The organism is Marivibrio halodurans, assembly GCF_017963645.1.
Lineage (GTDB): Bacteria > Pseudomonadota > Alphaproteobacteria > UBA8366 > Aestuariispiraceae > Marivibrio > Marivibrio halodurans.
Map to the genome: position 1 here is coordinate 56877 of NZ_JAGMWN010000008.1, position 54477 is coordinate 111353.

Consider the following 54477-nt stretch of genomic DNA (forward strand, 5'->3'; position numbering starts at 1 on the left):
GCCTCGGTCGCGATCACCTGCCAGATGATCTTCGTGCGCGGCGTGTTGAACCATTCGACCATCTGGCAGACCGAGATGGTGGTTTATCTGATGATCTCCGCGACGCTGGTGGGCTTACCCTATGTGCAGCGTTTGGGCGGTCATGTGAATGTCGATCTGGTGCCGTTGCTGTTGCCCCAGCCTGCGCGGCGCGTCCTGGCGATCGCGGTGCAACTCGCCGCGATGGTCGTGATCGGCATCATGCTCGTCCACGGCTACGAGATGTGGGTTGCCGCGTTCGATCGCGGCTGGCGGTCCGATAGCGTCTGGGGGGTCCGGTTGTGGATACCCTATCTGGCGCTGCCGGTCGGCCTTGGCCTTTACCTGCTGCAACTGCTGGCGGATCTGATCGCGGTCCTCGCCGGCTATCGGCGTCCCTTCGGGCTCGAGGAGCGCGGCTGATGGATCCCCTGATGCTCGGTCTGATCGTCGCGGTGGTGACGATCCTGGTTCTGTTCTCCGGAATATCGGTCGCGACCGGCCTGCTGGTCGTCGCCGCCGGGTTCCTCGTCATCTTCGACGGCGTCCGCTCGCTGGAGCTTATGCCGGAGATTTTCTTCGGGAAGCTCGACAATTTCGCGCTGCTGTCGATTCCGATGTTCATCATCATGGGGGCGTCGATCTCCTCCACCCGCGCGGGCGCCGACCTTTACGAGGCGCTGGATCGCTGGCTGACGCGCGTGCCGGGCGGGCTCGTCATCTCCAATCTCGGGGCCTGCGCGCTGTTCGCCGCGATGTCGGGCTCCTCCCCCGCCACCTGCGCGGCGATCGGCAAGATGGGCATTCCCGAGATGCGCAAGCGCGGCTACCCGGACGGCGTCGCCGCCGGGTCGATCGCGGCTGGCGGGACGCTCGGCATCCTGATTCCGCCCTCGGTTACCATGATCGTCTACGGCATCGCGACGGAGACCTCGATCGGCCGCTTGTTCCTGGCGGGCGTTTTCCCGGGCTTGTTGCTGGTCGCGCTCTTCATGGCCTGGTCGCTTTATGGCACCTGGCGCAGCGGGTCGGCCGCGATCCTGAAGCCGCGCGATTTCACATTGCGCGAGAAGATCGAGATCCTGCCCTGGGTGCTGCCCTTCCTGCTGATCATCCTGGGCGTGCTGGTGGCGATGTATGGCGGCTATGCCACGCCCTCGGAGACGGCGGCCGTCGGCGCGCTTCTATGTCTCGCCGTGGCGGTGGTGATCTACCGGCTGTTCAATCCGAAGGCCTGGTGGGCGGTCTTGCGGGATTCGACACGGGAAAGCGTGATGATCCTGTTCATCATCGCGGCCGCCGGTGTCTTCTCCTACATGCTCTCCAGCCTGTTCATCACCCAGTCGATCGCGGAATGGATCGGCACGCTGGAGGTCAATCGCTGGGTTCTGATGATCTTCATCAACCTGTTCCTGCTGATCGCCGGCTTCTTCCTGCCGCCCGTCGCGGTCATCCTGATGTCGGCGCCGATCCTGCTGCCGATCGTCACCGCGGCCGGGTTCGATCCGTACTGGTTCGCGGTGGTTCTGACGATCAATATGGAGATCGGTTTGATCTCCCCGCCGGTCGGGCTCAACCTCTACGTCATAAACGGTATCGCGCCGGATATCTCGCTGCGCACGATCCTGGTGGGATCGCTTCCCTATGTCTTCTGCATGGTGGCGTCCATCGTGATCCTGTGCCTCTTTCCGGAAATCGCCACATGGCTGCCGGAACTGGTGCTGGGGCCGGCGATATGACGCGCGCGACGAGCTTCTTCAACGAGCTGATCGGGGCCATTCTCGATCGCCGGCCGGGGCGGCCCGCCTCGCTCGACGGACGGCCGGTGGAGACGCTCTGCGCCGATCTGCTGTCCAGCCGGGGCGAGATTTCCAGCAACCGCATCGGGGCCGCGATCCTCGACGGCTATCGCGCGATGGACGAGGCGGGGCGGCGTGCCTTCTTCGGCTATCTGACGGAGGCGCTGGACCTGGACCCGGAGGGTGCGGCCGAAGCCGCCCGCCGCTATGCCGAGGCGCCGACGGTGGAGAATCTGGCGGCCTTGGAGCGTCATGCCGAGCCCCGGCGGCAGGAACTGTTCCGCCGCCTCAACCATGTTCCCGGCGCCACGGCGGAGATGGTGGCGATGCGCCGCGATCTGATCGGCCTGTTGAAGGAGAACGCGGCGCTGCGTCGCACCGATCACGACCTACAGCATCTGCTGCGCTCCTGGTTCAATCGCGGCTTCCTGGTGCTGCGCCCGATCAGTTGGCGCACGCCCGCGCATATTCTGGAAAAAGTCATCGCCTATGAGGCGGTGCATGCCATTACAAGTTGGGAGGAATTGCGTCGGCGGTTGGAACCTTCGGACCGGCGCTGCTTCGCCTTTTTTCACCCTTCGATGCCGGACGAACCGCTGGTTTTCGTCGAGGTGGCGTTGACGCGCGGCATCCCGGGTTCGATCCAGGCGGTGCTCTCCGACGACCGGCAGGTGCTGCCGGAACGCGATGCGGATACGGCCGTTTTCTATTCCATTTCCAACTGTCAGGCCGGATTGCGCGGCATTTCCTTCGGCAATTCGTTGATCAAGCAGGTGGTGGCCGATCTCTCCGCCGAGATGCCGTGGCTCAAGACCTTCGTCACGCTGTCGCCGGTGCCGGGTTTCAACCGGTGGCTCGACGCGCTGGCCGAGGATGCGCCCTGGGCCGGGGAGGCGGCATCGGTGCGCGATGCGCGCCGCACCGCGATGGAGACCGGCGATTTTTCGGCGTTGGAGGCGGCGGGGGAGACGCTGCGCCGGATGGCCGCGCATTACCTGTTCCACGAGAAACGCGGCGACGGCCTGCCGCTCGACCCGGTCGCGCGCTTCCATCTCGGCAATGGCGCGATGCTGCACGCGGTCCATGCGCTCGCCGACCGGTCCGGTAACGGCTTGGCGCTGGCCAGCGGGGTCATGGTGAATTACCTCTACGATCTGGGGGCGGTGGAACGGAACCATGAGGACTTCGCCGGTTCCGGCACCGTCGCCACCTCCCGCGCGGTGCGCGAGCTTGCCGGCCGCGCGCCCGCGCGTTCCCAGACCGGTGCGAATCAAATCGGCCCAACCCAGAGCCGCATGACCCAGAGTTGAAGACCCGAAATGACCAATCCACTCCATGATGCCCTGTTCGCCCCGCATGTCGGCAGCGACCGGACCCTGATGATCCTGCCGGACGGTCGGCGGATTTCCTATGGCGCCTTCCTGGAGATGGCGGCGCGCTTCGCTCATGTCTTCGCCGACGCCGGGTTGGTGCCCGGGGACCGTCTGGCGGTGCAGGTCGAGAAATCGCCGGAGGCGCTGGCCGTCTATGCCGCCTGCACCCAGGCCGGCATCGTCTTCCTGCCGCTCAACACCGCCTATACCGCCGCCGAGGTGGATTATTTCGTCGGCGACGCGACGCCCGGCATCCTGTTGGTCGATCCCCGGAACGAACCGGCGCTGGCCCCGATCGCGGAAAGCCTCGGGACGAAGCTGCTGACCCTCGACGCGGATGGTGGCGGCAGCCTGCCTGAGGCCGCGGCCGACAAGCCGGGGCGGTTCGAGCCGCGCGCGCGAACGGAGGAGGATCTGGCGGCGCTGCTCTACACTTCCGGTACGACGGGCCGCTCGAAGGGGGCGATGCTGACGCAGGCGAACCTGCTCTCCAACGCGCGAAGCTTGGTCGAGGAATGGCGCTTTACGGCCGACGACGTGCTGCTCCACGCCCTGCCGATCTTCCATACGCACGGGCTTTTCGTCGCCTCCAACGTCACCTTCCTGGCCGGCGGGTCGATGCTGTTCCATCCGGGCTTCAAGCTGGATCGGATGATCGAGGCCCTGCCGAAGGCAACCGCGATGATGGGGGTGCCGACCTTCTATACCCGGCTGTTGGACGACCCGCGCTTCACGCGCGATCTGGTCGGGCATATGCGTCTTTTCGTATCCGGCAGCGCGCCGCTTCTGGCGGAAACGCACACGGCGTTCGAGGAACGCACTGGCCATCGTATCCTCGAACGCTATGGCATGACCGAGACCAACATGAACACCTCCAACCCCTATGACGGGGAACGCCGGGCGGGGACGGTCGGCTTCCCGCTTCCGGGGGTGGAGCTTCGCATCATGGACCCGGATACCGACGCACCCGTGGCCGACGGCGCGGTCGGGATCATCGAGGTGCGCGGTCCGAACGTCTTCAAGGGCTATTGGCAGATGCCGGAGAAGACCAAGGAGGAATTGCGCGAGGACGGTTTCTTCATCACCGGCGACATGGGGCAGTTGGATGCCGACGGCTATGTCCAGATCGTCGGCCGGGCGAAGGATCTGATTATTTCCGGCGGATACAATATCTATCCGAAGGAGATCGAACTGCTGCTGGACGAGCAGGAGGGCGTGCTGGAATCCGCCGTCGTCGGCGTGCCGCACCCGGATTTCGGGGAGGCCGTGGTCGCCGTGCTGGTGCCGCGCAAGGGAGAGGCCCTCGATACCGATGCGCTGGCGGAGGCGATCAAGCCGCGCATCGCGCGCTTCAAGCAGCCGAAGGCCTTGTTCGTCGCGGACTCCCTGCCGCGCAACACGATGGGCAAGGTGCAGAAGAATATCCTCCGCGACCGTTACGCCGATCTGTTCGCCTAAACCGGGGGGAGGTGCCCCTATCGGCGTACCGAGTCCGCGTTCTGCCGGAACAGCAGCGCGCGCTCGGCATCGTCGGGCGGGGCGCTGCGCCGGTATTCCCGGCCGAGATCGACCGCCCGCCGGACGGCCGGGCGCTCCTTGATCGCTTTCCGCCAGCGCGCGACATGGGGGAAGTCGTCGAGCGGCTGGCCCAGCGGCTTGGCGATGAAGGCCCAGGGCCAGCAGCACATATCCGCGATGGAATAATCCGCGCCGAGGATGAAGGCGCGATCCGCCAGCCGCTTGTCCAGCACCGCCAGGCATCGGGCATATTCCCCGGCATAGCGATCCAGCGCGTAGGCATCCTCATGCGGGGCGTAGTTCCGGAAATGGCTCAGTTGCCCCGCCATCGGCCCCAGATTGCCGGTCTGCCAGAACAGCCATTCCTCGCACTCCTTCCGCCCGCGCGGGTCGTTCGGCATGAAGCGTCCCGTCCGCCGGGCGAGGTGGAGGAGGATCGCGCCGGATTCGAAGACCGGTATCGGCCCGCCGTCGTCCGTCTCCCCCTCGTGGTCCAGGATCGCGGGCATGCGGTTGTTCGGGCTGATCGCCAGGAAATCCGGGTGGAACTGGTCCCCCTTGCCGATATCGAGCGGGATCATGCGATAGGGAAGGGCGCATTCCTCCAGCATAATCGCGATCTTCCAGCCGTTCGGCGTGGGCCAGTAGTGGAAATCGATCATCGCGAGGCACTCCTTGCCGCGTCGTGGAATCAATCGTCCGCCGCGCCGATCACGCCCTCGGCCGTCAGCCGGTCCAGGGTCGCGGCGTCGTAGCCCGCTTCCGACAGCACCGCGCGGCTATGCTCGCCCAGTCGCGGCGCGCCGAAGCGGATACCGGCGGGGGTGGCGGAAAAGGCGGCCGCCGGCGCCGCCTGACGCAGTCGTCCGGCATGCGGATGGTCGCTTTCCAGGATAAGGCCGTTCTCGATCATCTGCGGATGCTCGATCATCTGGGCGCGGGTTAGCACCGGCGCGCAGGGCACGCCCTCCGCCTCCAGGCGGTTCAGCCAATGCTCGGCCGTGTCGCTCGCCAGCACCTCCTGGGTCAGCGCGAGGCGCTCGTCGATATTCTCGTGCCGCAGCGCGGGCGTGGCGAAACGCGCATCCTCCAGCCATTCCGGCTTATCCAGCGCGCGGGTCAGCCCGGTCCATTCCCGGTCGCTCTGCACCGCGACGGAGATATAGCCGCTTCGCGTCTCATAGATCAGGTCGATGAAGCTCGCGGCCTTGGCCTGGGGGATTTCCGCGCCGACGAAGGTCTGGCTGCCCATGTCGGAGCCCCAGAGGAACGCGACGACCGCCCCCAGCATGGAGAGCGAGACATGCTGGCCCTTGCCCGTGCGTTCCCGGTGGAGGAGGGCGGCGGTCACGGCCTGGGCCATCATCACGCCGGTCAGCTTGTCCGGCAGGATGGTGCGCACCAGACGCGGACGTTCCGTGTCGGCACCCGCCTGCACCGTCGTCAGGCCGGAAAGCGCCTGGACCAACGGGTCGTAGACCGGCTTGGCGACATAGGGGCCACGATCGCCGAAACCGCTGATCGAGACATAGATGATGTCCGGGCGCACGGCGCGGATCGCGGCCTCGCCGATGCCCATGCGCTCGGCCACGCCGGGGCGGAAGTTCTGGACGAAGACGTCCGAATCCGCCGCCAGCCGCTTGAGCGCCGCGATCCCTTCCGGGTGCTTCAGGTCGAGCGCGACCGAACGCTTGTTGCGGTTGTTGTTGAGGAACCCGGCCGACAGATCGCCGCGCCGGTTGGCGATGGCGCGGGTATGGTCGCCGCCCGCGCGTTTCTCGACCTTGATGACGTCGGCCCCCTGATCCGCCAGCATCATGGTGCCGAGCGGTCCGGAGATCATCGATGTCGTATCCAGCACGCGGATATCGGCGAGGGGGCCGGCCATGGGTGCTCTCCTTTAATGCGGCACGGGTCAGCGTCCCTATATAACCCGCACCGGCCCCGCCTTCGATAGGCCACGGGCGGCCAAGCACTTTTGCCGTCCGGTCACGGCCGTTTCGCCCCGGGATGGCTTGTCCGGTCCGGATAAAGGCGGCATCACTGTAATCGCCATCGCGCGCCCGGTTCCGGGCGCTCCATCCGAATAGGTCGCTGCATTCATGTTCTTCGAGCCCGGTCACCATCGCGCGGCGGGTTTGCCGCATAATCCGTTCAAGGCGCTGATCCTGCCCCGGCCGATCGGATGGATCAGTTCCGTGGATGCCGGGGGGACGGTCAATCTGGCCCCCTTCAGCTTCTTCAACGCGGTCTCGGAGGATCCGCCGATCCTGCTCTTCTCCGCCAACCGGAAGGAGGGGGGCGCGCGGAAGGATACGCTCGCCAATATCGAGGCGACGGGCGAATTCGTGGCGAACATCGCGACCCACGCGCTGCGTGACGCGGTGAAGAGGAGCGGCGAGGCCGTCGATCCCGAGATCGACGAGTTCGCGTTGAGCGGCCTGACCCCCATGCCCTCCGAACGGGTGGCGCCGCCCCGCGTGCGCGAAGCGCCGGCGCACATGGAATGCGTGCTGGAGCGTCTCGTCGACATGCCGCCGGGCGCGGATGGGCGGCATTGCACGCTGGTCCTCGGCCGGGTCGTCGGTATCCATGTCGACCCGGCCGTGCTGGCCGACGGGCTGGTCGATGTGCGCCGCTTGCAGCCGCTCTCCCGTCTCGGCTATCGCGAATATGCCTCCACTCTCGATGCGTTCGAGGTCTGAGGACGCATGCCGGAGCTTGCGACCCTCTTCGCGGGGATGACGCCCGGGGCCTGGGCGATGCTCGTGTTCGCCATGCTGTGCGGCGGGCTCGTCAAGGGCGTGCACGGGATCGGCCTGCCCCTCGTATCGGTGCCGATCCTGTCGGCGGCGTTGCCGGTCCAGACCGCGATCGCGGTGACGCTGCTGCCGGTTCTCGTCACCAACGCCTATCAAATCCGGCTGGGGCGCGATGTGCTGCCGATCGCGCGCCGGTTCGCGCTTCTGCTGGCCGGGTTGGTGGTCGGAATACTGGCCGGCGTCTATATGCTCGCCAACCTGTCGACGGATTTCGTGACGGTGATCCTGGGGGTGATCGTGCTTTGTTTCGTCGTGCTCCGGCTATGCGCTCCGCGATGGCGGTTGGGCGCGCGGGGGGAACGCGTGTGCGCGCTTCCCGTCGGTCTGACCGCGGGCGTGATCGGCGGGGTTTCCTCGCTCTATGGAATACCGGTCACGATCTTCCTGAGCACGCTAGGCCTCGACCGGCAGACGTTCGTGCGGACCATCGGCCTCGTCTTCGTGACGGGCATGGTGCCGCTCTATGCCGCCTTCACGGCCTTCGAAATCCAGGGCCCGCGTGAGATCGCGTTGTCCCTCGTGGCGCTCGTTCCGGTCTTTATCGGCTATCTGATCGGGGAGCGCCTGCGCGGGATCATTTCCGAGGTGGCGTTCCAACGGGGCTTCACGGTCCTGCTCGCCGCGCTCGGCGTCACCCTGCTCTATCGCGGGATAAGCGCGCTTCTATAGGGAAACGGTCCGGGCCCGGGAATCGAACGGCCGGCGACCCGATGCGGGCGGCCGGCCGTCCTCACGCTCGTATTCCCGTTGTTTCCCGCTCTACCGCGGTGGCGCCTCCATTTACTGGGTGGGTTTTGCTGGGGCCGCGACGATCAGCCGTAGAGCCGGCGGAAACCTTCGCTTACCCGATCGAGGATGGCGGGGTCCTTGTCCCGCCAATAGCGCGGGTCCCGCATCATCCGGCGCAATGCCTCCTCGTCCGGGGCACGCCCGGCATGGGGGGCGGCCAACGGATCGCGGTCGACCCGGGGTGTGGCGCCGGGCAGGGAGGTGTCGGGCATCGCGGCGCGCGGTTTCCCGTCGGGTCCGTCATCGCGGGTCAGCGGGCGCATCAACTCGTAGAATTCCGGCCCGAAGGCCTTGGCCATCAGGGCGGCGACGCGCGGGGTCACCGCCGCGTCGAGTTCGAGACGCTCGGCCCGCGTCAGGACGAGCAGTCCCTCCGCCAGCACCGCGACACCGTCGGCGCGCGGCGCGGCATTCGTCTGGGACATCGGGTGTTCCATGGTCCTTTATTTCTCCTTCGTTCGCGTGATTGTTTCGATCCGGTGGGGCTATGCGCCGTCCCTGGGGGCAGGCGCGCGCATTCCGTCCGCGATCGCCAGGGGCGGACGGGCGCCGGGGACCCCGCCGGCGGTCAGCCGGACGGGTAAAGTCGTTTGAAGCCGTCGCTCACCTCGCGCTGGATCGCGGGGTCGCGGTCCCGCCAGTAGCGGGGGTCGCGCATCTTCCGGCGCAACTGGTCCTCGGTCAGTTCGGGCACCGGCTCGCCCTGGCCAAGCGGGGCCGGCTCCTCCTTCCGTTCCATCATCCGGTGGAGCGCGAGAACCCCTTCATAGGTCGAGGCGAGGGCCTTGTAGGCATCCTCCGGCAGCTTGCCGCGCGCCCAGCGCAGCAACTGACGGCGCACCTCCGTCCAGCGTTCCGGCCCACCGAAATGCGCTTCCAGTCGCGCCTTGTGCTCCGCGCCGGCGGCCCGCATGGCGAGGCCGCGCGCGACCGGAGTCAGCACCTCGGACGCCAGATCGTAGACGAGTTGCACCTGATCCTCGGTGAAACCGGCGGCATGAAGCATCTCGTTGACCGCCGGATCGGATCGCACGAAGGGATCGTCGATATCGATGCGGTAGGCCGCGGCGCTGTCCGGGACGCCCGGCCGGGGCAGCTGCGCGGCGGCCGGCATGTGGGCCGGGGCGTCGGTGCCTTCCGACAGCCGTCTTTCCAATGCGCGGTAGGAACGGATCAGCGCGTCGAGGCGCACCGTGCCGCCGGCGGCGTCCCAGAATTTGTCGGGCAGTCCCTTCGGCTTGGTGCCGGGCGCGGCGGCCTCATCCGGATGCGGCGTCGTGTCGGCGACACCGTGGACGGCGCCGGCCGGGCTGCCCTTCGGCGGCGTGGAGGGCCGGAACGTGGGTGAAGAGGGCACGGGGGCCTCTTCGGTCCGGGGTGGGGTGGGGATAGGCATGAATATCGTCTCCTTGGTCGTCCGGTGTCGTGGTGGCCGTCAGGCGCGCGCGCCGGGGGCGGTGCGCCCACGTTCGATCAGGCCGAGGATGTGGTGATGGAGTCGCCGCTGCCCTTCGAGGTCGCGCAGGCCGGCGTCGCTCGCCTCTGGGCCGAGAACGCGCTCGACCGTGATGCGGGCCAGATGGGCGAGCGCGCGCTCGCCATCCGCGCCGGCGAAGCAGCGCGCGAAGGCAACTTCCGTCAATCGACGCTCCTCGGCGGCGGCGTCGGGCGTGGGGGCGTCGTGCGGGCGATAGGGGCGGCTCATGCGGCGCTCTCCTTGGTCGGGGCCGGCGTGGGCGCGCCCGGTGCGGCGGCGGGATCGCGCGCCGCGTGGGACGCGGGGCTGCCGGCCGCGCCGAGCAAGTCCACCGCCGCGGCGAGTTGCGATGCACCATCGGGGGGCGGGATATCCCCCGAGACGCCTGCCGGTGTGCCGGACGGCATGCCGGCGGGCGCCTCGGAAGCCGCGTCGTCGCGCAGCAGATGCTCCGGCACATCCATGCTCCGGGCGAGCCAGCGCGCGGCCTCGCCGGCATCGATCACGGCACCTGCCTCCGGGCCGAGCATCATCACCATCTCGACCCATTTCATCGCGTTCTGGGTTTCCGCCCGCTTGCGATGGCGGGTGATCGGGGCGACCACATGCAGGTCGATCTCGCGGCCGTCGATCCGCATCGCCGGAATCTCGCCCCGGCGTTGCAGGATGGCGAGCGCGCGCCGCGCGAGCGGCATCATCAATTCGCTCTGCAATCGGCCATAGGTCGCGCCAAGCATGCGCGCGGTCTCGGCCGAGCGCTCCAGCACCTCCGTCGCCGTCATGCGGGGATCGTTGATCTGGCCGAGCCGGTCGGCGAGCAGCCCCCGGCGGATGCGCGCGCGGACATCCTCCAGCACCAATTGGGAGATATCGAACTCCCCCGGTGCCTTCAGCGGCGTCAGGCCGGAGGACCCCACCGCCTTCGGGATGATCGTGCCGGGGGCGAGTTTCACCGTCGCCGGGTTGAGCACGCCGTCGTCATCGGCCTGCCAGATGCCGGTCACCGCGATGGTCGCGTTCTTGAGCACCAGTTCGACCACCTTGTTGGCGGTCTTGATGTCCGGCAGGGTCTTCATGACGGGCGAGCGGCCGTAGATCTCGCCCGGTGCCTTCATCCATCGGAAATTGATGAAAGGGGAGGCGTCGAAGCGGCCCTCGGCCAGGATTTGGGAGTCCCCGCCGCTTCCCGCGCCACCCTCCAGGATGGCCATGTAGCGGAAGCCGCGCGGCCGGTCGGGCAGCACCGCCTCGATCACCGCATGGCGCGGCTCGCCGTCGTCGCCGTCCCGGTCGGTGGCATCCTCCGGCGGCCGGGCGTCCGGAAAGCGTTCCCGGAATTGCAGACCGGTCAGCCGGACGCGGCGATAGGTGACGTCTAGGCGGCCGCTCGCTCCTTCCTCAAGCACCGCCTCGCCGACCGGCACGGCGGTAAAGCGGAAGGCGCTGCGCTCGCCCAGATCGGCTTCCTCGAACATCAGGCTGGCGGTACCCGCCGTCACGAGGTCGAGGAAGCACTGATGGATCTCGACCGCGATGTTCGAATTGTCGAAATGGCTTTGCAGGACGGCGGAAATTTCGTCCAGCGGCTTCGCCACCCGCTTGGCCTGCGCCGGGGTCAGGTCGCAGCCGGGGACGAGGTCGAACCACCGCGCATAGGGCGGGGTCAGTTCCGCCATCAGACTGGCTGCCAACTGCTCCACGGCATCGGGCGCGGTCGAATCGAACAGGCGGTCCGTCTTCTTCGCGCCGGGCGCCTGCCGGTCCAGGGCGCCGTCGCGCTGCGGCAAGGCATGGGCGTAGCATTCGCGCCAATGGCTTTCCCAGGCGCTACGGCGGCTTTTCGCCCGCTCGTAGCGGCGGGTCAGGCTGTCCGGAGCGATGGCCGGAGCGATGGCCGTGGTGATGGGGGACATCGCGACGCTCACTCGCCGAGCTTGGTCTTGCCGGCCTGCGCGCCGGGAATGGGCGCGAGCGCGCCGGTGGCGGAGGTCTTGATCGTGCCCGTCCGCCCCCGGCGGCGGCGGGCGATGGATTCCAGGCGCGCCTCTCGCGCGCTTTCCTCGGGATCGTCGTTCGTCTCCGCGTCGAGGTCGAGCGGTGCGGGTTCGCTGGACGGCGCCGACGCGGGGGCGGGTGCCGGCGGCTCGGGGCTGCTGAAAATACCACCCATGGGATGTTCCTTTCCTGTCTTGAGGAAGCTGTGCGCGGAGGTCGAGGGGCCGTTCCGCATGAAATTTATCCCGATATGTTCTCAATTATCGGAATTTAAGGATTGTGGTCGAGAATAATTTTTTGTCAACACTTTCATCGTGTGATTTTGATAAAATACCGAATAACCCGCGTGGAGTAAGAACATATACAGACTCCATGGCGAGGAGGCGGATGCACAATTCCACGCAAGTGAAGGGGCGCATCCGCCGGATACATGGGGGGGCGCGGCGTGCCGAACGGATCGGCAGGACCCGATCTCCCCTGCGGGTCAACCGGCCCAGCAGGCGGGTTAGCGCGGCCGTGTCGAAGCGTTGCAACGCCACGCGGCCAGGCAGGGAATCGATCATCAGCCAGTCGTCATCGCCTTGCGGCAGAATCAAGAAGCAATGTCGGAAGCCGCGCGGCAACAGCCGCATCCAGCCTATGCCCGTCCGGTCGGAGAAGACGATCAGCGCCGTTTTCGAAGGGGTGGGGGAATTCAGGCATAAATTCATATTTTGTTCTCTTTCATGATTGTATGAAGCCCTTGGCGCGCAAGATATCGTCGACCTCTCGAAGGCCGGCGTCCCATAGATCGGCGGCCTCCGTCTCTTCCTCGACCCTTGGGTCCGGCGGACGGTGCAGGCGGGCGAAGCGAAACATGACGTCGAGGTGCTCACGCCCGATGCGGCGTGAGCGGTATAGACGCGCGGCGGCGTTCAAGATGTCACGCGCCTCGCACGGGCGGATTATCGCGGCGCGGCCGGCGCGATTTCGGGCGCCGGCCATGCGATTGTCGTGGGAGTCGATGGCCCAGAACCAGGCTTCCTCCGCGCAGGCGAAGGGGGTTTCCGATCCGGCGCAGTCGATCGACCGGGGCGAATAGCGCGGGTGCGGCATTCGACCATCCTTCCAATCGGCGCTGGCGGAAGTCGGGAAGACACTGAATACGAGCGTTGAATATGAGTTACATTCTATCCGTTAAGGAGTCAATATGACCGGACTCAAATGACGGTTATTTTAGAACAAAACAAGGTTCTATTGGAGGTTTGAACTGCCGATGGGTGTGGCGAGAGAGGTCCGTTTCCTTGGAATCGCTTGAGCAGCCGGGATTCAGCGGTAAAGTGAACGCCGTTCCGAACGCGTTCCACACCTTCTGTTCACTGGAACTAGGGGAGCGCGCCTTTCCATGAGGCCCGCAAGGGTAATTAAATGAAGCATGAGGATATCTGGCGCGGTATCGACCGGTTGGCGGAGGCCCGGGGCCTCTCCGTCTCCGGCATGGCTCGGCGTGCCGGCCTTGACCCCACCACCTTCAACCGCAGCAAACGAATCGGCGGCGACGGCAAGAGGCGGTGGCCGACGACGGAGAGCCTGGCCAAGATCCTGCGGGCGACCGACGCGACGCTCGGCGATTTCGTGGCGATGATGCATGACGGTTCGAACGCCGTCACCTACACGATCCCCGCCGCCGAGACGAGCGAGGCCGCGCTGCCCGAGATGTTCGACGAGGATGGCTTTCCGATGGGGCCGAGCTGGGGCAAGATCGAGTTTCCGGCGGTCAACGACCCGGATGTCTTCGGCCTGTTCGTCGAGGGGGACGGGTTCGAGCCTGTCTACCGCGATGGCGATGTTCTGATCGTCTCGCCCCATGCCAGCGTCCGGCGTGGGGACCGCGTGCTCGCGCGGCAACGCGGCGCCGGCCTGATCATCCGCCGGCTGGTGCGTCAAACCGCCCATCGGGTCGAGTTGTCGCCCGTCGCGATGGGGGAGGTGGAGACGCACATGGCGCAGGATGTCCTGTGGATGTCCCGAATCGTTTGGGCGCAGCAATAGCCGGGCACGGTCGTCCGGGATCTTTAGTTTGGACCGAGGAGAAGGAAGACGATGGCTATCGGATATACCTATGTGGACGGCGATTGGCGCGACATGAACGATCCGCTTTTCGCGTCGAGCTGCCATGGGGTTTGGCTGTCCTCCTTCATTTTCGACGGTGCCCGCGCCTTCGAGGGCGTGGCGCCCGATCTCGACCGGCATTGCGAGCGGACGGTCAATTCGGCCGAAACGATGGGGCTCGGCGTGCCGATGGCGGCCGGCGCGATGGAGGAGATCGCGCGCGAGGGGATCGCCAAGTTCGGCGCCGACGCGGAACTTTATGTCCGCCCCATGGTCTGGACCGACGGCGGTTTCGTGGCCCCGGATCCGGAGACGGTGCGCTTCGCGCTTACCGTCTATGAAATGCCGATGCCGAGCGAGACCGGTTTCACGGCGTGCTTGTCGACCCGCCGTCGACCGTCGCCCGACATGGCGCCGACCGATGCGAAGGCGGCGTGCCTCTATCCCAATGCCGGCCGCGCGATCGCGGAGGCGCGGGCGCGCGGCTTCGACAATGCCGTCATGCTGGACCCGATGGGCAATGTGGCGGAGTTCGCGACCGCCAACCTGTTCATCGTCAAGGACGGGGTCGCGGTGACGCCGGCGCCGAACGGCTGTTTCCTCAATGGCATCACCCGCCAGCGCGTCATCAAGCTGTTGCGCGACAAAGGCCAGGAGGTTGTCGAGGGCCGGGTCACGCCGCGCGACCTGATGGAGGCCGACGAAATCTTCAACACCGGCAATTACGGCAAGGTCCTGCCGGTGGTGAAGTACGAGGATCGCGCGCTTCAGCCGGGCCCGGTCTTCCGGATGGCGCGGGACTTGTACTGGTCGTTCGCGCACGCGGGGCGGTAACGCCCCGTTGGCGCGGCGCTCAGTCGCGGCGTCGTCTTCCCGACATGGCATTGACCAGGGTGACGATCAGCCAAAGCGGCACCACGATCACGGCCCCGATCACGATATAACCGGCGCCCCATTCGACGAATTCCGTCGCCTTGGTGAAGATCGCCAGGACCGTATCGCCGAAATTGGCGAAGATGTCCTCCGGCGTGATGTCGAGCCATCGCAGGACGAGCCCCACGACGAGGCTGGCGAGCGCCAGCTTGAGCACGGTCTTGAGCACATCGCTGGGTGTCGGGGCTTGGATCGCCATCGGCCGGATCTCCCGGATCGCGTTTCACGAATATCCTATCCGCCTAGCCCAAGCATCGGACGAGGGCAAGTCCGGGCGCGTCGCCATGGCATGACGCCCGTGTCCCGCCTATATTCCAGGACATGGGACGATCCGTCGCGATAGGGGCCATCGGCGCCGTGCTATTCCTGCTGCCCCCGGCGGCCGGTACGGTCCGGGCGGACGATAGGGCCGGTTACGGCGCCGGCGGCCCGTCGGTGGGGGAACATGGCGTCACCGGGGGCGTCGCCGGCCCGGGCTCGGAATCCGGGGCGCGGGCCTTGCCCTATGGCCGTTCGCCGACCCCGACCGACGAGCAATGGCGCGAGATCGAACGACGCATCGAGGCGGAACTGGAAGCCAGCCGCCGCCTGCGCCGGGGTGCCGGCACGCTGGAGAAGAATCTGACGCCGCCGCCGTCCGAGGCGCCCGCCCCCGACTGATTGGGTGAGCGATTGACTGGGTGAGCGACTGATTTGGGGCACCGATTGTTGGCCGCATGCGGCCGGGATTGGCGGTCGCCCTACATCGGCAGGCGAATCCGTGCGCGCAGCCCGCCATGGGGGCTGTCCTCCAGCGTCAGATCGCCACCATGGACGCGCGCCACGTCGAGCGAGATCGAGAGGCCGAGGCCCGTGCCGCCCGTTTCCGGATTGCGCGAGCGGTCGAGGCGATAGAAGGGCCGAAACGCATCCTCCCGGCTGTCGGCGGGGATGCCGGGGCCGTCGTCATCCACCGTCACCTCGATCGCGTCGCCCCGCTTGCCGGCGCGGAGCCAGACCGTCTTGCCGTAGCGGCTGGCGTTGGCGACGAGATTGTCGACGCAGCGCCGGAAGGCGTTCGGCTTGATCCAGGTGATGATCCGTCCTTCCACATGACAGTCGATGGAAATGCCACCGGCCTTCCATTTCTCCGCCACGTCGATCACCAGGTCGGAGAGGTCGGTTTCCATGGAGGCCTCGCCACCCTCGCCCCGGGCGAAGGTGAGATAGCCTTCGATCATCTTCTCCATTTCCAGGACGTTTTCCTTCAACTCCCGGCTTTCCGGGTCGTCGCGCAGCATGGCGAGTTGCAGGCGCATGCGGGTCAGCGGCGTGCGCAGGTCGTGGCTGACGCCGGACAGCATGTCGGTGCGCTGACGGATCTGGCGGCGGATACGTTCCGCCATCAAATTGAAGGCGGCGGCGGCCTGGCGGACCTCCAGCGCGCCTTCCAGCTTGTATTCCTCCTCCGGTTCCCGCCCCTTGCCGAAACTATCCACCGCACGGGCCAGTCGGCGCAGCGGGCGCACCTGATTGCGCATGAAGACGGACGCGACCGCGAACAGGATCAGCGAGGTGCCGATCATCCACAGAATGAAGATATAGGTCGTGGAGGAGAACAGCCGGCTGCCCGGCACCACCACGCTCAGGACCGCGTCGGCCAGTTGCACGTCGATCACGACCCGGTCCTCGAATTGGGTGCTGTCGATGCGATAGGGGCGCTTCACCCGCTCGTCGAGCGCCTTGGCCAGCAGCGCGTCGATGAAGCCATAGCGCTTCTGCTCCTCCTGGTTCGGCAGGATCTCGCCCGGCTCCAGGCTGAGCTTGAGTTCCATCGAGCGGGCCGCATCCTCGAAGATACGCTCGGCCGCGTCCGGCTCGCGCCGGACCTGTTGCATCACATTGGCGATGTCCCCGGCGAGCGAGGATGTCAGCCGCCAGGTGATCGTGTCCCAATGCCGGTCATAGAAGATATAGGCGGAGACCACTTGCAGCAGGATCAGCGGACTGACGATGATCAACAGCGACCGGCCCAGCAGGGTGCGGGGCAGGAAGCCCTTGATCCACGCGCGAATGTTCATGAGGCCCCCGACTAGTCCGGTCGCAGGACGTAGCCACGCCCGCGGATCGTCTGCAGATAGCGTGGCACGCGCGGGTCGGGCTCGACCTTCCGGCGCAGCCGGTTGACCTGGACATCGACCGTCCGGTCCCCGCCGTCGATGTCGCACAGGCGGGTCAGTTCCTCCCGGCTCATCACGCGGCCCGGTTCCCCGGCCAGCGCGCGCAGCAGCGCGGTTTCCGTCGTGGTCAGCCGTACCGGCGCCTCGCCCTCCAGCAGCAATTCGCGATTGAGGTCGAAGCGGAAGCCGCCGAGCCGCACCTGATTGGGCCGGATCGGCATATCGGCCTGGGGCGCGCGTCGCAGGATGGCGTTGATGCGCAGGACCAATTCCCGTGGCTCGAACGGCTTCGGCAGATAGTCGTCGGCGCCGGCCTCCAACCCTTCGATCCGGCTGTCGGAATCGCCCATCGCGGTCAGCATCACGATCGGCACGCCGCTGTCCTCTCGCAGGGATTTGGCGAGGTCCAGCCCGCTTTCCCCCGGCATCATGATGTCGAGGACGAGGAGATCGAAGGCGAGCGCCGCCATTTTCTGCCGGGCCTCGGCGGCATGGGCGGCGGTGGTTACCCGGAATCCTTCCTGGCTGAGATAACTTTTCAACAGATCGCGCAGCCGCGTGTCGTCATCGACCACCAGCACATGCGCTTCCGATCCGGGATAATCCATTGTCGCGGAAACCATCGCACCATTGACCCAAGCGGCTGATCCAAGCGGCGCTCCGGCCGCGTGGCCGGGCCGCCGGCGCAGTATAACGACGGGGCGCGGCGCGCGCGAGGCTCGCTATCGTCGTGGAGGGGTGCCGTCGAACTTCGCGCGGTCCTTGGAGTCCGACATGATGCCGCGCATCACCTTGCGGAAGCCTTCAACGGCTTCCGCGCCGGCCTCGCGATAGGCGCGCGCGATGCGGTGGCGTTGGTTCTCGGTCAGGGCCTGTTCCAGTTCCCGCCCGCGCTCGGTCAACTCCAGCAAGCGCTGACGCCGATCCTGGGGGCCCGGCGTCTGGCGGATATAGCCGTCCTCGACCAATTGGCCGAGAACGCGGCTCAGGCTCTGTTTGGTGATTTGCAGGATTTCCAGCAAGGCCGAGACATGCAGGCCCGGATAGCGGCCGACGAAATAGATCACGCGGTGATGCGCCCGGCCGAGTCCGCGCTCGGCCAGCATGGCGTCCGGCTCCGCGATGAAATCGCGGTAGGCGTAGAACAGCATCTCGATGCCCTGGCGCAACTCCTCCTCCCGCAGGAAGAGCGGGTTGGCCCCCGCCTTGCCGAGTGGCTTCGGACTCGCCGCGCCCATCGGGCGACGCCGGATCGAGGCGCCCTGCTCGATGCCGCCTTCGACCTTGGCGTCGGTCCCCCGTTCGACTCCCCGGGTGGGATCGGAAATGTCGCTCTTCGGGTTTTTGTCGAAATTTTGGTCAGCCATGTTGACGTATATGCCTCACGATGTTACGTAACGCAAGCTCAGGGCGTAATAGATCGTGGCAAAAGCGCGGTCAAATTGGAAACTAAATTACGCAAAATCTGAGATCGATAGGGATAACAGTGACTTGACCCCATCACGCAATTCGGCGCGGCGATGGGGCCGGGCGGAAACGGTACGGAGTGGAACAATGTCGCTAATGCCATTCGACGATCGGGACGGGTTCATCTGGATGAACGGCGCGATGGTGCCGTGGCGCGAGGCCAATCTTCATGTTCTGAGCCACGCGCTGCACTATGCCTCCGCCGTTTTCGAGGGGGAGCGCGTCTATGGCGGCGAGGTCTTCAAGCTGACCGAGCATACCGAGCGTTTGGTCGAGTCCGGGCGTCTGTTGGATTTCGAGGTGCCCTACACGGTCGAGGAGATCGACCAGGCCTGCCGCGACATCGTCGAGAAGAACGGCATCGTCGACGGCTATCTGCGCCCGATTGCCTGGCGCGGGTCGGAGATGATGGGTGTTTCCGCGCAGAAGACCCGGGTGAATGTCGCGATCGCGGCGTGGGAATGGCCGGCCTATTTCTCGCCGGAGGCGCGGATGCGCGGCCTCAGGATGCGCATCGCCGATTGGCGCCGTCCGGCACCGGACACCGCGCCGACGCGGTCCAAGGCGGCGGGTCTCTACATGATCTGCACCTTGTCCAAGCACAAGGCGGAGGCCGAGGGCTATCACGACGCGCTGATGCTCGATTGGCGTGGCTATGTCGCCGAGGCGACGGGCGCGAACATCTTCTTCCTGATGCCGGATGGGAAGCTGCATACGCCGAAGCCGGATTGTTTCCTGGACGGGATCACCCGGCGCACGGTGATCGATCTGGCCAAGCGACGGGGGTTCGAGGTGGTGGAGCGCCATATCGAACCGCACGAATTGGCCGAGGCGACGGAAGCCTTCCTGACGGGCACGGCGGTCGAGGTCACGCCGATCGCCTCGATCGGGGAGTATGAGTTCCAGCCGGGGCGGACCTGCGAGACGCTGATGGATGATTATGATCGGGAGGTCCGGCGCGTCTCCAAGGAGGCCGCGCTGATTTCCGGTTCGGCGGCCTAGACGGCCGGACGATAAACCGGGTTCGTATCGATTGGGCGCGATGGGGCGATGAATGAATCGCCACCGTCGCGCCCTTTTTCTTCGCTTGCCGTCCTTTCTCCTCGATTAACAAGGATCGCCGTCCGGTTAATCCGCCATGGACCGCGGCCCATGAACCGGCCCCATGAAAAAGAGAGGCCCCGGCGGCGACCCGACGATATGTCGGCGCGGCCGGGGCCTCCCGGGTCGAGGCCCATTTCGGGCCGGACCGTTCGCGCCACCTTGAACGGGGCGCGGGTGACGTCGCGGACGCCTCGGGTCGAGGGCGCCGATACCCGCGCGAACCCGGCCTGACGGCCGGCGCGCGAGGTGACCGGGCCTCGCGATCCGCCGGATGATCCGGTTTTCGATCCGATCGGCTGCGAGTCCTGTCCCGTCCGGTATCCCGGTCACCCTGGCAAAGCACCAAGCTGCCGGACGGATCGACCGCCACGACCGGACCGGCATGCCGGTCCGACGGATATTCCCGAACCAAGCCCCGTGGATCCAGGTCGGCAGCCCACGGTTTTACCCGTGCCCTGACGCGACTCAGGAGATCCCCGGCCGTTTCGGCGCCGTTCCGCGATGCCCGTTCCCGTGCCCCCTCGTGGGAGAAACGGGGTCAAGCGCCGTGGCCCGGCCTCGACCGGCCGCCGCCTTCCGGCTGCGAGGGAGATGTTCTCCCAAGCCCGTCCGGCGGGGTGCCGCCCCCGGGTCGCCGCCCGTTCCCGGCCGCGTCGCTGCGCGGCCGATCGACTTCGACCCGGCGGCTTACGGTTCTCCGCCGACCGTCCGTTGCCGAACGTCCGACGGAACCGGGCGTCATCGAAATCGACTCCAGCGCCAGACCTTGAGGTCTGGGCGGACCGATCGGGCATGGGCCGGGGAGGTGAGCCCCCGGCGCCGTCGCGCCACTCACGTCCCGTCCGGCCCCGTTGGAGCCGTCCGGACGCGAGCCGATGCGCCCGCCGACGTCTCCCCATCGGTTCCGCGCCGGCCCAGGACCGTCACGCCATCTGGCGCCGTCCTTCATGACCGGGCGGAAGCGATGGATACCGTCGGCGCATCCGCGTATTCCACAGTCTGCGAACCAAGCACGGGGCTGTCCATGGAAAAGTAATTTTCGGGCGGAATTTTCTGTTGATAAGAAAATATCTTAGTCACTATTTACAAACGACTTATCAACAAGCTTATCCACAGATCCTTTGATCGCCCCTGCATGGCAACGACTTACCGCGCCGCGTCAATCGCCCTACGCGGTTCTTCCTCCAATACCGCTCGCACGTCCATGCCCGCTCTGCTGCACCGCAAAAGCTTTGACAGGACGGTCGAGAGCCTTAGTTTACGGACCCGGAAAGGCGCGCGCGCCAGGAAGCCGCGCCGACCGTTCGATAGGCGAGGGGGCCGAAACGCCATGAAAACCCAAGACCGTCCGCTGTCGCCCCATCTGCAGATCTACCGCTGGCAGTGGACGATGCTCTATTCGATCCTGCACCGGGCGACTGGCATCGCGCTGTCGGCCGGAACGCTGCTGCTTGTCTGGTGGCTGCTGGCGCTGGCCAGCGGTCCGGAGGCCTTCGCGGTGGTGCAGGGCTTCATCGGATCCATCATCGGCCAGATCATGCTGTTCGGTTGGACTTGGTCGCTGATGTATCATCTCGGCAATGGAATCCGGCATCTTGTCTGGGACGCCGGTTACGGCTTCGACCTCGACGTCGCCCAGAAGTCCGGGCACGGCGTGGCGGCCCTGACCGGCGCGCTGACGATCCTGATCTGGATCGCCGGTTATCTGGTCATTTGAGTGGATTGAGCGGAGGATAACGGGATGAGCCTCAAGACCCCGCTTGGCGCCGCGCGCGGCCTGGGCAGCGCGAAGAACGGCACCCATCATTGGATCATGCAGCGGATCACGGCGGTCGCGCTGGTGCCGCTCACGCTATGGTTCGTCTTCAGCGCGCTGGCGCTGTCCGGCGCCGGATACGCGGAAGCCGCCGGCTGGCTCGCCGATCCGGTCAACGCGGTGCTGATGCTGTTGCTGATCGTGGCGACCTTCCACCACCTTCAACTCGGCCTTCAGGTGGTGATCGAGGACTATATCCATGGCGAGGCCGCGAAGATCGTGACCCTGCTGGTGGTCAAGTTCGCCGCCTTCGCGCTGGGCATGGCCGGGGCCTTCGCGGTGCTGAAGGTGGCCTTCACCGCCTGATACGGCGGAAGCGCCCCGCGCGATCGTCCGGGCGGCCGTCCAGGACGATCGGTCGCACCCGTCTTATCCGACGGGCGCGGCGCGCTAGAATGATTATTGGTCGGCGACGGGGGCCGGCCTGCGAGGGAACGAGACGAGGGACGTCATGACCGAGTCATATGAGATCATCGACCATAGCTACGACGTCGTGGTCGTGGGCGCCGGCGGGGCGGGCCTGCGGGCCACCTTCGGCTTGGCGGAGGCGGGGCTCAAGACCGCCTGCATCACCAAGGTCTTTCCGACCCGCAGCCATACGGTGGCGGCGCAGGGCGGGGTCTCGGCCGCGCTCGGCAATATGGGGCCGGACGACTGGCGCTGGCACATGTACGACACGGTCAAGGGATCGGACTGGCTGGGCGATCAGGATTCGATCGAATACATGGTCCGCGAGGCCGTGCCCGCGATCGTCGAGCTGGAGCATTACGGCGTTCCCTTCAGCCGAACCGAGGACGGCAAGATCTATCAGCGCCCCTTCGGCGGCATGACGACCAAGTTCGGCGAGGGCCCGGCGGCCCAACGCACCTGCGCGGCCGCCGACCGGACCGGCCACGCCATGCTGCACACGCTCTATCAGCAGGCGATCAAGCATAATGCCGAGTTCTATATCGAGTATTTCGCGATCGACCTGATCATGGATGACGAGGGCACCTGCCGCGGCGTCCTGGCCTGGAACCTGGACGACGGCACGCTGCACCGCTTCGCGGCCAAGCAGGTGGTGCTGGCGACCGGCGGGTACGGCCGCGTCTTCTTCTCCGCCACCTCCGCCCATACCTGCACGGGCGACGGTGGCGGCATGGTGCTGCGCGCCGGCCTGCCCTTGCAGGATTCGGAATTCGTGCAGTTCCATCCGACCGGCATCTACGGCGCGGGCTGTTTGATCACCGAGGGCGTGCGCGGCGAGGGGGGCTACCTCACCAATTCCGAGGGCGAGCGTTTCATGGAACGCTACGCCCCCTCGGCCAAGGATCTGGCGAGCCGCGACGTGGTCAGCCGGTCCATGACGATCGAGATTCGCGAGGGACGCGGCGTCGGCGCCAACAAGGATCATATCCACCTGCATCTGGAGCACTTGCCGCCGGAGGTCATCCACGAGCGCCTGCCGGGCATCGCGGAGACGGCGAAGATCTTCGCCGGCGTCGATGTGACGAAGGAGCCGATCCCGGTCCTGCCGACCTGCCATTACAATATGGGCGGCATCCAGACGAATTATCACGGCGAGGTGGTGACGCTGAAGGACGGCGATCCGAACAGCATCGTTCCCGGCCTGATGGCGGCGGGCGAGGCGGCCTGCGTTTCCGTGCACGGGGCGAACCGGCTCGGCTCCAACTCGCTGCTCGACCTCGTGGTTTTCGGGCGGTCGGTGGCGCTGCGCTGCGCGGAGACGGTCGATCCCAACGCGAAGACCCGGCCGCTCGACAAGGACGCGGGCGAGCAGTCTATCGCGCGGCTGGATCGGCTGCGCCATGCCAAGGGCTCGACCCCCACGGCGGAGCTGCGCGCCCGGATGCAGAACACGATGCAGAACAACTGCGCCGTCTTCCGCACGGGCGAGGTGCTCGACGAGGGCGTGAAGAAGATGCAGGAGGTCTGGCAGGGCCTCGATGATATCCGCGTCTCAGACCGCAGCATGGTATGGAACTCCGATCTGGTCGAGACGCTGGAGTTCGAGAACCTGATCGGCAACGCGATGGTGACCATCGTCGGCGCGGCCAACCGGACGGAGAGCCGCGGCGCCCACGCCCGCGAGGATTATCCGGACCGGAACGACGATGAGTGGATGAAGCACACGCTCGCCTGGTGCGACGACAAGGGCGCGGTCAAGCTCGACTATCGCCCGGTCACCATGAAACCGATGTCGAACGACGTGCAGGCCTTCCCGCCGAAGGCGCGGGTCTATTGATCGTCCAACCGCGCCGGTCGGCGACCCGATGGAAGAGAGTGTGAGGGACCATGGCTGAATTCACGCTGCCCGCCAATTCGAAGATCGGCAAGGGCAAGACCTGGCCGACCAAGGACGGCGGCAAGAAGGTCAAGAAGTTCAACGTCTATCGCTGGACCCCGGACTCGGGGGAAAATCCCACGGTCGATACCTATGAGATCGACCTGGAGGCCTGCGGGCCGATGGTCCTGGACGCGCTGATCAAGATCAAGAACGAGGTCGATCAGACGCTGACCTTCCGCCGCTCCTGCCGCGAGGGAATCTGCGGGTCCTGCGCGATGAATATCGACGGGACCAACACGCTCGCCTGTACCAAGTTCATCGACGAGGTCGATGGCGATGTGAATATCTATCCGCTGCCCCACATGGCGGTGATCAAGGATCTGGTGCCGGATCTGAACCGGGCCTACGCGCAGCTCTCGGCGATCGAGCCCTGGCTCAAGACCGCCTCGCCCACGCCGCCCGACAAGGAGCGGGTGCAGACGCCGGAGGATCGGCGCCAACTCGACGGACTTTATGAGTGCATCCTGTGCTTCTGTTGCCAGACCTCCTGCCCGAGCTATTGGTGGAACGGGGAGCGTTATCTGGGCCCGGCGATCCTGTTGCAGGCCTATCGCTGGTTGGCGGACAGCCGTGACGAGATGACGGGCGAGCGCCTGGACGCGTTGGAGGATCCCTTCCGCCTCTATCGCTGCCACACCATCATGAATTGCTCCAAGACCTGCCCCAAGGGCCTGAACCCGGCCAAGGCGATCGCGGAGATCAAGAAGATGATGCTGGCCCGTCAAGCCTGATGCGCGTCTTGCCACGCCATGGCGCCATGGCGCCATGGAGGGCGGACGGATGATGGCGGTGGCTCAGACCGGCTGACGCTGGGCGAGTAGATCGCCCGCGTCCCGTTTCGGGCGGACGGCCGGGGACAGCAGCACGGCCGAGATGACCAGTGCCGCCGCGATCCATTCGCGGGGGCCGATGCTTTCCCCGAAGGCGAGCCAGCCGATCGCGAACATGGTGGGCAATTCGACGCTGCCGGCGGCGGCGGAACGCGCGGCCCCGACCATCGGCGCGGCGATGGTGTAGAGCAATTGCGGGATCAGCGCCGTGACGAGGCCGAGACCCGCGATCAGCGCCAGGGCCTCTCCGCCGAGGGGGATGTCGGCGAGGCTGGTCCGCGACAGGGTAAGCGGGGCCAGTCCGATCAAGGCCCCCAGCATGCTGCAGGCCATTCGCTCCAACACGGCGAGGCGCCGGACCAGCGCGCTCAACACCACGATGATCAGGCCGAAGCCTACCGGCGCCGGCAGCGACCAAAGCAACGCGGCCACGGCACCGTCGGTCAGCGTGGACGGGTCGAGGACGAGCCCGGCGGCCAGCAGCACCAAGGACCCGGCGCCCAGCGCGCGGACGCCCAGCTTCTGCCCGGCCAGCAGCCAGGCGAACAGCACCGCGAACAGCGGATAGGACATATAGACGACGCCGGCGGCCGCGACCGGCGCGTGCCGCACGGCCTCCAGATAGCCGACCCAGCCGAGCCCCATGAAAAGGCCCGCCCCGGCGAGCATCAGCGCCTCGCCCCGCTTCTCCCGCGCGCGGGGCAGGAAGGGCAGCATGACGGCCGCGCTGAAGAGATACCGCACCAGCGCGATCGCCGGGGAGTTGAGGCCGAGCGCTTGAAGCTCTCGCGCGAACAGCGGCACCAACCCGAAACAGAAGGCGGTCACGACGATGATCGCCGTGGCCGTCGCGGGCGTCAGGGAAAGATTGGCGAAGGGGTCGCTGCGTTTCATGCGCAAGAGATAGTCCGGCCCATGGAATTAGGGAAATTCCGAGTTTTCATTGTCTCCATGAAATGATTTCATTTACCCATGGTGCCGCGTCTGACCCTCAATCATCTGGTCGTCCTCTCCGCGTTGGCGGAGACGGGCAGTGTGACGGTTTCGGCCGGGCGGTTGGGGCTGACGCAATCGGCGGTCTCCCACCGGCTGCGGGAAGCGGAGCGGCGCGCCGGCGTTCCCCTTGTCCGCCGTGGCGAGCGGGAGTTGAGCCTGACCCCGGCGGGGGAGCGGTTGCGCGTGCTCGCCGACCGCTTCATCGACGAATTGGTGGGGATAGAGCAGGAATTCGAGGCCGAGCGCGCGGACGGCCGTACCCTCGTCCGTTTGGGGCAGTCGACTTACAGCCGTTATCACTGGCTGCCCGACTTCGTGGATTATCTCGCGGTGGCGGAGCCGGGGCTTAATCTCGACCTCTCGGCGCGGGCGGCCGCGCGACCCTTCGCGGCGCTGATGGACGGGTCGGTCGATGTCTCGACCGTCTATGGCCGACCTGGCGTCAGTCCGAAATTCCGATGGGACAAGCTGGCAACCGACCCGCTGGTCGCGGTGATGGCGCCGACCCATCGGTTGGCGGATCAGCCCTATCTCGACAGCACGATCCTGGAGGATGAGCGCTATTACACCTATCCGCTGACGGCGGAGCCGGGTTTCGAATGGGAGGCGCTGATCGGCACGCCGAGCGTGCCGTTCCGGCGCCTGACCCCGATGCCGACGCCCGAGGCGGTGATCGATCTGGTTCGGGCGGGCTATGGTATCGGCATTTTCAGCCGTTGGGCGATCAAGCCCGAGCTTGCCAACGGCACGATGATCGAGAAGCCATTGGGGCTGGAGGGCATGGCGCTCGACTGGTGGGCGGTGACGCGCGCCGACGATCCGGACGGCGGGCCCGCGCGCCGCCTGGCCGAGGCGATGATACGATGGAATGCGCGCTCTTCGGTAGGGTTGTCGACCCTCGGGTTCGCGGGGGACTGAAGGCCCCAGCCGTCGAAACCTTAGCTCGGATCAATAGGGGCGAGGCTTGGCGCCGGGTTCCAGATACGATTCGGCGTATCCATTTCGGAATCGACGCCCGTCGGCGCGATGTTCCGTGATGGACGCGTCGTCGGGTCCGGGCCGGCGGCGGGCGCGATGTCGGATAATAGGTCGGCATCCCGGTCCGCGACCGGCGCGATGCCGCGTGCCAGGGGTGTCCAAAGCGCCGCGACGACAAGGATTATAAGCAGGCATGTCGCGACCGAGCCGATCGCGATCGACAGCCGTGCCGTTGTGGCATGCACCCGTGCTTGCCGCGCGTCGCGCGTCGCTTCCGCCATCTCCGGAACAGGCGTGTGCGCGTCGGTCGAATCCGTGGGGTCGAATCCGATATCCGAGCCGGACAGCCCACGATCTCGCAACGCCTCGTCCAGGCGGCGTCTCGGTTTTTCCAGATATGGACTGACCACGCGCACGGTCTCCCTGCCTCCGGCCTCCCCTCATCGACCGGACGCAAACCCCGATATCAGACTTTTCAGGTACTGTCCCCCATGGAGAGGGCCCCCCGTATGTCCCCGGAGGTCCGCCCCGCGATACAATCTCCCGATATGAGTGCACACCCAAAGCCCGGTCACGTTAATGCCGGACCGGCAAGCCAAACCCATCTATACCACACACTGAAAACCACGATTAAACGCCATGGTCATTTTAACCATAAGCATGACGAGTAGATTAGCACAATTCGATGCGCGATTGAAGCGATCCATGATCGCGGACGCGATCGCCGGGCGATAATGGTCCTTTTCGGGATTCCAACGGCCCGGCATCCTGGCGTTCGCACGTTCGATCGAGGGAATCCAGATATGTTCACGCCCGGCCCCTTTGTCATGCCCGTGGATCGGGTTCGTCCACACGCGGCCCGTCACGACTTCGCCTATCTGACGATCGCGGATACGGACCCCCTGAACCCGCCGCATGCCGTGCAAATCCCTATCTTGCTGCGGGAGGCCGATGGGGCCTCCCCGGCGGAGGTATCGCCGCGCCTGATCGGTCATGTGGCCCGCGCCAATCCTGTCTGGCATCTTTTCGATGGACGGCGGCGCGCGCGGGTCCTGTTTCCCGGGCCCCATGCCTATATAGCACCACGTTGGTATGCCGTGCCGGACCACAAGGCGGTGCCGACATGGAACTATACCGCCGTGGAGGCGGTCGGCGCGCCGCGCGTGATCGAGGACGCTGAGGCGGCGGTGGCGATTCTACGCGCCCTGAGCGAGGCGCAGGAGCCGGAGCCGGGCGGTTGGCGACCGGATGGCGAGGCGGCCGGGACCGTGGCCCGCATGCTGGCCGGGATCGTCGCCTTCGAGATGCCGGTCGAGAGGCTTTCCGGCAAAGCGAAGCTCAGCCAGAACAGAAGCCCGGCCGACCGCGCGGGGGTGATCGAGGGATTGCACGCGCGCGGCGATTCGGAGGCGCGGGCGGTGGCGGCGCTGATGGCCGCGCTCGACAGCGACGGCGGGAGCGGGTAAGTCCCCGCCTCATGACAGACCTATCCCCTGTCCCGGGCGAACGCGACCGGGCCGCCGGCTATGCCCTGGCGCTCGGCGCCTATGGAAGCTGGGCGCTCTTCCCGCTGTTCTGGAACTTGATGGCCACGTTGTCGCCACTGGAAATCCTGGCGCATCGGGTGCTTTGGACGATTCCGGTCTGCGCGCTCGCCCTGTTGCTCTCCCGGCGCTTCGACGCGGTGCGCGCGGCCTTGGCCTCGCCCCGCACGGTCCTTTTCCTGGCGCTTTCGACGCTCCTGATATCCTGCAATTGGGGGGTCTATATCTGGGCCGTGACGGTCGGGCATGTGCTGGATGCCAGCATGGGATATTTTCTCAACCCACTGGTCAGCGTGCTGGCCGGGCTGGTGCTGTTCGGGGAGCGGCTGCGGCGTGCGCAATGGGCGGCGATCCTGTGCGCGGCCTTTGGCGTCGTGGGCGCGGGCATCGCGGTCGGGGAGGTATCCTGGATCGGGCTTTCCGTCGCCTTCAGCTTCGCGGGCTATGGCGCGGTGCGCAAATTGCTCGATGTGCCGGCGATCCCGGGATTGCTGATCGAGACGCTGTTGCTGCTGCCCGTTTCCGCCGGGACGGTGATCTGGTTCACGGCGACCGGCGAGGGCGCCTTCCTGCGGGGGGATGTCCGCACCGACCTGTTGCTGCTGGCCTCGGGCCTCGTGACGGCGCTGCCGATGCTGTTCTATGTCGGCGGCGCCCGGCGTCTGCCGATGTCGACCATGGGGATGCTGTTCTATCTGACGCCGACGGGTCTGTTCCTGTTGGCGACGCTTGTCTATGGCGAGACGGTCACGCGGGGCGACATCGTCAGTTTCGGTTTCATTTGGCTCGGCCTGGCGATCTTCAGCTACGATATCCATCGCAATGCCCGGCGGAAGAACCGCGCGGTCGCGATCTGACGCTCCAGGTAGGTGCTCAGAGCTGCGCGAAGGCGAGGGCGGTGCCGAACAGATCGTCCGACGGCACCACCAGACCCGCGCGCGCCCAGCGCGTGGGAATGCCGTTTCCGTCGAGCAGCTTCTGCGTCGCCGCCAGATCGCGGACACCGACGCGCACCGCCGCGAAATGCGGGCCGGTGGGCGCGTCGCCGCGCGGGCTCTCGCCATAGAGTTCGGCATAGCGCGCGGGCGTGAGCACCAGCACCGCGCCCCGCGCGGTCTCCACCGTCAGCCCCCCGGCCTCGTCGATAAGTACCTTGTCCTCGCCTTGCAGCGCCTCCCAATAATGGCGCAGCGCGGTTGGGTCGTCGGCGACCATGACGACCTCGACGATCGCTTCCGCCCCATTGGCGTGGCGCTGATAGTCGGGCTTCCAGAAATGTTCCGGCGCATGCTGCTGACAGGTGAAGACGGCGGCTTCCGGCGCGCCCCCCGGCGGCACGAAGGCCAGGCTGAAGGCGACCGTCACGCTTTCGCCGGACGGCAGGCGCGCCTGCCGCTCGAAATAGAAGGGGTCGAGGTCCGCGAGGTCGTTTTCCGCGAATTCCGCCCGGTCCGCCTTCGCGTCGGCGCTGTCGAAGACGAGCATCCCGAACCCCTCGCGCGAGGCAAGATAATCGCGGTTGAAGGCGCCGAAGCTGAAGGATCGTGCGCCATGCTCTGGGATCAGCGACGGGTCGGCCACGCTCAGCACCTCCAGGAAGCTGCGATGGCCGAACTGAACCAACCGGTTGGCCGTGCCCCAATCATGCTGGGCGCGCGGCGTCACGGTGAAGCCCAGCGCCTCGTATCGCGCGCCGGCGGCATCCAGATCCGCGACGCACAGGACGAGATGGTCGATGCCCCGCTTCGGGGGGGATATCGCGGGTTCCGGCGCGACATCGCGCGGGCCCTCGCCCGGGATCGGCGCCGGGGGTGGTGCGGTCGAGGTCATGGGCGTCAAACGTCCTCGATATCGCCGCCGATCGCCTTATAGGCTTCGAATCCGCCGGCCATGTTGATTGCCTGGACGACGCCCATTCTTTTGGCGGTCGCGGCGGCCAACGCGGACCGTCCGCCGCTGGCGCAATAGAAGACGATCTTCTTGTCCATGAGAAGCTGGGGGTTGTGCGCGGGACTGTCCGCCGCGATCGCGAATTCCAGAAGGCCGCGCGGCAGATGGATCGCGTGCGGCACCTTGCCTTCCCGCGCGACTTCGACCGGTTCGCGCACATCGACGAAAATCGCCTGATCGGTGTCGACCAGATCGGCGGCCGCCTCTGCGTCGATGACCTCGACGGTGCTGTTGGCTTCGTTGACGATGTCTCGAATGCTGGTGGCCATGGTCTCGCGCGGGGCTCCTTCCTTCGCTTCGGGTTTCGTCCGAATTGGTGGCACGACCCCGGCACGGGGCCGACCGGGACATATCCTGCCGGAATGTAGCGCCGAACGAAAGGGTGCAGCCCGGGGCGTGGCCAAGACCGGGCGGCCGCGCCGGTCATTCCGCCGCGTCGGAGCGGCCCGGCAAGGGGGCCGCGTCCTCGTCCAGGGTCCGGTTCCGGCCTTCGTCGCGGGGCAGGCGGACCGAGAAGCTGGAGCCCGCGGGCGAGGAGGCGGTCAGCGTCAGTTCCCCGCCGAACTGAAGGATGATCTGTTTCGAGATGGCGAGGCCGAGCCCGCTGCCGGTCGGTCGGCGTGCGCCCTCCTTCCAGCCGCGAGAGAATTTGGAGAACAGGGTCTGTTGCTCGGCCGGTGGGATTCCGGGACCGTTGTCCCGCACCAGGATGGCGCAGACCGTTTCGGTCGTGCTCCGGCGATCGACCTCGATCCACACGCGTCCGGTGCCGCCGCGCTGGGGGGCATCGTTGAACTTGATGGCATTCGAGAGGAGGTTGACGAAGACCTGTTTCAGGTGGTCCGGCTCCGCCACCACCGGCAAGTGCGCTTCGCCAAGGCGGTCGATCACCTCCACCCCGTTATTGGTCGCCAGCCCGCGCATCGTCTCGATCGCGGCGCGCGCGATATCGGCGAGGTCGCAGGCCTCCAGATCCCAGTCGAGTTGCCCGTTCTCCATCCGGTTGAGATCGAGGATCTGATCCAGCAGGCGCGTCAGACGCACGCTTTCGTGCTGGATGATGGATAGGAAATGCTGGGCCTGTTCCTCGTCGATGGTGGGGGCGCCGTCGCCGTCGCGCTCGACCAGCATCTCGGAGAAGGAGCGGATCGAGGTCATCGGCGTGCGCAATTCGTGACTGACCCGGCTCAGGAAATCGTCCTTCAGGCGGTCCAGCTCGGTCAATTGCGCGTTCGCCTCGCGCAACTGGCGCGCGGTTTCCTCCAGCTCGCGGGATTTCCGTTCCAGTTCGCGGCTATAGCGGATCGCCTCCTGCGTTTCGTCCAGGATCTGGATCACCGATTCCAGGCTGATCGTTTCGCCCTTGGCGATGCGCGAGACGAGACTGCGCGCCGACGCCGCGCCGATCGACCCGGCGAGCGCGCGCTCGACATAGTGGATCAGGCCGGGTTCGGTCTTGCGGAATTGCTCGCGCGCGCCCATGCCGCGCGCGGCGGCATAGTCGCTGAACAGCCGGTCCGCGCGCTCGCGCCCAAGGATTCGCCGGGCCAGTTGGATCAGGTCCTCGGTGGTGGCGGAGCGCGGAATCGCGCCCTCGACCCCGCGCCGGCCCCGGTCGAAGACATGCACGAAGATCGCGCTCTGCAACCGTTCCAGCGGCGATTGGATGCTGAACAGCGAGACGCCGATATAGCAGACGATATTGAGGGTCAGGCTCCAGGTCAGCCCATGAACCAGCGGGTCCCAGCCGTGGAAACCGAAAAGCGCGCCGGGCCGCAGTAGCTCGATCCCCATCGGCCCATGCTCCACGATATCCTTGAAGCCCCAGCCGGCGCTGGCGAAATTCGGCAGCAGCAGGGTGTAGAGCCAGAAGGCGAACCCGACCAGAAGCCCCGTCGTGGCGCCCTGCCTGGTCGCTCCTTCCCAATAGATGCCGCCGATCAGGGCCGGCAGGAACTGCGCCACGCCGGCGAAGGAGATCAGGCCGATGGAGGCCAGCGGGCTCGCCGTGCCGATCGAATGATAATAGAGGAAGCCTAGCGCCAGGATCGCCACGATGCTGAGCCGGCGCACCAGGATCAGGACGGGCGAGAAGTCGCTGGCATGCTGATGCATGAAATGGCCGAAGCGCAGCAGCAGCGGTGTCACCAGATGGTTGGAGATCATGATCGACATGGCGATCGAGGAAACGATCACCATCGATGTCGCGGCCGACAACCCACCGATGAAGGCGATCAGCGCCAGCCCCGTCTTTCCCGCCGAAAGCGGTACCGTCAGGACATAGAGGTCGGGGTTCGCCGTCTCCGGCAACTGCGTCATGCCGCTGATCGCGATCGGAATCACGAACAGGCTGACCAGCATTAGATAGAGCGGGAACATCCAGGAGGCGGTGGCGACGTGGCGCTCGTCGTTATTCTCCACCACGCCGACATGGAACTGGCGGGGCAGGCAGATGAAGGCGGCGGCCGACAGGAAGAGCGTGATCAGCCAGCGCGTCTCGAATCCCGCCTGGAAGGTGGTCAACCTATCGACACCGGCATGCCAGTCGGCGCGGCTGAAGATATCGACGATGCCGTCACCGAGACCGTAAAGGGCGAAGAGCGCGATCGCGCCGAGGCTGATGAGCTTGACGATCGATTCGAAGGCGATGGCGGCGACGATGCCGGGCTGGCGCTCGTCCGCGCTTTGATTGCGCGTGCCGAACAAGATGGTGAACAGCGCCATGCAGACCGCGACCCAGAAGCCGGTATCCTGCAGCACGCCGCGCGGGGTGAGGTCGACGGTATGCTGCATCTGCAACCCGCCGAGCGCGTCGACGCTGGCCGCCACGGCCTTGAGCTGCAGCGCGATATAAGGGGCGACGCTGCTGACCGCGATGATGGTGACGAGGGCGGAGATCGACGCGCTCTTGCCGTAACGCGCGGAGATGAAATCGGCGATCGAGGTGATGCGCTGTGCCTTGCTGATACGCACCAGCTTGCGCATCAGGAACCACCAGGCCATCAGCACCAGGGTCGGCCCGAGATAGATGGTCAGGAATTCCAGGCCGTTGCGCGAGGCGGAGCCGACCGCGCCGTAGAAGGTCCAACTCGTGCAATAGACGGCGAGCGAAAGGGTGTAGACCAGCGGCGAGTTGATGAAGCGCGCCCGGCCCCGGGCCGCCCGCCGCTCGCTGATGAAGGCGAGCAGGAACAGCCCCCCCAGATAGAAGGCCGCGATCAGGATGATGGAGCCGGTCGTCAGCATGCAGCCCGCCTTCCCGCGCCCGCCCGTCCGTCAGGGCCCGACCTGGGGCTGATCGCTGGCGGCCTCGTTCGCCAGATCCTCGTCGATTTCCGCGATGAGCCGGCGCCCGAGCGCCCAGGCGAGGCATATCCCGACGAACCACAGCGCGAAGAGAAAGATCAGCAGCAGCGGCACCCCGAGGAACCGGCCCACCTGGTCGAAGGTTAGCATGAAGGGTGGCGTGAAGATGAGGCAGGCGCCCAGTGGCAGGGCGACGGCGGCGTCCTTGTGACGTCTCAGGCGCATCGGGCGTCTCCCGCTCCGTCCACGGGAAGGGGCCTAGCGGCTCGGCGTTGAGCCCCGCGCCGCGCGGCCACCCTCCAACAGCATTTCGACCCGGCTCAAGAGGTCCTTGTTCGAGAAGGGCTTGGTCACGAAATCGTCGGCACCGAGTTCGATCATCCGATTGCGGTCGGCTTCCTGGCCCTTCGCGGTCAGGATCATGACAGGCATGTCGGCCAGTTCCGGCTCGCCGCGCAGACGGCGCAGCACATCGAAGCCGTTGGTCTCCGGCAACATGATGTCGAGCAGCAGCAGATCGGGTCGGTGGCCGCGCATCGCCTGAAGGGCGCGCGACCCGGTATCCACGGCGTCGACCCGGTGGCCGGCGCGCGTCAGTAGAAAATTCAAGGATTCGACGATGAACGGCTCGTCCTCCGCGATGAGGATGCTTGCCCCCATGATGCTCATTCCTCCCGCCGGCTTCCGATCTTTTCCCGTCGGTATCGCCGTCCGTGACTGTCCCCAGCCCATCATTTCACGTCCGCGCCGTGCTTGCGAGCCCCTGTTTGCGTGATTGTTCGCGCGATTCCGGACCCCCTGCCTCGGCTTCGTCCATGCGCGGGGCCGCGGGGGGCGCACCGCCCGGCGGCGTGGGGGCAGAGATGATCGCCGCCTGGGCGCGCTGGGCACAGGCCGAGCGCGGGCAGGACCGGCAGTTGAAGCCGACGGGCGTGGCCAGGGAAGCGCGGCCGGAGGCGTAGGAATCGAAATAAACCACGCGCTCACCATAAACCACGTCGCACCCCAGCATCACCGAGAAGCGCGCTTGTGCCCGGCCATAGACGGGCGCGCGCTTCGACTGGCTGCGCGCGATGAACAGGAACTGTTCGCCGGAAGGCATCTCGGCCAATTGCGATACGGTGCGGTCGGGAGTTGCCTGCGCGGCATAGACCGCCCAGAGCGGACAGGCCCCGCCGAGACGCGGCATGCGCAGGCCCGCGATGCTGAAGGGTTTCGAGATATTGCCCGCCGGATCCGCCCGTAGGAAGGCGAAGGGAACGCCCTGCGCGTCCGGCCGGCGCAGCGTGACGAGACGGTGGGCGATCTGCTCGAAACTGCCGCCGAAACGTTGCGCCAGGCGGTCGATGTCGTATCGCGTCGCCTCGGCCTCATCGTGAAAGGCGTCATAGGGGAAAAGCAGCGCGCCGGCGGCGTAGTTGGCCATGGCGCGCCGGGCGATGTCGCGGGATTCGTCGCTGGTCAGGCGGTCGTCGGCGACCAGTTCCTCCGTGACGTCGCCCAATTCCAGGTCCGCGAGGGTGCGGGCGAGCTGAAATCGATGCGTGGCGTCCAGCGCCTCCTCGTCGAGGAGGACAAGGTCATGTCGACGCACGTCGCGGCGATCGATGTTCGCGCGGCCCCTGCGGATGGTGAGGCCGTGGGTGCGGACGAGGCGATTCTCGATCGCCGCCGGCAACATCTCGATGGAGGTTTCCAGGCGGGCACGAAGGGCGTCCGCCGCTTCCTCCAACCGGGGCAAGTGGTTGTCGCAATGGTGGATGAAATCATCCACCTCGCTCTGCGGGGAGGTCGGCGTCGGCGCGTTGCGCGCGCCGTCGAGCAGGGCGATCATCTCCCGCGCGCTGGAGCCGAGCCGGTCCGACTGGTCGGCGATGATGCCGCAGAAGCGTTCGCGCTCGGCCGGCTCCAAGTCGGGATATTGCTCCATGATCTCCGCGAAGGATCGGATCGCGCTGATCTGTGTCAGCACCGCGTGGCTGAGTTCCATCAACGCCGGGTCCTGGCTCAGCCGATCCGAGAGCGCGAGCGCCGTTTCCGTCGCGTCGCGATAGCGCCGATGCAACTGCACGAAGGCGTTGGCCCAGTCGGGATATTGTCCGGTGAAGCGCGAGGCGGCCGCCTCGTCCAGCCCACGGAAGGAGAGGCTGCGCGCGAGTTCGGCCACCTCGCTGGCCAGTGGCGCGTCGTTGGCGCCGCTCAACACCGCCAGCGGCGTGTCGAGCGCGCCGGCGATTCGCTTCAGCAGCGCCCCCCCGATCAAGCGTTTGTCGTGCTCGATCAGGTTCAGATAGGAGGGGGAGATGCCGATCGCCTTCGCCAGATCGGTCTGGGTGACGCCGGCGTCCATCCGGCTTTCCCGAATGCGCCGGCCGATCGCGATACGTGTCATGGGTGTCGTCCTGCCTCCCCCGCGCGTCAAGGCCGGGACCCTCGGCCAAGCACGAATTGTAAATAATTTTACATTGCGCTGCGACGCAAACACTGGATTTTTACAGAACTTTTCAACTTTGGAAAGATTCTCTTGATGGCGGATCGGTTGCGGATGCTAATGGGGCGCAATCGGATTCCGGCATAATGCCGTTACCGCAGAAAAAGTCGCGAAAGGGAGGTTTACATGTTCAAGGACAAGTCTCTGACGCGCCGCACGATGCTTAAGGGCACGGCGATCGCCGGTGCGGCTCTCGCCGCTCCGACGGTCTTCAGCCGCGGCGCGTGGGCGCAGGATTTCCGTAACAACCCGGGCGATGCCTCGTCGATCACGCTGGGCTTCAACGTCCCGCAGACCGGCGCCTATGCCGAGGAGGGCGCGGACGAGCTGCGCGCCTATCAACTCGCCGTCAAGCATCTGAACGGCGAAGGCGACGGCGGCATGATGAATACGCTCAAGCCACTCAACCTCACGGGGAACGGCGTGCTCGGCAAGAAGGTCGAGTATGTGACGGGCGACACGCAGACCAAGTCGGACGCGGCCCGCGCCTCGGCCAAGCGCATGATCGAGCGTGACGGCGCGCTGATGATCACCGGCGGCTCGTCCTCGGGCGTGGCCATCGCGGTCCAGGCGCTGTGCCAGGATATGGGCACGATCTTCATGGCCGGCCTGACGCACTCCAACGACACGACTGGCAAGGATCGTCGTCGCTACGGGTTCCGTCACTTCTTCAACGCGCATATGTCGGGCGCCGCGCTGGGCCCGATCCTGAAGGAGGAGATGGGCACCGATCGCCGCGCCTATCACCTGACCGCCGACTATACCTGGGGCTGGAGCCAGGAGCAGTCGATCAAGGAAGTCACCGAGGCCATGGGCTGGGAGACGGTCGCGGCCGTCCGCACGCCGCTCGGCGCGGGCGACTTCTCGCAGTACATCACGCCGGTGCTCGACAGCGGCGCGGACGTGCTGATCCTGAACCACTACGGCAAGGACATGGTCGACAGCCTGACGCAGGCGGTTCAGTTCGGTCTGCGCGACAAGCAGGTGAACGGCAAGAACTTCGAGGTCGTCGTGCCGCTCTATTCCCGCCTGATGGCGCAGGGCGCGGGCAAGAACGTGGCCGGCATCTACGGGTCCACGGCGTGGAACTGGCAGTTGCAGGACGCGGCCTCGCAGAACTTCACCAAGTCGTTCGGCAATGAGTACGGCTTCCCGCCGTCGCAGGCCGCGCATACCTGTTACGTGCAGACCCTGCTCTATGCCAATGCATGCGAGTCGGCCGGCACCTTCTATCCGCCGGAAGTCATCAAGTTCCTTGAGGGTTTCGAGTTCGACGGCGCCGGCAACGGCCCGACGCTCTATCGCGCCGAGGATCACCAGTGCTTCAAGAAGGTTCTGGTGGTGCGAGGGAACGAGAACCCGACCAGCCAGTTCGACCTGCTGCAGGTCGTCAAGGAAGTGCCGGCCGAGGCCGTCACCTATCCGCCGGATCTGTATGCCGGCGAGCTTGGCCCCTACGAGGTCTGAGCGAACGGTTGCGTGAACGGGCGCGCGGCGTCGGGGTGTCCCGGCGTCGCGTTCCCGGCGCGCATCACCGGATCGCCGCGCCGTGAGGCGCGGCTCGTGTTATAGTGTATCCTGGGGTCCTCCATAGCGACCGTCCGTGTCGGAGGAGATTTGCCGGGAGCTTTTCGATACTGACTTCTGCTTGAGCCCGGAGGGTCCGTGACGGGGACGGCGGCCCAAGGATCCGGGTGGGGGATGCCACCAGATGGATACCATACTCCTCCAATTGCTGAACGGGCTGGACAAGGGGGGGGCCTATGCGCTGATCGCGCTCGGCCTGACGCTGGTCTTCGGCACGCTCGGCGTCGTGAACTTCGCGCACGGCGCGCTCTTCATGCTGGGCGCCTTCGTGGCGGTCTCGGTCAACGCGCTCTTCACCATCTCGAAGCGTGTGAAGGACGAGAGCGTCACCTTCTTCGACGCCTATAAGGAGCAGCCCTATCTCGAGATTTGGTTCGGCGACACGGGCACGGCCCTGATTCAATGGTCGGTGCCGATCGCCATTCTGGTGGCCATACCGGTCATGTTGGTGATCGGCTTGGCGATGGAGCGCGGCCTGATCCGCTTCTTCTACAAGCGTCCCCATGCGGAGCAAATCCTGGTGACCTTCGGTCTCGCCATCGTCATCGGCGAGATCATCAAGGCGACCTACGGCGCGAATCCGATCCCGGTGCACGCGCCGCCTCCCGTCGCGGGCGCGGCGCCGATCGGGGCGTTGTTCGGTGGCAACGAGGCGCTGGTCTATCCCTGGTGGCGGTTGATCTATCTGGCGGGATCGCTCGGCATCATCGCCGCGGTCTTCTCCTTCCTGCAATTCACCACCTACGGCATGGTGGTGCGCGCGGGTATGGCGGATCGGGAGACCGTCGGGCTTCTCGGCATCAATATCGAGAAGCGTTTCACCATCGTCTTCGGCATCGCGGCCGTGGTGGCCGGTGTCGCGGGAACGATGTACACGCCGATCCTTCCACCCGATTACAATCTGGGTATGAACTTCCTGGTGCTGTCCTTCGTGGTCGTCGTGGTAGGCGGCATGGGCTCGCTTCCGGGCGCGGTGCTGGCGGGCTTCCTGCTCGGCGTCGTGCAGTCCTTCGCGTCGATCGGCGCGGTGAAGGAGATCGTTCCCGGTATCGACCAGATCATCATCTATCTCATCGCCGTCGGCATCCTGCTGGCCCGTCCGCGCGGGCTGTTGGGACGCAAGGGCGTGATGGAGACCTGACCCATGGCCAGCATCACTCAATTCAATCCATCCAGCCCGAAGCGCGACCTGATCATCATGGTGGTCTTCGCCGTGGCGGTCCTGACGGCACCGATCTGGCTCGCGCCGGTCGGGGCGAGTTACCCGGACCTGCTGCAGCGCTTCGCGATCTTCGGAATCTTCGCGCTCGGCTTCAACATCCTGTTCGGGCTGACCGGCTATCTCTCCTTCGGTCATGCGGCGTTCCTCGGCGTCGGCTCCTATGCCGCCGTTTGGATATTCAAGCTGCTGACGATGAACGTGGTGCTCGCGATCATCTTCGGTGTGCTCGTCGCGGCGATCTTCGCCGTGGTGGTCGGCTTCATCTGCCTGCGGCGTTCGGGCATCTACTTCGCGATCCTGACGCTCGCCTTCGCGCAGATGTTCTATAATCTGGCCTATTCGGTGCTGACGCCGATCACCAACGGCGAGACGGCTTTGACGCTCGCGCTCGACGATCCCCGGGCGATCGATGCCATGTTCGGCGTCGATCACGGGGCGGGCTTGCCGGCTCCGTCCCTCTTCGGACTGGAGTTGACGGGGTTCACCGCCTTCTACTTCTGCGCGGTGGTGTTGATCATCGCCTTCTGGGTCTCGCTCAAGATCTTCCGCTCGCCCTTCGGGTTGAAGCTGTTGGCGATCAAGTCGAACCAGAATCGCATGCTCTATACCGGCTTCAATCCTAAGCCCTATCTGCTGGTCGCCTTCGTCATCTCCGGCATGTATGCCGGTCTGGCGGGGTCGCTGATGGTGATCACCGATCCGTTGGCGGGCGCGGAGCGCATGCAGTGGACGGCATCGGGCGAGGTCGTGCTGATGACCATCCTGGGCGGTGCCGGCACCTTGATAGGCCCGTTGCTCGGCGCCGGGATCATCAAGTATTTCGAGAACATCTTCTCGGCGTTGCACCATGCCCAACTCGCCGAGAGCTTCGGCTTCCTGCCGAATGCCCTCGTCGAACCGGTGGTCAGCGTCGTTTCCCTCTTCGTCGGCGAGGGGTGGCACCTGACCCTGGGTATCCTGTTCATGCTGGTCGTCATCTTCCTGCCGGGGGGTCTGATGGAAGGCATCCGGCGCCTGTCCGCCTATGTCCGCGCCAAGCGCGCGGGCGATGGCGAGGAAACCGTCGCCGGCGGCGCGACCCAGCCTTCGGAATAGCGGACCGCTCCAGCGTAAGGATCATCGGACCATGAACGATATCGTTCTAGACGTCTCGGACGTGAACAAGACCTTCGGCGGGCTGCAGGCGCTGTCGAACATCAATCTGAAGATCAACAAGGGGAAGACGCACGCCGTCATCGGTCCCAACGGGGCCGGCAAGTCGACCCTGCTCAATGTATGCGTCGGGCGATTGGAACCGGATACCGGGTCCGTCATGTTCGACGGCACGAACCTGACCGGCCGCACCCCGCACGAGATCAACCAACTCGGCGTGGCGCGGGTGTTCCAGACGCCGGAGATCTTTCTCGACCTGACGCTATTGCAGAATGTCGAGATCGCGGCTCTGGCCCGGCGCGACGGGTCCTTCAGCTTCAACCCCTTCAAGGCGATGGCGGCGGAGAAGGAACTGACCCGGGAAGCCGAGCATATGCTGGGCGAGGTCGGGCTCGGCAAGTTGACGGAGGAGCATACCGGCAACCTGTCGCGCGGGGACAAGCGCCGGCTGGAAATGGCGATGTGCCTGATCCAGCATCCGAAGCTGCTGCTGCTGGACGAGCCGACGGCGGGCATGTCGCGCCACGACACCAACCGCACGATCGATCTGCTCAAACGCATCAAGGAGCAGGGCATGACCAAGGTTATCATCGAGCACGACATGCATGTGGTCTTCTCGCTTGCCGATTGGATCACCGTGCTCGCGCAGGGAACCATCATCGCCGAGGGTACGCCGGATGAAATCCGGGGCAATCCCAAGGTCAAGGAAGCCTATCTCGGGGGAGCGGAGGTATGAGCCAAGCCGCCACGCATGAGCAGATTCCGCCGCGGGACAAGGTCGCCGCCTCGCCGCCGGCTTTCTTCTCCTGCCGCAATCTGCACGCCTATTACGGCGAGAGTTACATCGTCCAGGGTGTCAGCTTCGACATTCGCGAGGGGCAGATCCTGGCGCTTCTCGGCCGTAACGGCGCCGGCAAGACGTCGACCCTGCGCACCATCGCGCGCACGGGGTCGCCGGAGTTGAAGCAGGGCGAGATTTGGCTGGATCACAAGGCCATCCATTCGATGCGCAGCCACGAGGCGGCCTGCAACGGCATCGCGCTGGTGCCGGAGGATCGGCGGATCATTCCGGGCCTGACGGTCGAGGAGAACCTGCAACTCGCCCAGATCGCCGAGCCGGTCGGCTGGTCGATCGAGCGGATTTACGATCTCTTCCCCCGCCTTGGGGAGCGGCGCGCGCAGGAAGGCATCACGCTTTCCGGCGGCGAGCAGCAGATGCTGGCGATCGGCCGGGCGCTGGCCCGCGATCTCAAGCTTCTCCTGCTGGACGAGCCCTATGAGGGCTTGGCGCCGGTCATCGTGCAGGAGATCGAGAAGACCCTGCAGGAAGTTCGCGAACTGGGTATTACCACGATCATCGTGGAGCAGAACGCGATCGCGGCGTTGAAGCTCGCCGACCGCGCCCTGATCCTCGATATGGGCGAGGTCGTCTATGAAGGCGCGGCCCAGGATGTGCTCGACAACAAGGATATCCGCGAGGAATACCTCGCCGTGTGATCCGGCCGCGTCGACCGAACAGCGTTGAGTGAGGCGGGCCCGGTGTCCGCCTCATTCCTTTAGTCGTTGGCCTTTTAGGAGCCTTTTAGTCGTCGGCCGTGAGCGGGTACCCGGCGGGGCGGTCATTGCCATTCGGGTGGAAGCTCGAAATCCTCTTCCCCCTTCGCGTCGTCCGCATCCTGCCCCTTCGCGGTTCCGTCAACCGCCGCATTTCCAGCGGTCGCGTCGGCGATATCCTCGTCCGCCCGGTCGGTTTCCCCGGCATCCTGACCGGCGGGAGGCGAATCACCGGCATCGGGGCCTTGGTCTGCTTCCCTCGCCCCGTCCGATATGGAGGCAGCCCCTTCCGCGAAGGCGGCGAGGCGAATGTCGGCCAATGTCTCCGCCCCCTCGGGCAGCGCATAGCCGTCCGCGCCGTGGATCAGCGTACGGATGCGGTCGCCATCCTGAAAGGTGATCCGTTCGGGCGGGGCCGATGCCCCCGTTTCCTTCCGAAGCCGTGCGACCTCCCGTTCGAGGCGCTCGATCTCCTCGGCCGCGAGATGCATCACCACGCCGCGTACGGGCACGAGGTCGCGATCGTCCGGTTTGCGAAGCCATGCCTTGAGGTCATGCGCGGTTAGGGTTTCCTTCATGGACGCGTGATCTCCTTCTCCTTAATCGCGGCCTCGGCATGGGAGGCGGGGGCGCGGCGACGGATTAGAATATCCCGGCCTCCAGGCCGGCGGCCATCAGTTGGCCGAGTTCCTCCGCCTGTCCCAGGAACGCATCGTCCCATTCCCCATGGAAGATAGTGGGGTCCTGCACCGGGTTCCAGCGCAGCCCGGAACAGATGCCGGTGACGGCGCGCTTCGTTCCCGTCCCGTCGAGGCCCGCGCGGATATAGAGGAGATAGGGCAGGCCCTCCTTCTCCTCGATCACCCGGTAATAGGTGCGATCGAAGAAATCCTTCAGCGCGCCGGACATATAGCCCAGATTTTCCGTCGTCCCCAGGATGATGCCGTCGGCGGCGCGCACATCCGCCGCGCCGGCTTCCAATGGTGGGATCCAGCGCGCCGTGACACCGTCGATCTCCTCATGCCCCGCGCCGCGCAGGACCGCGTCCTTCAGCGCCGCCGTGTTGGTCGAGGGCGCGTGCGCCACGATCAGCAGGGTCTTGGTCTCGGCCATCATCGAATCGCCTCCTCTCAAGGGGAGTTGGTCAAGGGAAGTTTGGGCATCCCCATGGCTTTGACAAGTTTCGGCTTTCGGCGTGCCGGAGGGCGTGCGATGTCGGCGGGAACCGGACTGTTGAAGGCGGATGGCATGCCCTTGACGATCGATCGCGCGCGGCTCGACGAGAAGCCGGTCGTGGCGCGGCTATTGCAGCTCTATCTACATGATTTCTCGGATTTCGCGGCGGCGGACGGCCCGCATGGCGACGTCGAGGATGACGGCCGTTTCGCCTATCCGCATCTGGAGAGCTACTGGATGGCTTCCGACCGGGAACCGCTCCTGTTCCGGTGGGCGGGCACGCTGGTCGGCTTCGCCTTGATCAACGGTTTCGCGCCGTCGGGCACGCGGGTGGACCACGCGATGGCGGAATTCTTCATCCTGCGCAAGTACCGGCGCGGCGGGCTGGGCATGCGGGCGGCGCTGGCGGTCATTCGCGCGCGGCCCGGCGTCTGGGAGATCGGCGTGGCAGCCTATAACGCGCCCGCGATCGTCTTCTGGCGCGCGGTGCTCTGTGGTCTAGACGGTTGGCGATGCTCGGAAGGGGCGGGCGACGGCGCGCGCTGGCGCGGGCCGGTCTTCCGCCTCATACCAAATCTTGTTGATCACGCCCCATGCGGATCGTGTTCGGCTTTCCCCTGAACGGACGTCCCCATGGGTCGTGATCAACAAGATTGGGTATCACCCCGTCAGCTTGATCCCCGGCGCCGGCAGGGCGGGTGTGTTCTTCAGCGTCTGGTAGACGACGCAATAGCGCTCGGTCAGCTTCATCAGCGTGGCGAGTTGCTCCTCATCCGCGTCGGCGTCGATCTCGAAGGCGAGCGTGATGTCCCGGAAGCCGACCGGCGCGTCCTTGGCGACCCCCAGCGTGCCGCGGAAGTCGAGCGTGCCGCTGGCCGTCACCGTACCGTCGCGCACCGCGATCCCAAGCGCGGTCGCCACCGCCTTCAGCGTCACGCCGGCGCAGGCCACAAGCGCCTCCAGCAGCATGTCGCCGGAGCAGAGTTGCGTGCCGTCACCGCCGGCATAGGGGTGCAGACCGGCTTCCGCGATCTGCTTGCCGGTCTCGAGCGAGCAGGCCACCCCCTCGCCGAGCCGTCCGCGCGCGCTCAGCGTCAGGACCGCGCTGTCCGGCGCGTCGCGGTATCGATCCTTCAGCGGCGCCTGGGTGGCGCGCAGGCTCTCGGCATCCATTGCGTGATGATCCTTCCGTTGGGCCGCGTGGCCGTCAGGCCGCCGGCAGCACGTCCTCCGCCCGCGCGAAGCGCCAAACGCCCGCGTTGCGCAGGTCGCTATCCTCCATCAGGGCGGTCGTCGGGGCGTGATAATGGGCGATCCGCTCCAGCCCCAGTGTCGGCAGGTGGAAGCGGCCGGGATCGCCGATCAGCACCGTGCGCCCCGCGCCGTCCAGCGCCTCCAGCCACGGGATCAGCCGGTCCGCGATCTCCTTGTCGTAGCAGACGTCGCCGACCAGCACGACCTCGAAGGCCGGGTCCGTGGACCCGATCACATCCTCAAGCAGCACGTCGATATAATGATCGTTCGCTTCGGCGTTGAGGCGGATCGCGGCGGCGCAGAGCGGGTCGATCTCGCTCGCCACCACGTCGAAGGCGCCGGCCGTGGCGGCCGCGATGCCGACAAGGCCGGAGCCGGACCCGAAATCCAGCACCCGGCGCCCCCGCACGATCGCGGGATTGTCGAGCACATAGCGCGCGAGCGCCTGCCCCCCGGCCCAGGCGAAGGCCCAATAGGGCACGCCCAGCCCACGTTCGGCCAACTCGTCTTCGCCCATGCGGAAGAAGGGAAGGTCCTGGGCCGCCAGATGCAACTGCACCTCCGGCACGAGGCGCGGCGCCTCCAGGCTGGTATGGTCCAGGATCAGACCGGATTCGGGCAGTTCCAGCGTACCTTGGTCGAGCGGCGAAATCATAGCGGCACCGTCACCGCGCCCGCGACGAAGGCGGCCGTCACGATCATGCCGAAATGGCGGTTCGCCCTGAAGCGGTGCAGGCAGCTTTTTGCGCCGTCGAAATCGACCGTGCGCACCTGCCAGCCGAGATGAAGGGCCGCGAGGGCGAGCAGCGCCCACACGCCCCACCCGACCCCGCCGGCCCCAACCCCACCGGTCCAGGCGGCGGCACACAGAAGCGCCATCACCAGGACATAGAACCCGGCGATCCAGGGGCGGGTCGCGTCGCCGAACTTGAGCGCGGTGGACTTCACCCCGATCAGGGCATCGTCCTCCTTGTCCTGATGGGCGTAGATCGTGTCGTAGCCCATGGTCCAGAAGAAGCCGGCGGCATAGAGCAGAAGCTGGCGCGGGTCCGGCGCGCCGGCGACCGCGATGAACCCGACATGCACCCCCCAATTGAAGGTGAGGCCGAGCCACGCCTGCGGGAAATAGGTGATCCGCTTCATGAACGGATAGCAGAACACCAGGGCGAGCGCGCCGATCCCGGTCCAGATCGCGGCCGCGTTGAATTGCAGCAGGACGGCGAGGCCGATCAGGCACAGGAATACCAGGAAGGCGAAGGCCTGCCACGGGCTGACATCGCCGGACGGGATCGGCCGGGTCGCGGTGCGCGCGACCTTGCCGTCGATATCGCGGTCGACGATGTCGTTCCAGGTACAGCCGGCGCCGCGCATGGCGATCGCGCCGATTCCGAACAGCACCCCATACCAGAGATGCAACCAGGTCAGCGTTTGACCGGTCGCGCTGACCGCATAGGCCAGTCCCCACCAGCAGGGCAGCAGCAGCAGCCAGGTGCCGATCGGCCGGTCCAGCCGGGCGAGCCGCGCATAGGGCCGCGTGCCGGCCGGTAGCCAGCGATCGACCCAGTTGCCCTGGGCGATATCGGTCGGGTCGATGCCGGAGGGGGGGCCGGCCTTCGCCATTGGTCGTTCCTCCATGCCGTTGGCGACGGGGCTCTTGCCTTGCGCCGTTCGGGTGCAGGATAGTCCGCCGCATGGCGACTGCAACCCGACTTTATGTGACGGACGACCTTGGCCCCGGCATGCCCGTGGAGGCACGGGCGGATCAGGCGCACTATCTGCGCAACGTGCTGCGCTTCAAGGGCGGGGAGGTGGTGCATCTCTTCAACGGACGCGACGGGGAGTGGCGCGCGCGGGTGGATGCGCTCGGCAAGGGGCGGGCCCGTTTCGTGGTGGAGGAAAAGCGCCGCGATCAACGCACCTCGCCCGATCTCTGGTTGCTCTACGCGCCGATCAAGCGCGCGCGTCACGATTTCTTGATCGAGAAGGCGGTGGAGCTCGGCGTCTCCCGCCTCCTGCCCGTCCTGACCGGCCGTACCCAGGTGGAGCGGGTGAAGGAGGAGCGTCTGCAAGCCAATCTGATCGAGGCGGCGGAACAGTGCGAGCGGCTGGATATCCCGGCGTTGGAGGCGCCGCTGGCGCTCGACGCCCGGCTCGACGGTTGGCCGTCGAATCGCCGGTTGATCCTGTGCGCGGAGGCCGGTGCCGCGCCGCCGATCGGCGAGGCGCTGGCGGCCGCGCGCGCGACGCCCGACCCGGCCCGTCCGGCCTGGGCCGTGCTGACGGGGCCGGAAGGCGGATTTTCGGATGCGGAGCTTGAAACTTTGCGTCATCTTCCCTTTGTATTGCCGGTCGGTCTCGGCCCGAGAATTCTGAGGGCGGAGACGGCGGCCATGACGGCGCTCGCCGTCTGGCAATCGGTCCTGGGCGATGGGGGTATGCGCCCGCCGGATCGGGTGGAGTAGCGGCAGGGCGCCGCTGTTCCCGGGAGAGGATGGACCTAGTCCCCGAGCGTCATGGGGCTTCGGCGCTGGATGACGGGTCGTTTGAGGCGGGTGGCGGAACCGGCGTCGTCATGATCGGTTCCCGCGAGAGAAGTAGACGGGAAGGAAGCCCATGTCCGGACCTTCAGCCACGGATTCGACGCCCGTCGAGTCCAAGCAGCAGCTTATTGATTATCTGGCCTCCGGCTCCAAGCCGCGCGACCAGTGGCGCATCGGCACGGAGCACGAGAAGTTCGCCTATGAGGAGGCGAGCCTGCGTCCGCTCCCCTATGCCTCGGGCGGGGAGGGGCCGGATATCGAGAAGCTGCTCCGCGCCATGGCCGGCCCCAATTGGGAACCGGTCGAGGAAGCCGGCAAGATCATCGCGCTCAAGGGTACCGACGGCGGCAGCGTGACGCTGGAGCCGGGCGGGCAGTTGGAGCTTTCCGGCGCGCCGTTGGAGACCATCCACCAGACTTGTAGCGAGGTGCATCGTCACCTTGACCAGGTGCGCCGTGCGACGGAAGCGATCGGCGCGGGCGTCGTCGGCCTCGGCTTCAACCCGATCTGGCGGCGCGACGAAATTCCCTGGATGCCCAAGGGCCGTTACAAGATCATGCGCGACTACATGCCGAAGAAGGGCAATCTCGGCCTCGACATGATGACGCGGACCTGCACGGTCCAGGTCAATCTCGACTTCGAGGACGAGCGCGACATGATCGCCAAGATGCGCGTCGGCCTCGCGCTCCAGCCGCTCGCCACCGCGCTCTTCGCCAATTCCCCCTTCACCGAGGGTAAGCCGAACGGCTTCCTCAGCTATCGCAGCCATATCTGGACCGATACGGACCCGGACCGGTGCGGCATGCTGCCCTTCGTCTTCGACGATGATTTCGGGTTCGAGCGCTGGGTCGATTACGTGCTCGACGTGCCGATGTATTTCTTCATGCGCGACGGGGTGTTCCGCGATGCCTCGGGCCTCAGCTTCCGCGATTTCATGGCGGGCAAGCTGCCGGGTTATGAGGGCGATACGCCCACGATGAGCGATTGGGCCGACCATCTGACGACCGTCTTCCCAGAGATTCGGTTGAAGAAGTTCATTGAGATGCGCGGCGCCGACGGCGGCCCCTGGGGTAATCTCTGCGCGCTGCCCGCCTTCTGGGTCGGACTGCTCTATGAGGAGAAGGCGCTGGCACGGGCACAGGCCCTGATCGCCGACTGGTCGGTCGCCGAGATCGAGGCGCTGCGCGATCAGGTGCCGCGCACGGCTCTCAAGACGCCCTTCCGGGGCGGGACGTTGAACGACGTGGCCAAGGATGTTTTGGATATCGCCCGCGACGGGTTGCGCGACCGCGCCCGGATCAGCCCCGGCAATCAACTCGACGAGCGGCAATATATCGAGCCGCTACGCTCCATCGTCGCGTCCGGCAGCACCTTCGCGGAGGATCTGCTGGAGGCCTATGAAACGCGCTGGAAGGGCGACATCACCGAGATTTATGAAGAGTGCCGCTACTAGGCGGCCTCGCGCCCCGCTCCCGGTCCCCCCGGGCGCACCGATCAATCCAGCGTGAAGAACAGGGCCTTCAGATAACCGCTCTCCGCCAGACGGGGGTGGAGTGGATGGTCGGGACCGGCCCCGGCACGACGGATCAGGCGGGCTTCGCGTCCAGCCTCCTTCAAGCCCTGACGGCAGGCCTCCAGGAAGGCGTCCTCGCTCACCAGATGACTGCAGGAGGCGAGCATCAACTCGCCGCCCGGCGCCGTGGCGCCGGCGGAGAGCCGGGCCAGCTTCGCATAGGCGCGCAGCCCCTGCTTCAGGCTCTTCCGGTTCTTCACGAAGGCGGGCGGGTCGGCGATGACGAGGTCGAAGGGCGTCTCCAACCGCTCCAGATACTGGAAGACGTCCGCCCTTTCGAAGGTAATCCGGTCCGCGACGCCGTTCGCCTCGGCCGAGCGGGCGGCGAGCACCTGGGCCTCGGCGGAGCGGTCGATGCCGACCACGCGCGTCGCGCCCGCCAATGCCGCCGGGATCGCGAAGGCCCCGGCATAGCCGTAGAGGTCGAGGACGCTGCGCCCCTTCGCCAGCCGCGCGGCGAAGGCCCGGTTCTCCCGGTGGTCGAAAAACCAGCCGGTCTTCTGCCCGGTCGATAGATCCGCATGGAAGAGGGCGCCATTCTCGCGCAGCGTGACCGGCCCGTCCAGGGTGCCGCGCGCGACCTCTATCCCCTCGGCCAGCCCTTCCAGGCCCCGGGTCGCGCTGTCATTGCGGTGGACGATCGCGGTGGCGCCCAGACGGTCGGTCAGTGCCGCGTCGATGCGCGGCAACAGCCGGTCCATCCCGGCGGTGTTCGCCTGGACGGTGAAGATGTCCCCGAAGCGGTCGATCACGAGGCCCGGCAGCCCGTCCGCCTCGGCATGGACAAGGCGGTAATAGGGCTCCTCGAAAAGCCGCGCGCGCAGGGCGGCCGCGCGTTCGATACGCGCCTCCAGCCAATCCGCCGGCAGCGCGCCCGCGGCCAGATGGTCCGGCTCGCGGCTCAAGGCCCGCGCCGCGATCAGGCTGTGCGGATTGAAATGGACGAGGGCGGCGGGCTCCCCCTCCGGCAGGCAAAGCCGGGCGAGCGTCCCGGGCGCCAGCTTCCGGGCGGCGTTGTCCATCTGGATCTCGTTGCTGAAGGCCCAGGGCGCGCCCTCGGCGAAGCGCTTCCAGGCCTTGGGTTGCAGCAACAGACGGGGGGTGGGGCTCTCGGTATTCATGGCCCGGCTTTTAGAGATTGGCCGGAGGTCCGTCCAGGCAACACAGCGGTTTGATGAGCTGTACATTTCATCAATAACACGTATAACTAGATTGTGCGATATGACGCTCATAATACGTGTTCCGGAGGTGATGGGGAATAATGACAGGGATAGGAACCGTTCTGTCACGGATCGTCTCGATCCTGGTCGTGGGGACGATAGGCTTGGCAGCCACGGGGTGTTCACCCACCGGCATGATGACGGAGGCGGCGGGCGGAATGCCGGCCGAAATCGCCGGTTACCCGACGGTTCTTCACCCCGATCATCGCGTCGCCACGCAGGATGCGGTGATTTCCCAACGGGAGCGCGAGTATCTCGACGAGGCCGTTCCGCTGGCTTTCGCGGTCTCGGAAGACGGGGATTTCGCGGACTGGTGGCGATGTGGAAGCGCGGCCAAGTGCGACGTCACGGTCGAAAGCGTTGTCGAGGATCTGATCGAATATTGCGAGCGCAGGGTGCTGGGCGCCCGCTGCGTGCTGCACAGTCTCGGGACCCGGCGGATCGATCCGACCCTTCGGGACGTGGATTACGCGCCGATCGATTTTGTCCGACTCGCCTCGACGGTACGTCACGGTCCGGACGAGGCGAAGGGGCTGCTCGTCTTCCTGCCCGGTTTCAGCGGATGGGGCAAAGTCGCCAATGACCGCCCGCGCGCCGATGCCGATCAGGGGCCACCCCTGCTTGTCGTGTTGAACGGGCGCGGGTGGGATGTCGTGCGCGTCAATATTCCCTATTCCCGGCGCCTCGTGCACTGGCGGAACGCGGGGCATTGGCGCGCGCTCCTCGAATCCTTCGTGGATCGTGCCCGCGCGGAAGGCTATGACCGTGTGAGCTTCCTCGGTTATTCACGGGGCGGTGCCGAGCTTCTGGGCGCCTTGTCGGCCGGCGCGATGGTCGACGGTGCCGCCGTCATCGAACCCGATCGCCTGGGACCGACGCTTTCGCCTACCGGCGATCTTGCGGTATCGGACGCGCGGCGGAGGGAGGATCTCGCGTCGCTCTTGTCGGGGCATGCCGGAACGCCGTTGCTGTTCGCCTATTTCCGGGAAAGCCGATGGTACGGGACGATGGCGCCGGGCATGGTGAAGGGCATGCTGGCGGAGACCGGAAGCATGACGCGACGCCGATCGGTCCTGATCGATGCCCCCAACGGCTTCGCCAGCCATTTCGCTGGCTATAGCGATGCTTTCGCGGCCGTCTACTCGTCCTGCTTCGACCGTGTCCTGAGCGGCGATAAATCGGGCCGGATGTGCGAGCGTGCGTCGCCGGACAGAAGCCGGCCGCCATTTTGGGCGGTCGAGGCGGATCTGCGTCGCGCCGGTCTGCGGGCCCTGCCGCCCGCTGAACTGCGCGCGCGGATGTCCGGCACGCTCTATTGCGCGGTCGACGCCGCGACCGGCGAACGGGCGGAGCCGATACAGTGTTTCACCATGCGTGACGGGTATTTGATTTCGAGTCCCCGTCTCGACACCAAGGAACCCTATCTCTTCGCCGGCGAGATCGAATGGCGGGCCCAGGATGCGTGCTTCCATGATTTCGACAATATCGAACGTCCCCGCTGTCTACGCTTTCATGAGGGGCAGGAGGGCGCGCTGTGGATGGTCGATGGCACGACCGGGCATGTGTTCGGCGCCTATGCGACGGGCGAGGAGGATCGGATGCCCCCGGCGCGATGGCGGTGCATCGTGACCCGGGACGACGACGGCCCGGTCTGCGAGGAAATGGCGCCGCCGAGCCCGGCGGCTTTCTAATCCGCCACCGCCGCCCGGGTTCCGTCGGTTTCGACCACGCGGTTAAGCTCGTGAAAATTACCGCCGTCATCGCGCGCCCAGTAGTGCAGCGTGATGCGGTCGCGGTCCGCCTTGGTCGCGACATGGTGGTTCGCCTGGACCAGCGTGGTGCCGCCCGCGATCCGATAGGAAACGCAGGCGTCGGCGCATTCCGCCCCGTTTTCCACGCAGACCTTGCCGCGATAGATCGTGACCGGCACGCCATTGGCCTCGGCGAAGCTGCGGCTGTGGGGGTAGCGGTTGCGGCCGTCGACGATCTCGTGACCGAGATCGGCGATGGTAAGGGTAAGGCGCGCCTTGTTCTCCGCCGCCAGCGGCGGATCGGGCAACTCGCGTCGGCAATTGAGCGCGACGTCGGAATCCGAAGCGCCCGGGGATCCGGCCCCGGCGGTCGTCTTGCCCTCCTCCTGGCAGGCGGCGAGGCCCAGCAGCAGAAGGATCGCGAGCATCGCCCGTCCCGCGTTTGCGCGCCCGGTTCTCCTCGATACCCCCAACAACGCGTCCTCCCCACCTTTAAGCCCGAAGCCCGGCGCCGAACCGCCGCCGAATCGTCCTGGCCGGTCAGCCCGTTCCGCCGACGGTCAACCCGTCGAGCCGCATGGTCGGCTGGCCGACGCCCACCGGCACGCCCTGGCCGTCCTTGCCACAGGTGCCGATGCCGGGATCGAGCGCCATGTCGTTCCCGATCATCGACACCTTGGTCAGCGCGTCCGGCCCGTTGCCGATCAGCGTTGCCCCCTTGACCGGGGCGGTGACCTTGCCGTCCTCGATCTTATAGGCCTCGGTGCAGGAGAAAACGAATTTCCCGTTGGTGATGTCGACCTGGCCGCCGCCGAAATTGACGGCATAGAGGCCGTTGGGGACGGAGGCGATGATCTCCGCCGGGTCCTTGTCGCCGCCCAGCATCACCGTGTTCGTCATGCGCGGCATGGGGGCGTGGGCATAGGATTGACGCCGGCCGTTGCCGGTCGGGGCCATGCCCATCAGGCGGGCATTCATGCGATCCTGCATATAACCCTTGAGGATACCGTCCTCGATCAGGACCGTGCGGTTGGTCGGCGTGCCCTCGTCGTCGATGGTAAGGGACCCGCGCCGGTCGGCGAGCGTGCCGTCATCCACCACCGTGACGCCGGGGGCGGCCACGCGTTGCCCCATCAGGCCGGCGAAGGCGCTGGTCTTCTTGCGGTTGAAATCGCCCTCCAGGCCATGGCCGATCGCCTCGTGCAGCAGGATGCCCGGCCAGCCCGAGCCGAGCACGACCGTCATCTCGCCCGCCGGGCAATCGACACTTTCCAGATTGACCAGCGCCTGACGCAGCGCCTCGTCCACCGCGCCCTGCCAGAAGGCGGGATCGATATAGGCGGCATAGTCCGCGCGCCCGCCCGCGCCGTGGCTGCCGCTTTCCATCCGGTCGCCCTCACTGACGACGACGGAGACGTTGAGACGCACGAGCGGGCGGATATCCGCCACCCGTTCGCCGTCGGCGCGTACGATCTGCACGGCCGTCCATTCCCCGGCGAGCGAGGCGGAGACCTGGGAGACGCGGGTGTCCTTGCCGCGCGCGTAGGCGTCGATCTCGGAGAGCAGTTTCACCTTGGCGTCGAAATCGAGCGTCGCGATCGGATTGACGTCCGGATAGAGCGAGGCGTTGGTGCCGGGCGGCGGGGCGGCAAGCGTTCCGGCATGGCCGTGCTTCACCGCGCGCACCGCCTCGGACGCGCGTTTCATCGCCGCTTCCGACAGGTCGCCCGCATGGGCGTATCCGGCCGCGTCGCCGCAGACCGCGCGCAGACCGAATCCCTGGCTCGAATCGAAGGCGGCGTTGCGGATGCGGCCGTCGTCGAAGGTGACGCTCTCCGACTGGCTATATTCCAGATAGAGTTCGCCATCGTCGGCGCCGTGCAGGGTCTCGTCCACCAGCCCCTCGACCCGCGTCCGGTCAAGCCCGGCGCGATCGAAGAAAAGCTCGTCGGTTCTCGCCAAATCGGCCATCGAAAATCCTCATAAATCCTATTTCTGGTGGGGGCGTCGATGCCCCATCGGGCGGTGCGTCGCGTCTGGATACCCAATCCCGGTTCCGTGATAGCATGCCGCTCCCACCACGGAAATGGCGTGGCACCGCCCTCGGATCAAGCAAGGCGGCGGGCCACGGCGGGCCACGGCGGGCCACGGCGGGCCACGGCGGATCGGGAAGAGCGGGAGAGGGGAACGGGAATGTCGGATGTTGGGACGGCCGCCGCCGAGCCGGGCCACGGGGTCTTGCCGCCGACGGAACATCCGTTGCGCTATCAACTCTCGAACGAACTGCATGCGCGGCCGTTCGAGGAACTGACCGCGCCGGCGGATATCGTGCTCTATGCCATGGTGACCGGGGAAGGGACCGCGGGGGACGACCGCGCCCATCTGACCCGGCTGTGCGATCGGTTCGGGATCAATCCGCCGATGGCGGGGGCGAATTTCTTCTCCGCTGATTTCGGGGCCTTCCGGTTGCGCTGGGAACGGCATTCGGAATTCACCGGCTATACCGTCATCCGCCCGCGCACCGGCGGGGCGCCTTTCGCCGAGCCGGCGGGGAACGCCTTGCCCGCCGATTGGTTCGAGGGGCTTCCGGGCGAACTTCTCGTCGCCACGCACCTGGTGCTGCTCTCGCGCGACGATCCGGTGCCGGATCAACGGACGCTGGAGCGCCTGTTCGTGCCGGCCAGTCTGGTGACCAGCCTGCTCGCCGGCGGGTCGGCGCAGGTCTGGACGGATCTGCGCATCCACCCCGATGGGCATAACCGCATCCTGCTGCGCGATCTGCATATGCAAAACCGCAAGGCGGGCCGGGTGGTTCAGCGGCTGCTGGAAATCGCGACCTACCGCAACGTGGCGCTGCTGGCCCTGCCGCTGGCGCGGGAGACCAGCCCGCGAATCGCCCGTATCGACCGGGCGCTCGCCGATTTGACGGCGATGATGGCGGAAACCGGCGCGGCCGATTCGCACGATGACGGGGACTTGCTGGAGCGCCTGACGCGCCAATCGGCGGAGATCGAACGGCTGGCCTCCGAGACCGCCTATCGTTTCAGCGCCGCCAAGGCCTATCACGCGCTGATCGAGACCCGCCTCCTGGAATTGCGGGAGGAGCAGATCGACGGCTATCAGACGATCGCGGAGTTCCTGGAACGCCGGCTGGGCCCCGCGATGCGGACCTGCGCCTCGGTCGGCGACCGGCTCGCCGATCTGTCCCGGCGCGCGACGCGGGCGGCCAATCTGCTGCGCACACGGGTCGATTTCGCGCTGGAGCGGCAGAATCAGAACCTGCTGCATTCGATGGATCGTCGCGCGAAACTCCAGCTTCGGCTGCAACAGACGGTGGAGGGCCTCTCGGTCGCCGCGATCAGCTATTACCTCATCGGCTTGATCGGGTACGCGACCAAGGCGCTGGCCAAGGCGGGCGCGCCGGTCGATCCGACCCTGGCGACGGGGGTGTCGGTGCCGTTCATCGTCGCCCTGCTGTGGGTCGGCATGCACCGGACGCGGCGAATGATCCAGCGCCGCGACGAGGGGCGGGAGCCTTGAAAACCGCCGGTCGCGGCGGCGCGCGTGCGCGGGACAGGTCGTCGCAGGCGCCTGAAAGCCGTTGATTCCGGGCGCCCCATGGTGTTTAACCCGGCACGATGAACA

56 protein-coding genes and 1 pseudogene (1 of these 57 cut by a window edge) are annotated in these 54477 nt (G+C 66.4%); 28 read left to right on the forward strand and 29 right to left on the reverse strand.

Going from position 1 to position 54477, the window contains the following annotated elements; translation table 11 throughout:
• The 4 genes in view from KAJ83_RS15615 to KAJ83_RS15630 are tightly spaced (at most 9 nt apart) and all read left to right on the forward strand, a layout consistent with a single transcriptional unit that may run on beyond the window.
• Window positions 1-441: the 3' portion of a TRAP transporter small permease gene (locus KAJ83_RS15615; RefSeq protein WP_210683035.1), read on the forward strand. It extends 111 nt beyond the left edge of the window; the window shows 441 of its 552 coding nt (coding positions 112-552); its start codon lies beyond the left edge, outside the window; it ends in the stop codon at window positions 439-441.
• Window positions 441-1757 carry a TRAP transporter large permease gene (locus tag KAJ83_RS15620; protein ID WP_210683036.1) on the forward strand — a complete coding sequence of 439 codons (1317 nt, stop codon included), beginning with the start codon at window positions 441-443 and terminating at the stop codon, window positions 1755-1757. The genes KAJ83_RS15615 and KAJ83_RS15620 overlap by 1 nt, the downstream gene beginning before the upstream one ends.
• Window positions 1754-3127: a malonyl-CoA decarboxylase gene (locus KAJ83_RS15625; protein ID WP_210683037.1), complete on the forward strand. Its 1374-nt coding sequence runs from the start codon at window positions 1754-1756 to the stop codon at window positions 3125-3127. Before KAJ83_RS15620 ends, KAJ83_RS15625 begins: the two co-directional genes overlap by 4 nt.
• Before the next feature lie 9 nt (window positions 3128-3136).
• The gene (locus tag KAJ83_RS15630; RefSeq protein WP_210683038.1) at window positions 3137-4648 is read left to right on the forward strand and encodes a malonate--CoA ligase; all 1512 of its coding nucleotides are present in this window, start codon (window positions 3137-3139) and stop codon (window positions 4646-4648) included.
• Between the two features lie 17 nt (window positions 4649-4665).
• On the opposite strand, the gene KAJ83_RS15635 is transcribed toward KAJ83_RS15630, so the two are convergent.
• On the reverse strand, window positions 4666-5370 hold the full coding sequence (locus KAJ83_RS15635) for a glutathione S-transferase C-terminal domain-containing protein (protein WP_210683039.1): 705 nt from the start codon (window positions 5368-5370) through the stop codon (window positions 4666-4668).
• Between the two features lie 29 nt (window positions 5371-5399).
• A complete protein-coding gene (locus KAJ83_RS15640) occupies window positions 5400-6596 on the reverse strand; it encodes a CaiB/BaiF CoA transferase family protein (protein ID WP_210683040.1) in 1197 nt (398 codons plus the stop codon).
• Window positions 6597-6810: 214 nt separating this feature from the next.
• Here KAJ83_RS15640 and KAJ83_RS15645 point away from each other — a divergent pair, with 214 nt between their 5' ends.
• Entirely contained in the window at window positions 6811-7413 is a 603-nt protein-coding gene (locus tag KAJ83_RS15645) for a flavin reductase family protein (protein WP_210683041.1), read from the forward strand.
• Window positions 7414-7419: 6 nt separating this feature from the next.
• On the forward strand, window positions 7420-8199 hold the full coding sequence (locus tag KAJ83_RS15650; protein ID WP_210683042.1) for a sulfite exporter TauE/SafE family protein: 780 nt from the start codon (window positions 7420-7422) through the stop codon (window positions 8197-8199).
• 143 nt (window positions 8200-8342) lie between these two features.
• On the opposite strand, the gene KAJ83_RS15655 is transcribed toward KAJ83_RS15650, so the two are convergent.
• The 7 genes from KAJ83_RS15655 to KAJ83_RS15685 all read right to left on the reverse strand — a co-directional run bounded on the left by KAJ83_RS15655 (window position 8343) and on the right by KAJ83_RS15685 (window position 12886).
• Window positions 8343-8744 carry a hypothetical protein gene (locus KAJ83_RS15655; RefSeq protein ID WP_210683043.1) on the reverse strand — a complete coding sequence of 134 codons (402 nt, stop codon included), beginning with the start codon at window positions 8742-8744 and terminating at the stop codon, window positions 8343-8345.
• Between the two features lie 143 nt (window positions 8745-8887).
• Window positions 8888-9715 (reverse strand): capsid assembly protein, encoded by an 828-nt coding sequence (locus KAJ83_RS15660; protein WP_246484699.1) that lies wholly within the window; start codon window positions 9713-9715, stop codon window positions 8888-8890.
• A 39-nt stretch (window positions 9716-9754) separates the two neighbouring features.
• Complete coding sequence (locus KAJ83_RS15665; RefSeq protein ID WP_210683044.1) at window positions 9755-10024, reverse strand: Bbp19 family protein; 270 nt, start codon at window positions 10022-10024, stop codon at window positions 9755-9757.
• Entirely contained in the window at window positions 10021-11709 is a 1689-nt protein-coding gene (locus tag KAJ83_RS15670; RefSeq protein ID WP_210683045.1) for a portal protein, read from the reverse strand. The genes KAJ83_RS15665 and KAJ83_RS15670 overlap by 4 nt, the downstream gene beginning before the upstream one ends.
• A gap of 8 nt (window positions 11710-11717) precedes the next feature.
• On the reverse strand, window positions 11718-11966 hold the full coding sequence (locus KAJ83_RS15675; protein WP_210683046.1) for a hypothetical protein: 249 nt from the start codon (window positions 11964-11966) through the stop codon (window positions 11718-11720).
• 85 nt (window positions 11967-12051) lie between these two features.
• Window positions 12052-12501, reverse strand: coding sequence for a hypothetical protein (locus KAJ83_RS15680; protein WP_210683047.1), 450 nt, complete (start codon window positions 12499-12501; stop codon window positions 12052-12054).
• A 13-nt stretch (window positions 12502-12514) separates the two neighbouring features.
• Window positions 12515-12886: a hypothetical protein gene (locus KAJ83_RS15685; protein WP_210683048.1), complete on the reverse strand. Its 372-nt coding sequence runs from the start codon at window positions 12884-12886 to the stop codon at window positions 12515-12517.
• Between the two features lie 312 nt (window positions 12887-13198).
• Between KAJ83_RS15685 and KAJ83_RS15690 the strand changes: the two genes are divergently transcribed.
• Window positions 13199-13822, forward strand: a complete 624-nt coding sequence (locus KAJ83_RS15690; RefSeq protein WP_210683049.1) for a S24 family peptidase — start codon at window positions 13199-13201, stop codon at window positions 13820-13822.
• A 51-nt stretch (window positions 13823-13873) separates the two neighbouring features.
• A complete protein-coding gene (locus KAJ83_RS15695) occupies window positions 13874-14716 on the forward strand; it encodes a branched-chain amino acid aminotransferase (RefSeq protein WP_210683050.1) in 843 nt (280 codons plus the stop codon).
• Between the two features lie 19 nt (window positions 14717-14735).
• Here the strand turns inward: KAJ83_RS15695 and KAJ83_RS15700 are convergent, their stop codons facing one another.
• Window positions 14736-15014: a DUF6460 domain-containing protein gene (locus tag KAJ83_RS15700; RefSeq protein WP_210683051.1), complete on the reverse strand. Its 279-nt coding sequence runs from the start codon at window positions 15012-15014 to the stop codon at window positions 14736-14738.
• 122 nt (window positions 15015-15136) lie between these two features.
• On the opposite strand from KAJ83_RS15700, the gene KAJ83_RS15705 reads away from it, so the two are divergent.
• Complete coding sequence (locus tag KAJ83_RS15705) at window positions 15137-15475, forward strand: hypothetical protein (RefSeq protein ID WP_210683052.1); 339 nt, start codon at window positions 15137-15139, stop codon at window positions 15473-15475.
• An 80-nt stretch (window positions 15476-15555) separates the two neighbouring features.
• Here the strand turns inward: KAJ83_RS15705 and KAJ83_RS15710 are convergent, their stop codons facing one another.
• The 3 genes from KAJ83_RS15710 to KAJ83_RS15720 all read right to left on the reverse strand — a co-directional run bounded on the left by KAJ83_RS15710 (window position 15556) and on the right by KAJ83_RS15720 (window position 18212).
• Complete coding sequence (locus KAJ83_RS15710) at window positions 15556-16875, reverse strand: ATP-binding protein (protein ID WP_210683053.1); 1320 nt, start codon at window positions 16873-16875, stop codon at window positions 15556-15558.
• An 11-nt stretch (window positions 16876-16886) separates the two neighbouring features.
• A complete protein-coding gene (locus tag KAJ83_RS15715; protein WP_210683054.1) occupies window positions 16887-17582 on the reverse strand; it encodes a response regulator in 696 nt (231 codons plus the stop codon).
• Between the two features lie 114 nt (window positions 17583-17696).
• The gene (locus KAJ83_RS15720) at window positions 17697-18212 is read right to left on the reverse strand and encodes a MarR family winged helix-turn-helix transcriptional regulator (protein WP_210683118.1); all 516 of its coding nucleotides are present in this window, start codon (window positions 18210-18212) and stop codon (window positions 17697-17699) included.
• Window positions 18213-18528: 316 nt separating this feature from the next.
• Between KAJ83_RS15720 and KAJ83_RS15725 the strand changes: the two genes are divergently transcribed.
• The 5 genes from KAJ83_RS15725 (at window position 18529) to KAJ83_RS15745 (ending at window position 24439) form a co-directional block, all read left to right on the forward strand.
• Window positions 18529-19443, forward strand: coding sequence for a branched-chain amino acid aminotransferase (locus KAJ83_RS15725; RefSeq protein ID WP_210683055.1), 915 nt, complete (start codon window positions 18529-18531; stop codon window positions 19441-19443).
• Window positions 19444-20875: 1432 nt separating this feature from the next.
• The gene (sdhC, locus tag KAJ83_RS15730; RefSeq protein WP_210683056.1) at window positions 20876-21262 is read left to right on the forward strand and encodes a succinate dehydrogenase, cytochrome b556 subunit; all 387 of its coding nucleotides are present in this window, start codon (window positions 20876-20878) and stop codon (window positions 21260-21262) included.
• Between the two features lie 24 nt (window positions 21263-21286).
• Window positions 21287-21667 (forward strand): succinate dehydrogenase, hydrophobic membrane anchor protein, encoded by a 381-nt coding sequence (gene sdhD / locus KAJ83_RS15735; RefSeq protein WP_210683057.1) that lies wholly within the window; start codon window positions 21287-21289, stop codon window positions 21665-21667.
• 145 nt (window positions 21668-21812) lie between these two features.
• Window positions 21813-23606 carry a succinate dehydrogenase flavoprotein subunit gene (gene sdhA, locus KAJ83_RS15740; RefSeq protein ID WP_210683058.1) on the forward strand — a complete coding sequence of 598 codons (1794 nt, stop codon included), beginning with the start codon at window positions 21813-21815 and terminating at the stop codon, window positions 23604-23606.
• A gap of 50 nt (window positions 23607-23656) precedes the next feature.
• Window positions 23657-24439 (forward strand): succinate dehydrogenase iron-sulfur subunit, encoded by a 783-nt coding sequence (locus KAJ83_RS15745; RefSeq protein ID WP_210683059.1) that lies wholly within the window; start codon window positions 23657-23659, stop codon window positions 24437-24439.
• A 63-nt stretch (window positions 24440-24502) separates the two neighbouring features.
• Here KAJ83_RS15745 and KAJ83_RS15750 read toward each other — a convergent pair whose 3' ends face one another.
• Complete coding sequence (locus KAJ83_RS15750) at window positions 24503-25432, reverse strand: DMT family transporter (RefSeq protein WP_210683060.1); 930 nt, start codon at window positions 25430-25432, stop codon at window positions 24503-24505.
• 78 nt (window positions 25433-25510) lie between these two features.
• On the opposite strand from KAJ83_RS15750, the gene KAJ83_RS15755 reads away from it, so the two are divergent.
• On the forward strand, window positions 25511-26452 hold the full coding sequence (locus KAJ83_RS15755) for a LysR family transcriptional regulator (protein WP_210683061.1): 942 nt from the start codon (window positions 25511-25513) through the stop codon (window positions 26450-26452).
• A 20-nt stretch (window positions 26453-26472) separates the two neighbouring features.
• On the opposite strand, the gene KAJ83_RS15760 is transcribed toward KAJ83_RS15755, so the two are convergent.
• On the reverse strand, window positions 26473-26922 hold the full coding sequence (locus KAJ83_RS15760) for a hypothetical protein (protein ID WP_210683062.1): 450 nt from the start codon (window positions 26920-26922) through the stop codon (window positions 26473-26475).
• A gap of 393 nt (window positions 26923-27315) precedes the next feature.
• On the opposite strand from KAJ83_RS15760, the gene KAJ83_RS15765 reads away from it, so the two are divergent.
• Window positions 27316-27978 carry an FMN-binding negative transcriptional regulator gene (locus KAJ83_RS15765; RefSeq protein ID WP_210683063.1) on the forward strand — a complete coding sequence of 221 codons (663 nt, stop codon included), beginning with the start codon at window positions 27316-27318 and terminating at the stop codon, window positions 27976-27978.
• 11 nt (window positions 27979-27989) lie between these two features.
• Window positions 27990-28913, forward strand: coding sequence for an EamA family transporter RarD (gene rarD, locus KAJ83_RS15770; RefSeq protein WP_210683064.1), 924 nt, complete (start codon window positions 27990-27992; stop codon window positions 28911-28913).
• Between the two features lie 16 nt (window positions 28914-28929).
• Here rarD and KAJ83_RS15775 read toward each other — a convergent pair whose 3' ends face one another.
• The 6 genes from KAJ83_RS15775 to KAJ83_RS15800 form a co-directional block, all read right to left on the reverse strand.
• Window positions 28930-29886 (reverse strand): VOC family protein, encoded by a 957-nt coding sequence (locus KAJ83_RS15775; protein WP_210683065.1) that lies wholly within the window; start codon window positions 29884-29886, stop codon window positions 28930-28932.
• A 5-nt stretch (window positions 29887-29891) separates the two neighbouring features.
• Window positions 29892-30275 (reverse strand): rhodanese-like domain-containing protein, encoded by a 384-nt coding sequence (locus tag KAJ83_RS15780; RefSeq protein WP_210683066.1) that lies wholly within the window; start codon window positions 30273-30275, stop codon window positions 29892-29894.
• Window positions 30276-30429: 154 nt separating this feature from the next.
• Window positions 30430-33252, reverse strand: coding sequence for a sensor histidine kinase (locus tag KAJ83_RS15785; RefSeq protein WP_210683067.1), 2823 nt, complete (start codon window positions 33250-33252; stop codon window positions 30430-30432).
• Window positions 33253-33282: 30 nt separating this feature from the next.
• The gene (locus tag KAJ83_RS15790) at window positions 33283-33537 is read right to left on the reverse strand and encodes a hypothetical protein (RefSeq protein ID WP_210683068.1); all 255 of its coding nucleotides are present in this window, start codon (window positions 33535-33537) and stop codon (window positions 33283-33285) included.
• A 33-nt stretch (window positions 33538-33570) separates the two neighbouring features.
• The gene (locus tag KAJ83_RS15795; RefSeq protein WP_210683069.1) at window positions 33571-33972 is read right to left on the reverse strand and encodes a response regulator transcription factor; all 402 of its coding nucleotides are present in this window, start codon (window positions 33970-33972) and stop codon (window positions 33571-33573) included.
• Between the two features lie 76 nt (window positions 33973-34048).
• Window positions 34049-35704 (reverse strand): helix-turn-helix domain-containing protein, encoded by a 1656-nt coding sequence (locus KAJ83_RS15800; RefSeq protein WP_210683070.1) that lies wholly within the window; start codon window positions 35702-35704, stop codon window positions 34049-34051.
• A 225-nt stretch (window positions 35705-35929) separates the two neighbouring features.
• On the opposite strand from KAJ83_RS15800, the gene KAJ83_RS15805 reads away from it, so the two are divergent.
• From KAJ83_RS15805 to KAJ83_RS15825, 6 genes and pseudogenes are all read left to right on the forward strand, one after another.
• Window positions 35930-37270 carry a substrate-binding protein gene (locus KAJ83_RS15805; RefSeq protein ID WP_210683071.1) on the forward strand — a complete coding sequence of 447 codons (1341 nt, stop codon included), beginning with the start codon at window positions 35930-35932 and terminating at the stop codon, window positions 37268-37270.
• 244 nt (window positions 37271-37514) lie between these two features.
• Window positions 37515-38531, forward strand: a complete 1017-nt coding sequence (locus KAJ83_RS15810) for a branched-chain amino acid ABC transporter permease (RefSeq protein WP_210683072.1) — start codon at window positions 37515-37517, stop codon at window positions 38529-38531.
• A 3-nt stretch (window positions 38532-38534) separates the two neighbouring features.
• A complete protein-coding gene (locus KAJ83_RS15815; protein WP_210683073.1) occupies window positions 38535-39707 on the forward strand; it encodes a branched-chain amino acid ABC transporter permease in 1173 nt (390 codons plus the stop codon).
• Window positions 39708-39843: 136 nt separating this feature from the next.
• Window positions 39844-40215, forward strand: a pseudogene (locus tag KAJ83_RS19780) (ATP-binding cassette domain-containing protein); the annotation flags it as partial.
• 150 nt (window positions 40216-40365) lie between these two features.
• Entirely contained in the window at window positions 40366-40500 is a 135-nt protein-coding gene (locus tag KAJ83_RS19785) for an ABC transporter ATP-binding protein C-terminal domain-containing protein (protein ID WP_417568557.1), read from the forward strand.
• Complete coding sequence (locus tag KAJ83_RS15825) at window positions 40497-41261, forward strand: ABC transporter ATP-binding protein (protein WP_210683075.1); 765 nt, start codon at window positions 40497-40499, stop codon at window positions 41259-41261. The genes KAJ83_RS19785 and KAJ83_RS15825 overlap by 4 nt, the downstream gene beginning before the upstream one ends.
• A 122-nt stretch (window positions 41262-41383) precedes the next feature.
• On the opposite strand, the gene KAJ83_RS15830 is transcribed toward KAJ83_RS15825, so the two are convergent.
• Both KAJ83_RS15830 and KAJ83_RS15835 read right to left on the reverse strand, forming a co-directional pair.
• Window positions 41384-41896, reverse strand: a complete 513-nt coding sequence (locus tag KAJ83_RS15830) for a hypothetical protein (protein ID WP_210683076.1) — start codon at window positions 41894-41896, stop codon at window positions 41384-41386.
• A gap of 64 nt (window positions 41897-41960) precedes the next feature.
• A complete protein-coding gene (locus KAJ83_RS15835) occupies window positions 41961-42434 on the reverse strand; it encodes a flavodoxin family protein (RefSeq protein WP_210683077.1) in 474 nt (157 codons plus the stop codon).
• Window positions 42435-42530: 96 nt separating this feature from the next.
• Between KAJ83_RS15835 and KAJ83_RS15840 the strand changes: the two genes are divergently transcribed.
• Window positions 42531-43115 (forward strand): GNAT family N-acetyltransferase, encoded by a 585-nt coding sequence (locus tag KAJ83_RS15840; protein ID WP_210683078.1) that lies wholly within the window; start codon window positions 42531-42533, stop codon window positions 43113-43115.
• 39 nt (window positions 43116-43154) lie between these two features.
• Here the strand turns inward: KAJ83_RS15840 and KAJ83_RS15845 are convergent, their stop codons facing one another.
• Genes KAJ83_RS15845 through ubiA form a run of 3 tightly spaced genes read right to left on the reverse strand, consistent with a single transcriptional unit; the run spans window position 43155 to window position 45368 of the window.
• Window positions 43155-43667, reverse strand: a complete 513-nt coding sequence (locus tag KAJ83_RS15845; protein WP_210683079.1) for an OsmC family protein — start codon at window positions 43665-43667, stop codon at window positions 43155-43157.
• 34 nt (window positions 43668-43701) lie between these two features.
• Window positions 43702-44403: a class I SAM-dependent methyltransferase gene (locus tag KAJ83_RS15850; protein ID WP_210683080.1), complete on the reverse strand. Its 702-nt coding sequence runs from the start codon at window positions 44401-44403 to the stop codon at window positions 43702-43704.
• On the reverse strand, window positions 44400-45368 hold the full coding sequence (gene ubiA, locus KAJ83_RS15855) for a 4-hydroxybenzoate octaprenyltransferase (RefSeq protein WP_210683081.1): 969 nt from the start codon (window positions 45366-45368) through the stop codon (window positions 44400-44402). Before ubiA ends, KAJ83_RS15850 begins: the two co-directional genes overlap by 4 nt.
• A gap of 71 nt (window positions 45369-45439) precedes the next feature.
• Between ubiA and KAJ83_RS15860 the strand changes: the two genes are divergently transcribed.
• Window positions 45440-46210 (forward strand): 16S rRNA (uracil(1498)-N(3))-methyltransferase, encoded by a 771-nt coding sequence (locus KAJ83_RS15860; RefSeq protein ID WP_210683082.1) that lies wholly within the window; start codon window positions 45440-45442, stop codon window positions 46208-46210.
• A 151-nt stretch (window positions 46211-46361) separates the two neighbouring features.
• The gene (locus KAJ83_RS15865) at window positions 46362-47741 is read left to right on the forward strand and encodes a glutamate--cysteine ligase (protein ID WP_210683083.1); all 1380 of its coding nucleotides are present in this window, start codon (window positions 46362-46364) and stop codon (window positions 47739-47741) included.
• A 41-nt stretch (window positions 47742-47782) separates the two neighbouring features.
• Here KAJ83_RS15865 and KAJ83_RS15870 read toward each other — a convergent pair whose 3' ends face one another.
• Window positions 47783-48982 carry a class I SAM-dependent rRNA methyltransferase gene (locus KAJ83_RS15870; protein ID WP_210683084.1) on the reverse strand — a complete coding sequence of 400 codons (1200 nt, stop codon included), beginning with the start codon at window positions 48980-48982 and terminating at the stop codon, window positions 47783-47785.
• 140 nt (window positions 48983-49122) lie between these two features.
• On the opposite strand from KAJ83_RS15870, the gene KAJ83_RS15875 reads away from it, so the two are divergent.
• Complete coding sequence (locus KAJ83_RS15875; protein ID WP_210683085.1) at window positions 49123-50772, forward strand: alpha/beta fold hydrolase; 1650 nt, start codon at window positions 49123-49125, stop codon at window positions 50770-50772.
• Here the strand turns inward: KAJ83_RS15875 and KAJ83_RS15880 are convergent.
• Window positions 50769-51260, reverse strand: coding sequence for a hypothetical protein (locus KAJ83_RS15880; RefSeq protein WP_210683086.1), 492 nt, complete (start codon window positions 51258-51260; stop codon window positions 50769-50771). The genes KAJ83_RS15875 and KAJ83_RS15880 overlap by 4 nt on opposite strands.
• Before the next feature lie 112 nt (window positions 51261-51372).
• Window positions 51373-52803, reverse strand: a complete 1431-nt coding sequence (gene tldD, locus KAJ83_RS15885; RefSeq protein WP_210683087.1) for a metalloprotease TldD — start codon at window positions 52801-52803, stop codon at window positions 51373-51375.
• 222 nt (window positions 52804-53025) lie between these two features.
• Between tldD and KAJ83_RS15890 the strand changes: the two genes are divergently transcribed.
• Window positions 53026-54372 carry a DUF3422 family protein gene (locus KAJ83_RS15890; RefSeq protein ID WP_210683088.1) on the forward strand — a complete coding sequence of 449 codons (1347 nt, stop codon included), beginning with the start codon at window positions 53026-53028 and terminating at the stop codon, window positions 54370-54372.
• Window positions 54373-54477: the final 105 nt, after the last annotated feature.

Coding starts and splice junctions, on each gene's coding strand:
- KAJ83_RS15805 (WP_210683071.1), top strand. CDS start 35,930: ATGTTCAAGGACAAGTCTCTGACGCGCCGCACGATGCTTAAGGGCACG.
- KAJ83_RS15765 (WP_210683063.1), top strand. CDS start 27,316: ATGTTCACGCCCGGCCCCTTTGTCATGCCCGTGGATCGGGTTCGTCCA.
- KAJ83_RS15745 (WP_210683059.1), top strand. CDS start 23,657: ATGGCTGAATTCACGCTGCCCGCCAATTCGAAGATCGGCAAGGGCAAG.
- KAJ83_RS15875 (WP_210683085.1), top strand. CDS start 49,123: ATGACAGGGATAGGAACCGTTCTGTCACGGATCGTCTCGATCCTGGTC.
- KAJ83_RS15660 (WP_246484699.1), bottom strand. CDS start 9,715: ATGCCTATCCCCACCCCACCCCGGACCGAAGAGGCCCCCGTGCCCTCT.
- KAJ83_RS15785 (WP_210683067.1), bottom strand. CDS start 33,252: ATGCTGACGACCGGCTCCATCATCCTGATCGCGGCCTTCTATCTGGGG.
- KAJ83_RS15815 (WP_210683073.1), top strand. CDS start 38,535: ATGGCCAGCATCACTCAATTCAATCCATCCAGCCCGAAGCGCGACCTG.
- ubiA (WP_210683081.1), bottom strand. CDS start 45,368: ATGGCGAAGGCCGGCCCCCCCTCCGGCATCGACCCGACCGATATCGCC.
- KAJ83_RS15860 (WP_210683082.1), top strand. CDS start 45,440: ATGGCGACTGCAACCCGACTTTATGTGACGGACGACCTTGGCCCCGGC.
- sdhC (WP_210683056.1), top strand. CDS start 20,876: ATGAAAACCCAAGACCGTCCGCTGTCGCCCCATCTGCAGATCTACCGC.
- KAJ83_RS15830 (WP_210683076.1), bottom strand. CDS start 41,896: ATGAAGGAAACCCTAACCGCGCATGACCTCAAGGCATGGCTTCGCAAA.
- KAJ83_RS15700 (WP_210683051.1), bottom strand. CDS start 15,014: ATGGCGATCCAAGCCCCGACACCCAGCGATGTGCTCAAGACCGTGCTC.
- KAJ83_RS15845 (WP_210683079.1), bottom strand. CDS start 43,667: ATGGATGCCGAGAGCCTGCGCGCCACCCAGGCGCCGCTGAAGGATCGA.
- KAJ83_RS15890 (WP_210683088.1), top strand. CDS start 53,026: ATGTCGGATGTTGGGACGGCCGCCGCCGAGCCGGGCCACGGGGTCTTG.
- KAJ83_RS15850 (WP_210683080.1), bottom strand. CDS start 44,403: ATGATTTCGCCGCTCGACCAAGGTACGCTGGAACTGCCCGAATCCGGT.
- sdhA (WP_210683058.1), top strand. CDS start 21,813: ATGACCGAGTCATATGAGATCATCGACCATAGCTACGACGTCGTGGTC.
- KAJ83_RS15625 (WP_210683037.1), top strand. CDS start 1,754: ATGACGCGCGCGACGAGCTTCTTCAACGAGCTGATCGGGGCCATTCTC.
- KAJ83_RS15655 (WP_210683043.1), bottom strand. CDS start 8,744: ATGTCCCAGACGAATGCCGCGCCGCGCGCCGACGGTGTCGCGGTGCTG.
- KAJ83_RS15640 (WP_210683040.1), bottom strand. CDS start 6,596: ATGGCCGGCCCCCTCGCCGATATCCGCGTGCTGGATACGACATCGATG.
- KAJ83_RS15685 (WP_210683048.1), bottom strand. CDS start 12,886: ATGCCGCACCCGCGCTATTCGCCCCGGTCGATCGACTGCGCCGGATCG.
- KAJ83_RS15675 (WP_210683046.1), bottom strand. CDS start 11,966: ATGGGTGGTATTTTCAGCAGCCCCGAGCCGCCGGCACCCGCCCCCGCG.
- KAJ83_RS15790 (WP_210683068.1), bottom strand. CDS start 33,537: ATGCGCCTGAGACGTCACAAGGACGCCGCCGTCGCCCTGCCACTGGGC.
- KAJ83_RS15705 (WP_210683052.1), top strand. CDS start 15,137: ATGGGACGATCCGTCGCGATAGGGGCCATCGGCGCCGTGCTATTCCTG.
- KAJ83_RS15725 (WP_210683055.1), top strand. CDS start 18,529: ATGTCGCTAATGCCATTCGACGATCGGGACGGGTTCATCTGGATGAAC.
- KAJ83_RS15630 (WP_210683038.1), top strand. CDS start 3,137: ATGACCAATCCACTCCATGATGCCCTGTTCGCCCCGCATGTCGGCAGC.
- KAJ83_RS15780 (WP_210683066.1), bottom strand. CDS start 30,275: ATGGCCACCAGCATTCGAGACATCGTCAACGAAGCCAACAGCACCGTC.
- KAJ83_RS15680 (WP_210683047.1), bottom strand. CDS start 12,501: ATGAATTTATGCCTGAATTCCCCCACCCCTTCGAAAACGGCGCTGATC.
- KAJ83_RS15645 (WP_210683041.1), top strand. CDS start 6,811: ATGTTCTTCGAGCCCGGTCACCATCGCGCGGCGGGTTTGCCGCATAAT.
- KAJ83_RS15620 (WP_210683036.1), top strand. CDS start 441: ATGGATCCCCTGATGCTCGGTCTGATCGTCGCGGTGGTGACGATCCTG.
- KAJ83_RS15710 (WP_210683053.1), bottom strand. CDS start 16,875: ATGAACATTCGCGCGTGGATCAAGGGCTTCCTGCCCCGCACCCTGCTG.
- KAJ83_RS15720 (WP_210683118.1), bottom strand. CDS start 18,212: ATGGGCGCGGCGAGTCCGAAGCCACTCGGCAAGGCGGGGGCCAACCCG.
- KAJ83_RS19785 (WP_417568557.1), top strand. CDS start 40,366: ATGCATGTGGTCTTCTCGCTTGCCGATTGGATCACCGTGCTCGCGCAG.
- KAJ83_RS15795 (WP_210683069.1), bottom strand. CDS start 33,972: ATGGGGGCAAGCATCCTCATCGCGGAGGACGAGCCGTTCATCGTCGAA.
- KAJ83_RS15650 (WP_210683042.1), top strand. CDS start 7,420: ATGCCGGAGCTTGCGACCCTCTTCGCGGGGATGACGCCCGGGGCCTGG.
- rarD (WP_210683064.1), top strand. CDS start 27,990: ATGACAGACCTATCCCCTGTCCCGGGCGAACGCGACCGGGCCGCCGGC.
- KAJ83_RS15690 (WP_210683049.1), top strand. CDS start 13,199: ATGAAGCATGAGGATATCTGGCGCGGTATCGACCGGTTGGCGGAGGCC.
- KAJ83_RS15755 (WP_210683061.1), top strand. CDS start 25,511: ATGGTGCCGCGTCTGACCCTCAATCATCTGGTCGTCCTCTCCGCGTTG.
- tldD (WP_210683087.1), bottom strand. CDS start 52,803: ATGGCCGATTTGGCGAGAACCGACGAGCTTTTCTTCGATCGCGCCGGG.
- KAJ83_RS15840 (WP_210683078.1), top strand. CDS start 42,531: ATGTCGGCGGGAACCGGACTGTTGAAGGCGGATGGCATGCCCTTGACG.
- KAJ83_RS15665 (WP_210683044.1), bottom strand. CDS start 10,024: ATGAGCCGCCCCTATCGCCCGCACGACGCCCCCACGCCCGACGCCGCC.
- KAJ83_RS15715 (WP_210683054.1), bottom strand. CDS start 17,582: ATGGATTATCCCGGATCGGAAGCGCATGTGCTGGTGGTCGATGACGAC.
- sdhD (WP_210683057.1), top strand. CDS start 21,287: ATGAGCCTCAAGACCCCGCTTGGCGCCGCGCGCGGCCTGGGCAGCGCG.
- KAJ83_RS15775 (WP_210683065.1), bottom strand. CDS start 29,886: ATGACCTCGACCGCACCACCCCCGGCGCCGATCCCGGGCGAGGGCCCG.
- KAJ83_RS15835 (WP_210683077.1), bottom strand. CDS start 42,434: ATGATGGCCGAGACCAAGACCCTGCTGATCGTGGCGCACGCGCCCTCG.
- KAJ83_RS15865 (WP_210683083.1), top strand. CDS start 46,362: ATGTCCGGACCTTCAGCCACGGATTCGACGCCCGTCGAGTCCAAGCAG.
- KAJ83_RS15670 (WP_210683045.1), bottom strand. CDS start 11,709: ATGTCCCCCATCACCACGGCCATCGCTCCGGCCATCGCTCCGGACAGC.
- KAJ83_RS15870 (WP_210683084.1), bottom strand. CDS start 48,982: ATGAATACCGAGAGCCCCACCCCCCGTCTGTTGCTGCAACCCAAGGCC.
- KAJ83_RS15695 (WP_210683050.1), top strand. CDS start 13,874: ATGGCTATCGGATATACCTATGTGGACGGCGATTGGCGCGACATGAAC.
- KAJ83_RS15880 (WP_210683086.1), bottom strand. CDS start 51,260: ATGCTCGCGATCCTTCTGCTGCTGGGCCTCGCCGCCTGCCAGGAGGAG.
- KAJ83_RS15750 (WP_210683060.1), bottom strand. CDS start 25,432: ATGAAACGCAGCGACCCCTTCGCCAATCTTTCCCTGACGCCCGCGACG.
- KAJ83_RS15810 (WP_210683072.1), top strand. CDS start 37,515: ATGGATACCATACTCCTCCAATTGCTGAACGGGCTGGACAAGGGGGGG.
- KAJ83_RS15825 (WP_210683075.1), top strand. CDS start 40,497: ATGAGCCAAGCCGCCACGCATGAGCAGATTCCGCCGCGGGACAAGGTC.
- KAJ83_RS15635 (WP_210683039.1), bottom strand. CDS start 5,370: ATGATCGATTTCCACTACTGGCCCACGCCGAACGGCTGGAAGATCGCG.
- KAJ83_RS15800 (WP_210683070.1), bottom strand. CDS start 35,704: ATGACACGTATCGCGATCGGCCGGCGCATTCGGGAAAGCCGGATGGAC.